The organism is Exiguobacterium sp. SH1S1, assembly GCF_004337245.1.
Classification (GTDB): Bacteria; Bacillota; Bacilli; order Exiguobacteriales; family Exiguobacteriaceae; genus Exiguobacterium; species Exiguobacterium aurantiacum_A.
The window spans coordinates 1-57,671 of sequence record NZ_SJUZ01000007.1; the positions used below are offsets into that span (position 1 = coordinate 1).

The window sequence follows — 57,671 nt, forward strand, 5'->3', positions numbered from 1 at the left end:
CTTCTGTTCGTCATATCTGTCACAGGGGTGGCCAAGAGGTTTATGTACGGGCGATTCATCTCCCACCTACGCTGGGCCTCGCCCCAGACGCTTAGAGGTGGGAGAATTCTCGCTTAATTATGTTAAATATTCGTCAAAAATCTTGACCATGACTTTCGGTGTGTTTGCTAAATACACATTGATTTGTTCAGCATTCGAAGCAACTGGATCATAATGTCCCTCATCTGTCGGAAAGTCAGAGATTCCTTTGATAATGATACATTCGACGTCATTTTTCTTGCAGATATATGCGATTGCACCCGCTTCCGTATCCGCAATGGTGATTTCATGCTCCTTAAGCTCTACATAGTCCTTCCACATCACGACTGCTCGATCAGCGGTGGCGATAATAATCATCTCCGTAATCTAGTTTGTTGCTCCCTTATATAATAAACCCCGCTGAGTGCTCAGCGGGGTTTTGTTTAGCGTCGGAACGCCCCTTCAACGTCTTCAGTCGGAACGACGTTAATAAAGACGTGTGAATCGGCATCTTTGCAGATACGTGTGATCTCACGGACTTCGTGGCGTTGGGCGACCATCATGAGCGTCGCTTTCTCGACTTTCGAATACGTACCGATCGCCGGCATGAGTGTGATGCCGCGGAACACGTGTTGGTGCAACTCTTGCGTCACTTCGTCCGGATGATTCGTGACGATGAAGAGCGTCTGCCGCTGCGTATTCGTGTAAATCTCATCGATGACTTTCGACGTCACGTACAAGAAGACGATCGTATACAGCGCCGTCGGCCATCCGAACAAAGCACCGGCCCCAAGCGCGATCATCATGTTCATGAGGAACAAGTAGACGCCGACCGAGTTGTTCGTGAACTTCGCTAGGATGAGGGCGACGATATCAAACCCTCCGGTCGAGGCACCGAACCGAATCGTGATGCCTGACCCGATGGCGAGCAATACCCCGCCGAATACGGCGTTCAACAGCGGATCGTCCGAGAGGAGAGGTGTTTGCGGAAGCACGCGAATGAACAAGGTGACCGAGGCGACGCTGATCAACGTATGGATCATCATGTTCTTTCCGAGCATAAAATAACTGACGATCAAGAGCGGTACGTTCAAGATGAAGAACCAAATGCCTTCACCGAGCTCAAACGGCGTACCGGCAAATAAGGTCGTGAAAATTTGGGCCAAGCCCGTAAACCCAGTCGAGTAAACCCCCGCTGGGATTAAGAATAATGTCATGGATAATGCAACGAACACTCCCCCGATGATCGAAACGATCCCGATGCGCGCGTGTTCTTTAACGGATTCCGTCAAGTTCTGTCTCCCCTTTCAAAATTAGCTAAGCATCAAGATAACATACATTCAAAGCCATGCCTACAACAAAAATACTGCGATGTGCCCGCCTGTATCACAAAAAAACAAGCCGGCCGAAGCCGACTTGTTGACCTGATACGTTTGGTCACGCTTTCACTGTCTCGATCGTCACTGAATCATTCGCTGGAACCGTTACCGCGTTTCCGTACACACGAATCGTAACGTCCGTTCCATTTGTCTGTTTGATCGTCACTTGTTCACGCGTCGATGTGACCGTCAAGTGATGGCCGCGCCAGAGCACGTTGAACGAGTAACCGTCCCAATCTTTCGGGATCATCGGGCTGAACGTGAGTTCGGTCTCGAGGGCGCGCATTCCTGCGAAGCCGTGGACGATCGCCATCCACGAACCGACCATCGATGTGATGTGAAGACCGTCTTCTGTATCGTTGTTGTAGTTATCAAGGTCGAGTCGGGCTGAGCGTTGGTACAGCTCGACCGCTTTGTCTTCATAACCGACTTCAGCTGCCACGATCGAGTAGACACAAGGCGACAAGCTCGACTCATGCACCGTGCGCGGCTCATAGAAGTCGAAGTTCGCACGTTTTTGCTCGAGCGTGAAGCGGTCGCTGAACGTGTACAGGCCTTGGAGCACGTCCGCCTGCTTGATAAAGTTCGAGCGGAGGATGCGGTCCCACGACCAATTTTGGTTAAGTGGCAAGTGTTTCGGATCGAGGTCTTTCACTAAGATCTGTTCTTTATCCATGAACCCGTCTTGCTGCATAAACACGTCCGGGACGAGGTCGTCTTTCGGATAGTACATCTTCGTTTGGATATCAGCCCACTTCGCGAGTTCCGCATCCGTCAAGTTGAGCGTTGCTGTCAACTCGTCGAGTCGTGCCGGTTCTGCTTCTTTCAAGTAGTTGTACACTTCTTGCGTGTACTCGAGCGTCCAAGCGGCGATCAAGTTCGTGTACCAGTTGTTGTTGACGTTGTTGTCGTATTCGTTCGGACCTGTGACGCCTAGGATCATGTACACGTCTTTGTGTGGTACAAAGTTGACGCGGCTAGCCCAGTAACGCGAGATCTCGACCAATACTTCAAGTCCGTATTGACCTAGGTACGACTTGTCGCCCGTGAAGTTCGTGTAGTTAAAGATCGCATGGGCGATCGCACCGTTACGGTGAATCTCTTCATGGGTGATCTCCCACTCGTTGTGGCACTCTTCCCCGTTCATCGTCACCATCGGATACAAGGCGCCCTTCATCCCGACGTTTTTGACCGAGTTCTCTTTCGCTTGCGGCAATTGATTATGACGATATTTGAGCAAGTTCCACGACACTTCCGGCTTCGTCGTCGCCAAGTAGAAGTGGAGGCAATACGCTTCCGTGTCCCAATACGTGGCGCCACCGTACTTCTCGCCCGTGAACCCTTTCGGTCCGATGTTGAGACGTGAGTCTTCACCCGTATACGTTTGATACATGTTGAAGATGTTGAAACGGATGCCTTGTTGCGCTTCCGCGTCGCCGTCGATGCGGACGTCCGCGTTTTCCCAACGGGCGAGCCAAGCTTCTGTCTGTTCCGCCAAGAGCGTCTCGAACCCTTTCTCGAACGCGGCTTCGACGCGCTGCATGCCGACTCCTTGCAAATTGTCAATTTCATGGTCACGGTTCGTGACGACCGAGACGTACTTGTACGCCGTTGCCGTCTCACCCGCTGCCGCTTTGACCGTGAAACGGTTAGCGACGTAGAGGTCGGTCGCATCGAGCACTTCACAGCGTGCGTCTTCGACGTCGGCGATCATCGACGCCGTGACGTGCCAATCAAGTTTCTTCGTTTTTGTCGTGACGAAACCGAACCGTTCTTCGACGCCGTGTTCGACCGGCAACCAGAATTTCTCATCGTAGTTCGAGTCTTCGTTGACGACGTCCCCGTCTAGATAAGGAGTGAATTCGATTTCCGCTTCATAGTTCACCGGCGTGACGTTGTAGCGAATCGCCAAAATCTCTTTGTCGACGATCGAGAAGAAGCGGACGACTTCGACGTTCGTCTCCTCGGATCCGTTCACGAGCGTGAACGTCCGCGTGAGGACACCGCGCTGCATATCGAGTTCGCGTGTGAAGCCTTTGACTTCCCACTTCGCCAAGTCGACAGGCGTCCCGTTGATGGCGACACGCAGGCCGGCCACGTTCGTCGCGTTCAATACTTTGGCGAAGTATTCCGGATATCCGTTCTTCCACCAACCGACACGCGTCTTGTCGGGATAGTAGACGCCCGCCACGTAAAATCCTTGGTGCGTATCGTTTGAATAATCTTCTTCAAAGTTCCCGCGCATCCCCATGTGCCCGTTACCGAGCGAGGTGATCGATTCTGCGAGACGGTTCTCGTTCGAGTGAAGCCCTTCTTCCGTTACTTTCCATTCGTCGACTGCAAACAATCGTTTCATCTGTCTGCCACTCCTTTTTCTCTACAAGGCTACTTGTCAGTAGACAACCGAATCGTGCAACCGCTTGTCTATGAAAGCGCTGTATTTTTAATCTCACCTCTCATTTTACACGACTACACCGAGAATGCAATCGTTTGCATAAAAGTTTTTCATTCTTTTTTTGTCACTTTTGGAACGAAAAAAAACCTACCCTGGCGCATTGGGCCAAAGTAGGTATGTCTATATCACACGTCTGAATCGCGACCGAAGGCGGCGTTCGCTTCATGACCTTCAAAGGCCGGGTTGTCGCCATCGTTGAATCCGGTATCGGGCTCATCGAGAATGAGGGCATACCCACCGTCCATAATGTCCCCGTACGCTTTGTTGACGTCGTCATCAGCCAAACCGAGATCGAGGAGCGCCCGTTTCACTTCCTGTTCTCCTTCGGCGACGCCCGCGAATTTCTGCATCCAAGAAGCGCTCGCTTCCTCGACTTTCGCGTCAGTGTTCCGTTTGACGAGCGACACGTTATCCTCGTCTCTCGCGACGACGTAAAGGTCTTTCTCGTCGTACCCGTCTTGGCTCAGTTGATCAATTTTTGAGACGAGTGCCGCCTCGTCTTTGTACGTATCAACAAATCGTTTGTTACTCATCATTTATCATCCTTTCTAGATGTTGGATTGTCCTCGATCGTGATCTTGCCTTGTCCCACTTGCCTAATATCGATCTCTTCTTTATGGAGCGTCTCGGTGACCGTCTTCGTATCTTCATCCACTTGCTTGCGGACGATGATCTCTTCGACTACGACCGGACGCTTGACGATGAAGGCGCGCTCTTCGATGACTTGGATACGTAGCTGGTCCCCTTCGTCAATCGTCCGGATGCCGGGTTTGTCGAAGTCGTAGTCTTCAATCACATCTTCAGAACCAGCATGGCGCTCTACATGTAAGTGTTCCCTCCGAACCGGTACTTCAATCGTCTGTTCGGTCTCGGTTACATGCTTGTCGATGACGAGTTCACCTGTCTGCACCGTTTCTTTTTCAACCGCGAGTCGCTCCTCGTGCAGTTCAAGCGTCTGTTCTTCGTGCTCCTTGGAAGAGGCGCGCGGCGATCGTTTAATGTCCGCCATCTCCTCGTTTTGATCCGCATCGACATAAAGGAACAACCGCCCTCGCTCGACTTCACCCACGAATCGTTCCCGCTGCTCGCGCGTCAACCGCATACTGCCGAGCCAGCGCTCGATTGGGCGTTCGCTTGACGTGACGAGAGACGCCACCGTATCCGGCTCATCCGCGACGAGTACGTATAGTTTTGAATGGCGTCGGATGGCGTCAGCCGTTTCAGTTCGTTTGACGAAGACGAACATGTCTTCTTCTTTATATCCTTCTTGCTTCAAATCGACCGTCCGCTTTAGCAACACCTCGGGCTGGTCAAATACTTCAGAGATGATGGCATGTTTCATAACATTCGTTCCTCCTGTAAGATGAATTGGCGAAAAAAAGGATGGTCCCTCAGAGAGAGCCATCCTTGTCGAGGTGCTTGGTCATCTAATTAGATCCGGTCGCGCTCATCACGACGCTTATGGTCAGCGTCATGTTTCTGATGGCTGTTTTCGCCTTCGATATGGGCTTCTTCTTTACGAAGCGTCTCGCGTACCGTCTCTGTATCTTTCACTTTGTCTGTGCCGACGATAATTTCTTCGGCCACGACGTCTTTCTTCGTTACATCGACGCGCTCTTCTGTGACTGGCACACGAATCTCGTCGCGATCTGTCGTCGCATCGAACGAATGGCCCGTCGCTTCACGGTCCCCGTCGACTTGACGTCGTTCGACGTGTACTTCGTCACGCTCGACTTCGACGTCGACCCGCTCTTCATGCTCGACGACTTCTTTTTCGACTCGGACTTCACCTGTCTGAACGCGTTCTTTATTGATTTGGAGGCGCTCTTCGTGAAGCTCAAGCTTTTGCTCGTCCGTCAAGTCGGTACGGTTACGAATGTCCTCGTCCATGTCATGGTGACGCGTTGAATCATGATTCGTTCCCGTGGCGTCAAGCCCAGTGCCAGCTGCTCCGACACCCGTTCCTGCCGCTGTTAGCGGGTCACGTGCCGTCATGTTTCCAGCCTCGTTCCCTTCAGAACCATAGCCCGCTGACGTGCGACCGCCTTCGAACGTGTCGTTGCGACCGTTGTCCAAGACGCCGTCGTCTGTATCTAATAACAAGACGAAGCCGCCTTTTTCGATATCTTGATGGTGGCGTGCCGTCTCCTCTTCTGAGAAGCCGAGTTTATCAAACGTGTGGCGCACTTCATCGCCGCCGTCTGCGACTCCGAAGAAGCGATCGAGCCACGATGCTTTCGTTTCTTTTACTTCTGCATCCGTTTCGCCGCGAACCATCGAAAGGTTCGATTTATCTTTTACAACAACGTACAGGTCGTCCTCGCGGTGTCCCGCCGCGCGAAGTTCATCAATTTTTGAAACAAGCTCTGCTTCTTGATAGTAAGTCCCTACGTAACGTTTGTTATCCATGATTGTATCTCCCTTTCAAATTCTATATTTTTTGGTTATTGGCCGGGCTACTCTGTCGTGAATTGCTATTTTGCCGGTAGTATAAGTGTTCCCTCGCGCATTGTTTTCAACCGCTTCTCGCACAACTGTAATCTGTTTGTAACGCCAGGACTTTTGTCGGATTGAACGTTCTTCCTTTATATGAATCAGAATCCGCACAAAAAAACCTTCCGCACGAAAACGGAAGGTTTCAACTCATTCAGCCGCATGGCTATTCTTTTTTTGACCACACGACTGGCGGACGACTAAATAGTGCGGGACGATGACACGTTTCCCGTACGGTGGTGCACTATCGCCGATTTGTTCGATCAGGCAGTTCGTCGCCTCGAAACCGAGACCGAAGATGTTGATCTCGACTGACGTGAGCGGCGGATTCGAATGTTCGGCGATATAGACGTTATTGAAACTGACGACAGCGACGTCTTCAGGGATTTTTAGACCCATCTCACTGAGCGTGCTGATGACACCGAGCGCCATCATATCATCACTGACGACGACAGCCGTCGGTGGCTCATCGACGTGAAGCAACTCCCGGACCGCTTTAGCGCCGCCTTTCGTCATGAACTCGGCACGAGCGATGTAGTCTTCCCGTACCGGGATCCCGGCTTCCATAAGCGCCGTCGCGTACCCGTTGCGACGGTCTTGCGTGACGGCCAATTTATCCGATCCGCCAATGAAAGCGATGCGGCGGTGACCGAGGTTGTACAAGTGCTTCGTCACTTCACGGCCAGCCAAGTAGTTGTCCGTATCGACGTACGTGATCGACGAGGCGTCCCCGAACGGCTTCCCGACGACGACGAACGGGAACTTCGTCTGGCGCAAATATTGGACGACTTTATCGTCTTCGCGTGAATACAGGACGATGACACCGTCTACCCGGCGACCTTGGACCATCTCGATGACACCCGACAGCACTTCTTCTTCGGTCACACCGGTCGTCATGTACAACGAATAACCGTTTTGATGGGCTTTCGTACTGATTCCGCGCAACACTTCCGGGAAGAACGGATTTTGGAGTATTTTCGTCGCCGCGCTCGGCATGACAAGACCAATCGATTGTGTCGAGCGGTTGGCGAGACTTCTTGCATGGATGTTCGGATGGTACCCGAGTTCTTCCATCGAACTACGAACACGTTCTTTCGTTTTCTGGCTAATTCGCGGACTGTTGGCGATGACGCGGGACACTGTCGACGGTGCGACGTTGGCGTGTTTGGCGACATCTTTGATCGTGATTTGCATGGTGCTCCCCCTTGCTTCCGTTAATTCATTGTTCCCTGCGACAGGGTATTCAGCTCACGCTCTTGCGGCGCTTCCACATGACCAGACCCGTCAAGAACAGCGGAATCGCGACGACGAGCAGACCAATCGTCCACATGTTCACTTCCGATTCTTCGACGACATAGGCGTTGGCGCTTTCGCCAGCGAGCTTGATAGTGAACGTGCCACGTTTTTCCGTGACAAGTTGTGAGAACAAGAGACCGCGGAGCCGTTGATCTTCACCGACTTCGCTTACCTCGAATTCAATCTCTGTATCCTCATCGTTCATATTGATGGCGTACAAGGCGACCTCATCGCCGTCGCGACGCTCGAACACGGCCATGCCGTCTTTCGAGGCAATCATTCGTTGCTCTCCAGTGGCGAAGACGGGATAGTCTTCCCGCATCCGGTTCATCGTCGCGACGTATTCATGTAACTCTTCATTCCCTGGGAAATCCGTCATCACCCGGTTGGCCGGATCGGCCCCACCGGTTTGCGCGTTTTCTGTCCCTTGGAATAAAATCGGCATCCCAGGCGACGCATAGAGCGTGAACAGCGCCAGGCGAAGTCGCCGTTCTGCCGACTCGGCTCCCCCAAGTCCAGCGACGTGCATGAACCGCTCGACATCATGGTTGTCCAGGAACGTCGCCATTTGGTTCGGATCGTTGAAAAACGTCTCGGCGTAGCTTGCCGCCACGTCGATCTCGTCAACGTTGGCGTTCTTTTGCGTCATCGTCTTCGAGACGCGATCATAGAACGTAAAGTTTGTGACGCTGTTAAATCCTAAATTGTCGTACTCAGCGACGTATTGTGGATTCGGGTCGAACACTTCGGCCAACAAGTAAAAGTCAGGATCGACCGCCCGCACCGCTTCGACAAAATCTTTCCAAAACGGTTTGTCGACGTGGCGGACCGTATCGAGTCGATAGCCATCGATGCCGGTCTCTTCAATCCAATAAGTAGCGGCGTCGATCAAGTAATCTTTCACTTCCGGGTCTTCCGTTTTAAAGTCCGGCAAGTCGAACAACCAGTGCGTCTCGACCTGCTCTTGGTCTTGCCAGAGCACGATCGGCAACTCGTCATGGAACCAGTCCGGTCGTTCCTCGACCCACGGATGTTTCGGACCGACATGGTTGACGACGAAGTCAAGAATGACTTTCATATCGCGCTTATGCGCCTCATCGACGAGTTCTTGCAAATCTTCTTTCGTCCCGAACTGGGGATCGATGTCATAAAAATCTTTGATCCAGTAGCCGTGGTAACCGTCCGGCATGTTCTGAAACACCGGCGTCAACCAAATCGACGTAAATCCGAGCGATTCGATGTAGTCGAGCTTCTCGATCACACCTTGAATGTCGCCTCCGTGAAACGCTTTTGGATCATCCTTGTCGACTTGGTCGTTGTTGTCAGGATTCCCGTCAACGAACCGGTCGACCATAATAAAGTACATGCGTTCCTGTTCCCATGTTGCTGCTTCTTTCGCTCCGACGATTGTAGGAAACAAAAGAAGCGACAGGAGAACGAGCACGACGCCTCGCCTCATATCGCTTCCCCCTTTTTGAGTATTAACCTTTCGTACCACCAGCAGTGAGACCGGAGACGAAGTAACGTTGGAATATGAAGAACAAGAGGACGATCGGGAGGGCCGAAAGGACGGCGCCTGCCGCGAACAACGTAAAGTTGTTGTCGAATTGTCGCGAGATCATATTGTAAAGTCCAACCGCTAGCGTCTGCTTCTCAGGTGTACGCAGGACGAGCGATGCCAAGATAAAGTCGTTGAACGGGCCCATGAAGTTGAACAAGGCGATCGTTGCGACAATTGGCTTCGCGAGCGGCAAAATGATTTGCCAGAAGATACGGAGGTGACCGGCACCATCCATCCGAGCAGCCTCATCGAGCTCCTTCGGAATCGTATCGAAGTAACCTTTTGCCAGATACGTGTTCATCGGAATCGCCCCACCGGCGTACAACAAGATCAGCGCTGTATGCGTATCAAGAAGGCCGAGCATGTTGAGTAACACAAAAATCGCGATGATGGCAACGAATTGCGGGACCATCTGCAAGACGAGGAACAAGATGAGCGAGTTCTTCCGTCCGACGAAACGATAACGCGAGAACACATAACCTGTAATCGTAACTAAAACTACAGCGAGCGCCATCGTGATGAAAGCGATCTTCAACGTATTCACATACCATAAACTATAATCCGAAATTGTTAGATCAAACAAGTTTTTATAGTGAATGAGCGTCGGGTTTGACGGGATGATCGTCGACGTGATCGTACGACCCGGGTTAAATGACGTTCCCATTACCCACAGCATCGGATAGAGAATAATGATCGACGCAAGCGTCAAGATGACATAAGAGAACGCCAAATTGATTCGTTTTTGTTTTTTCATATCAGATCATATCCTCGTCTTTGAAAGATTTTGTCCGACGGAACTGGATGACGGCTAGTGTCATGATGAAGAATGACAAGATGAGCGTGATCGCAGCCGCAAGTCCGTATTGCGGGTTGGCCCCGAGCGACAATTTGTAAATCCATGAAATCAAGATGTCGGTACCACCGGCAGTTTGTCCTGGGACAGCCGGCCCACCACCGTTGAAGAGATAGATGATGTTAAAGTTGTTAAAGTTGAACGTGAACTGCGTGATGAGAATCGGTGCTGTTGCGAACAAGAGCATCGGCAATGTGATCAGACGGAACTTATCAAAGATGTTCGCGCCGTCAATCGTCGCAGCTTCATACAAGTCACCCGGGATCGACTGCAAGACACCGGTCATGAGCGTCATGATGAACGGGAAACCGAGCCACCATTGAATCAAGATGAGCGCACTACGTGTCGCTGTCGGGTCGGTCATCCAGTTAATCGGATCGAGACCGAAGGCCGGCAGGATTGTCGTATTGAACACACCGAACGACTCATTGAACATCGAGCGGAAAATCAAGATCGTGATGAACGCTGGTACGGCCCATGACAAGATCAAGATTGAACGGAACAAGCGACGGAACCGAAGTCCTTCTTGGTTCAACAGAACGGCAAGGAAAATCCCGATCGCGATGACACCGACCGTTGAAGCGACCGTCCAGACGAGCGTCCAACCAAGAACGCCGACGAACGTGTCGCGCCAAATGTCGATTTCAAAGATGCGCGTAAAGTTTTCGAACCCGATCCACTCGACGAGTTTTGCCGGTGGCGCGTTGTTGTAACGATAGTTCGTGAACGCGATCAAGAACGTAAAGATCAGCGGCAACACGACTGTGAAGACGAGCAAGATAAGCGACGGGATCAACATCAAGTATGGGAATCCATGGTCGCGCAAGTTGCGAAGTTGCACTTGGAACGTTGGCACGTTTAGGTGCTGATCACGAATGCGACCGACTCGGTAAGCGTCACGAATGTTCCAAATGTAGAACGCGATACCGAAGAACAGTAAGATTATTGCGACAATACCTTCTACCATCAAGAAGATGGAGTGGTCGTTACGAGGTCCTGCTACTTCGCCAAGCGTGATCAATCCCCAAAGGCCACCACGGTCACCAGGTCCGGCGCCCGCCCCTTTGAAAAACAGATCGTAGTTTACTGCAAAATAAGACATGATGACGATAAAGAACGCGATCGCCTTCGCACGTTGGTTGTTATAGAACTGCCCCGCTCCCGGAATGATCGAGAGTAATGCGGCGTTCCGAGCATGATTGGTCGGTTTGTCCGGTCGTTGTTCCGGTGTTTTTGGGTTCGGAATTGAAGCCATCCTCAATTTCTCCTTTCAATTTGAGCAAATCAATCGAGCAAGCGTTTGCTCAATTTCAGAAAATGATGGGGAACGCCATGTGGCGTACCCCGTCATTTCACATCCTTATTGGTTGTTTGCTTGGATTTGTTGCTCGATGACTTTAACAGCATCGTCAGCTGATTTTTGTGCATCTTGCTTGCCAGTCGCTACGAGCTGAAGCGCTTGTGCCATTGGCTCCCAAACTTGTCCCATTTCAGGAATGTTAGGCATTGGGATTGCATTTGTCGCTTGATCGAATACCGCTTTCGCAACTTCGTTCGCCGTGATTGTCTCATTCGTCTCGAGTGCTGCTACCGGTGGGATCTCGTTGTATGCTTCAAACATTTTCAATGCGTTCTCTTCATTTGTAAGTTCTGCGAGGAACATTTCAGCCCACTCTTGGTTCTCAGTGTAAGCAGAGAGTGCATATGTTTTCACACCCATGAACGTCTTGATTGGCTCACCGTTCGGAAGTGTCGGCATCGCCGCCGCTCCGAGGTTGACGCCAGCATCTTCGTAACCAGCAACAGCCCAAGGTCCGTTCATAACTGTGTGTGCTTTCTTCTCAGTGAAGAGTTGGTCCATCGCTTGGCCACCAGACTCGCCGATCAATCCTTTAGGGAAGAGGCCTTCTTGGTACCATTTGCCGATGTAGTCGAATCCTTCGACTGCGCCTTCGTTGTTCAAGCCGATGTCGGTTGGGTCGAGCGCGCCGCCGTCTTCTTTGAAGACGTAACCGCCGAAGCCAGCAACTACACCGTGAGCGAAGTAGAAGTTATCCCAAAGACCGAGGAAGCCGTACTCGCCTTTATCTTTAAGATCTGTAGACAACTTGTAAAGGTCGTCCATTGACGCAGGAGCTTCTGAAACCAAATCCTTGTTGTACATGAGGACTGGTGTTTCAACTGATTTAGGATAGCCGTAAGCTTGTCCGTCGAACATGACAGCCGATTTCGAAGCATCTGTGAACGCTTCGAGCGCACCTTCGTCAGCGAGCGGTGCCAAGTGACCTTGGTCAGCGATCGTGCCGATTTGGTCATGCGGTACGAGAACGATATCTGGACCTTTACCAGCTGGGCCGTCAAGCGCCAACTTGTCTTTTTGGTCCGTCATTTGAACTTCGACGACTTCTACTGCGACGCCGTGTTCTTCTTCAAACGCTTTCGCAACTTCTTTCGTCGTTTCCGACTTTTCAATATCTTCCCAAATTACGATTTTTTCTGGCTTGTTCTCGCTAGTAGAACCGCCTTCGTTAGTAGAACCGTTATCCGTACCGCCACCACATGCAGCAAGTGCACCGAATGCTAATACTGCTGTTGAAAGTCCTGCTACCATTTTTTTCATCTTCATGATGAAAAACCTCCCCAAGGAAATTAGTATGGTCAGATTTGCGCACACGTACTGAACGACTGATTTTAATCAACTCCGCTACGAAATCAGTCATTCAGTGAAAACGTTTGCATCCTCACCTCAATTTTTATTATACAGTTGTGTAAGCGTTTTACAAGACTTTTTTTTTCGATTTTTTCTCGTAGGTATCCCATTTATCTCTTTTTCAACTTTTATGTGTTCAATTGTTCAATAATTGTCGTGAACAGTGATTGACAAAATGTAAACGCTTTATTACCCTTTGCTTGAGCAAACGTTTTCGCAACTGTCATTTCTTTTCGGAACAGACAGTGTAAAATGGTTACAATCCCCAATCGAGAAAGGAACGATTTCACTTGATCAAAGAAGCTATTTATCATCGCGCCATGTCCCCTTTCGTTTATAAATACGACCGGGAAACGATCCATATTCGGTTTCATACGAAAAGAAATGATATCCAATCTATTGACTTAATTTGGAATGATCCATACGACTGGCATTCAGAAGACCCGGCGATGTGGAACTTTGACCCGGACAAGCCGAGCTACTGGCGCACGTTCGAGACACCAATGGAACGAATCGGCCACGACGACCAATACGACTACTGGTTCATCGCGATCAAGCCGCCGTTCCGTCGCCTCCGTTACGGGTTCCGGCTCCATGACGGCAACGAGACGGCCGTCTATACGGAAAAAGGCTGGTTCGAAGATAAACCGCTCGACGATACGGGTTATTACTTCTGTGTCCCGTTCATCAACCCGATCGACATTTTCCACGCCCCGTCATGGGTCAAGGACACGGTCTGGTATCAAATCTTCCCTGACCGGTTCGCGAACGGAGACGCGTCACTCGATCCTGAAGGGACGCTCGCCTGGAACAGCACCGAGCCAACGATCACAAACTTCTTCGGTGGCGACTTCCAAGGCATCATCGATCATATGGACCACATCGTCGAACTCGGGATCACCGGCATTTACTTCTGCCCGATCTTCAAAGCGACGACGAACCATAAATACGACACGCTCGATTATATGGAAATCGACCCGCAGTTCGGGACGAAAGAGCAGTTCAAACAATTGGTCGACTTGCTTCATGAGAACGGAATCAAAGTCATGCTCGATGCGGTATTCAATCACGTCGGCTACAACCATCCTTGGTTCTTAGACGTCGTCGAGAACGGGCCTCATTCAGAGTATCGCGACTGGTTCTACCTCCGCGACTTCCCGATCGAGACGGCACCGAAGCCGAACTACGATACGTTCGCTTTCGAGAAGAACATGCCGAAGATCAACACCGAACACCCGGCGTTGAAAGCTTATCTATTAGATGTGGCCCGTTATTGGGTCGAAGAGTTCGGTATCGATGGTTGGCGCTTAGACGTCGCGAACGAGGTCGACCACTCGTTCTGGCGTGACTTCCGTCGCACTGTAAAAGAAGCGAACCCCGAAGCGTACATCCTCGGTGAGATTTGGCACGATGCCCAACCGTGGCTTCAAGGCGACCAGTTCGATGCGGTCATGAACTATCCGTTCACGAACGCGAGCTTAAACTACTTCGCGCTCGATCGGACGACGGCGTCACAGTTCCGGGACGAGTTGACGCGTGTCGAGATGATGAACACGATGAACGTGAACGAAGTGACGTTCAACTTGATCGACTCTCATGACACCCCACGAGCCCTCACTCGGGCAAAAGGGCATAAAGGGAAGTTCAAACTCCTCATGACTTCGATGCTCACGTATACGGGTAGCCCATGTATTTACTATGGTGATGAGATCGGGCTCGAAGGCGAGCAAGATCCGGGCTGCCGCCGCTGCATGCCGTGGGACGAGGCCGAGGAAGACCGTAACTTGTTCCGCTTCGTCCAGAAATTGATTCAGCTCCGCAAAGATCACCCGGTGCTCGCGAACGGCGGATCGTATCGGTTCAACCTCGTCGACGATGAAGACAACGCCCTCATCGTCGAACGGAGTTCGAAAGACGAGACGTATTTGATTTACTTCAATAACTCAGATACGGTGTCTACGCTCAACCCGCTCTGGCATACAGGTGGTGCCCACGATTTACTGAACGACCGGGACGTAGACTCACTTGAAATCGAACTTGCACCGTATGGCACTTCCATTCTGAAACTAAAATGACGGCGTTTGACCACCCATTTGCTTGGGTGGTTATTTTTGTTGGAAATAATTTAGTAAACCCCCTTTCTTTTTCATTTCAAAAGGAGTAACATGACCATTGTAATTTTTAAAAGATAAATATTTCATATAAAGAATTTTTGAACAAAAGGGGAACATTCATGCCAACCAAAGACACCGAACAGCTCAGCCTATTTAAAATCTCGTGGCCGATCTTCATCGAGCTCGCGCTCCACATGGGGACCGGGATCATCGCCACGCTCATGCTCGCCCAGTATTCCGATGCCGCCGCTTCAGCGGTCGGCGTCGCCAACCAATTGTTGAACGTTTTCTTGATCGTCTTTAGCGTCACCTCGGTCGGTGCGACGATTTTGATCGGTCAGGCGATCGGTGCCGGTCGGATGAAGAAGAGCCGGGACTTTGCCCGCTCTGCCGTCAGCTTGAACATGTGGCTCGGCGTCGTCATGGTCGTCGTCGTCTTCTTGTTCGGCGAGACGTTCCTTCGCTTGTTCGGTCTGTCGGATGAGCTGTTCGACTACGGCTTGTTGTTCTTGCAGATCGTCGGCTTATCGCTCTTCACCGAAGCGCTCATCATGGCGCTCAGCGCGGTGTTACGCAGCCACGGCATGACGAAACACGCCATGCTCGCGACGCTTTTGATCGATGTCATCACGGCAGCAGGAGCCATGCTCGCCGTGACAGGCTGGTTCGGTCTCCCGGTGACGGGTGTCGCCGGTGTCGCCTGGGCCATCGTCATCGCTCGTTTGTCGGCCATGGTATTGTTGTTTTGGATCGTCAAACGACGCCTCATGATGCGGTTCCCGATCAAAGAGTTGATTCGTCCAAAACGCGATGATATTAAAGCACTCTTACAAATCGGTGTTCCTTCGGCAGGAGAGAACTTATCGTACCAGTTTTCACAAATTGTCATCACCGGCTTCATCGCGACGATGGGTGACGCCTCCCTCGCCGCTCGCGTCTACGTGATGAACTTATCGATGCTCGCATTTTTGTTCACGGTCGCCATCGCCCAAGGGACACAGCTGTTGATTGCCCGCGACGTCGGCGGGAAGCGGTTCAAGGAGGCGTATACCCGAGCGGTACGGACGTTGAAGATTGCCATGTTCTCTTCGCTCGTCGCCTCGCTCGGCCTCGCCGTGTTCGGGAAATCCTTGCTCGGCTTGTTCACGTCGAACCCGGACATCATCGCCGTCGGTATCCCGATCCTATGGGCGACGCTCATTCTTGAGCCGGGTCGCGCCATGAACATCGTTCTGATGGGGTCACTCAAGTCGGTCGGAGACGTCCGCTTCCCGGTCATGATTGGGATCGCCTCGATGTGGGGCGTCGCCGTCGTCTTCAGCTACTTGTTCGGGATTCAAATGGGACTTGGTGTGCTCGGGATTTGGCTTGCGTTCTCGCTCGACGAGTGGTTCCGCGGCTTCTTCGCTTTCCGACGGTGGAAGTACGGCAAATGGCAACAAAAAGGCTTCCAGTTCGAAGCCAAACCATCCTCTTGAACAAATAAGGGAAGCGGTCAACACGACCGCTTCCCTTATTTGTTACTTAAAAATGCTTGCATCGCCCGTTGATGCACCTCGGTCTTGCCGCATTCCCGTTGCCAGTGGATCTCTTGCGCGAGCCCATCTTCAAACGATGACTCGCGAAGGAGCGCCTTCATCCCTTGTACGGCCGTCGGTGATTTTGCCGCGAGCGTCTCGGCGTAGGCCGTGAGACGGGCAAGATACGCCTCATCCTCGATCAGTTCAGTGACGAGACCGAACGCCTCAGCCCGTTCGGCGTCGATCGTGCTGCCGCTCCACATCCAATCGAGCGCGACGTCTTGGCGCATCAAACGACGCAAATGATATGGCCCACCGGCGTCGGCGACGAGGCCGATCTTGATGAACGCCGAGCTGAACTTCGTCGAACGGGCGACGAGGCGAACGTCGGCCGCAAGCGCCAGACTGAGTCCTGCCCCAGCGACGACACCGTGGATGCCGGCAATGATTGGCTTCCGGCAATCCGAGAGTGCCCGGACGAGCGGATGGTAGACGTCTTCTAAATACGTGCCATAATCGGCGTCACTCTCGATCGTCAAGTCTTGACCGGACGAGAAAGCGCGCCCTTCCCCGATCAGTACGATGACCCGGACCGATTCGTCAGCTTCAAGTTGTTCGAGCGCCTGTCTCGCTTCGCGCAACAACGTCTCGTTCAGCGCGTTCAACTTTTCCGGACGGTTCCATTTGAGCCAGCCTACCCCGTTGTGCCGTTCCACTTGAATTGTTTCCATGAAATAATCCCCCTTTTAAAAAAAATGAATCATTGTTCATTTCTCTGTCGGTTATTCTGTTTCCTTCCTGACACCAAAACTTTTCAAGTTCGATTGCCCGACGCTACCACTATTTGCTATTCTTAGGGGAGTCGTTCAACGAAAGGGTGGGACTGGTGCAACTGACGAATGCCGCAAGAAAATTAAAACAACGGAACATCCCGTTCACTTATCTTTCTTATGTAGTGGATGAGTCCGATGTCTCCGCAAAACATGTCGCCGCATCACTCGATAAGCCGCTCGACCAACTGTATAAGACGATTTGCCTCGAGAACGAGCAACGGAAGTACGCCTTCTTCCTCATCTCAGGAGATTTAGATATCGATTTAAAGGCGGCCGCTAAAGCGTGGGGCGCGAAGAAAGCGTCGCCCGTCCCAATGAAAGAGCTTGAAGCGCTGACCGGCTATATCCGCGGCGGCGTCTCGCCGATCGGAGCGAAAAAGCGTTTCCCCGTCTTCTTGCATGACAGCGCGAAACAAAAAGACAAGATCATCATCTCGGCTGGAAAACGTGGCTATCAAATCGAATTAACACCGGACGACTTGATCCGCTTCACGGACGGCCGCTGGTTCACTCAATGACAAAGATGGAGGAAATACTATGTGGAAAGAACGAATCCGATCGTGGGTTCCTAACTCATTTACATTCGGTAACTTATTTTGTGGCGTCCTCGCCATCGTCTACGCCGCGCGTGGCGATTTCTCGAATGCGACACTCCTGATCATCATCGCGATGATGCTCGACAGCCTCGACGGCCGTCTCGCCCGTATGCTCGGGGTAGACGGTGACTTCGGAAAAGAGCTTGATTCGCTCGCTGACGTCGTCACGTTCGGCGTCGCCCCGGCGCTGCTCGCTTACTATACGTTCTTTATCGATTACGGAAACTACGGGCTCTTCTTCGCCGCCCTATTCCCGCTCTTCGGCGCCTATCGCCTAGCCCGGTTCAACTTGTCGGCGACGAACGTCACGGCCAGCTATTTCTCAGGTGTCCCGATCACGGCAGCCGGTGGATTGCTCGCCGTCGTGACGACGTTTGGCGACCGCGTCAACGAACTGCTCACCCCGATCTTCTTTACCGGTCTCGCCTTGCTCATGGTGAGCCGGGTTCGTATTCCGAGTTTTAAAGACGTGCCGTTGCCGCGTCACTCGTTCATCATCACGTTCAGTCTCGTCTATTTGACGTATATGACGTTCGCCCGGTGGAAAGAATGGCCGACATTTTGGTTCATCGCCATCCCGTTCTACATCTTGTTCATCGCTTTCTCATTTGTGAAAAAACGGAAGCGCATGGCGAATTGATGAGTCCCTCTAGCAGGGGCTCTTTTTTTGTGCATGCATTCATTAGACGGATGTCAAAAACCTCTTTAGAATAGAAGGTGAGGTGATTTGATGAAAGTGTATCCATGGATTTGGAAATTATTTTTAGTCTGGTACGTCGTCGGCGTTGTTCTCGTCGGCTTTGATTTACTGCCGAGTTGGCTCGAATGGGCGAACCCGGTCTTCTTATGGCTCGCCGGCCTCATCGGAGGGTGGGTCATTGCCGACGGGGTCCGTCACGCACGTTTCATCGTGCCGTTCATCTTTTTCGGCTCGATCGCTGTCGAGACGCTCGGTGTCAAAACCGGGTTCCCTTTCAGCGAGTACATTTATGCCGAAGCGTTCGGTCCGACCGTGTTCGGCGTACCCGTCACGATTGGCGCGGCCTGGCTCGCCGTCATCGGCGCAAGTTTCGCTGTCGCCCGCCTGTTCGCGTTCAAGCGACGGACGCTCTGGCTCGTCCCATTTTTGGCGGTCTGGTTAGACATGGCGATCGATCCGGTCGCAGCCAACGTGAAAGGCTACTGGGAATGGGCCAATGATGGTCTCTATTATGACATCCCGACGCAAAACTTCGTCGGATGGTTCGGACTGTCGCTCATCTTCTCATGGTTACTCGACCGCTTCGAAGTCGAAGCAGAGCCGACTTTACTTATGCACGGACGCTACTTGTTCGTCATGCTTCACGCCTTGTTCGGCGTCACCGCGGTCAACGCCGGTCTTTATGGGATCGGTGTGCTAAGTATTGTAACGGCAAGCGTCATCTATTTGGAACGGAGGTTGCGTCATGATCGAAGCGAACAAAAAGAAATGGTTCAGTAACATCTTTTCAACGTTCGTCAAAGAACGCCAGATCCGACCGTTCTTTCACACGATCAACGTTCGGGCTGATGACGTTCCGACGCCGGGCCTCTTTTTAAGCACACACAGCTCTTGGTGGGACGGACTTATCTTGCTCATGTTGAACGAGTATTATTTACGGCACGACGTTCACGTCCTGATGGATGAGGACGGATTGCGACGCTTTCCGTTCTTCCGTCACTTAGGCGCCTTTTCCATCAAAAAAGGGAAGTTATCCGACATTCGCGCTTCTCTCAACTATGCCAATCAGCTTTTGTCCGTCGGGAAATCGGTGTGGGTGTTCCCGCAAGGCCGCGAATACCCGCAAGAGCACCGGCCGCTTGAGATCGGGGCCGGTGCGACGATGCTACTCGCAAAACCCGAGGTCCGGCTTTGTGCCATCTACTACGCGTTCGCGTCGCATGCGTCCCCGGTCGTCTACGTCCGGTTCCGGACCCATACCGTCGTCTCGACGACACGCCGGGAGCAAAAGCAAGAGCTCGCCACAGCGCTCGAACAGCTCTATGACGACACGCGCGCCGATGTGATCGCCCAGTCGGACCGGTACATGTCGTTGTTTCCGCCACGACGCGGGCTCGCCGACTGGACGGAGCACTTGCTCAACATCGGGAGGAGACAACGATGATCCTATTCGTGCTCACTGGACTCATGTTTCTCTTCACGTTAGTCAACTTGGCATTTCTTCGTCCGCTCACGGCCCCGATCCCGGTGCCGCCGACCGCGATTTGCATTCCGCTCCGCAACGAAGAGCGGAACGTCCCAAAATTGATCAACAGTTTAAAGCCGGCCCTCACCGCCGGCTGCCACGTCTACTTATATGAGGATCGCTCTGAGGACGGGACGTATGACGCGCTCGTGCGGGAAATCGCCTCGGACGACCGGTTCACGATCTTGCGCGGTGTGCCGCTCACCGACGGTTGGTCCGGAAAAGTACACGCCTGTCATCAATTGGCGACGCAGACCCGTGAGCCTTACTTATTGTTTCTCGATGCCGATGTGACCATCGATCCGAGCTTCGTCGGCCGCATGCACGGAACGCTCGTCCGGGAAGGCGCCGTCTTTTTATCCGGCTTCCCCCGTTTCCCGACGCCGACGTGGCTCGGTAAACTGCTCATTCCGATGCAACACGTCTTGATCGCCCAGCACTTGCCGCTGTTTTGGCGAAAAGTGAGACATCCCGCCTTCGCCGCTGCGAACGGGATGAACGTCTTGGTCGAACGGACTAGTTATGAGGAAGTCGGCGGTCACGCCTCGATCCACGACTCCCTGATTGATGATATCGATTTATGCCGCGAATTTAAGCGCCGTAAAAAAGTGACGTCGCTCGTCAATGTCTCGCCTTATATCACGTGCGATATGTATGCGACGAACGAGGAAGTCTGGAACGGGTTTTCAAAAAACGTATTCAAGGGAATGAATGAAGCAGTGGGCATCGCCCTTTATTTTTCTCTTTACTACGGCGTCCAGTTATCGGCGTTCATCTTCCTGCTCATCCGACCAGACTGGATATCGCTCGGAGCGAGCCTGTTCGTCTTGTTCGCACGGCTAGCCATCGACTTAAAGTCGGGCGGACGCCATTTTTGGCTCCATCCGTTCAGTCTGGTTGCCTACCTCGTCCTACTCACGAACGCGGTCGTCCGAAAATGGAGACGAAAGCCGATCACTTGGAAAGGCCGGATGTATCATTAGAAAATTGTTAGGAGGCGCATTGCAATGAAACAAATCGCTATTATCGGGGCCGGTCTCGGAGGCCTGAGCGCCGCCGTCACACTAGCGGCTCGCGGGTACGATGTGACCGTCATCGAAAAAAATGAACACGTCGGTGGTAAGCTCATGCCAATCATCACGGACGGTCACCGCTTCGACTTCGGGCCAAACACGATCACGATGCCGGACGTGTTCCGTTCCGTCATCCGGAACAGCGGGGCCAACCCAGAGGATTATTTTGAACTCGTCAAACTCGACTCGCATACGGTCAATCACTTCTCCGACGGGTCGACGTTCACGTTCCACTCCGAACGGGAACAGATGGAAGCTGAAGTCCGGTGCTTGACCGGTGACAAAGCCGACAAAAATCAATTGGCGGCGTATTTGGACGAGGCTGAAAAGCTATTTGAGATTGCCAACAATCGTTTCTTCACTCGAATGGACACAAAAATCGACACAGGTCTTTGGGCTGATATGATGAAGGTCCATCCGCTTAAGAGTTTGCACGCGCTCCATAAAAAATATTTTAAAGATCCGCGCATCATCCAAGCACTCGACCGTTACGCGACGTATATCGGCAGCAGCCCTTACGTCACACCCGGCACGTTCGCCTTGATCTCACATCTCGAGTTGAACGATGGCGTCTATTTTGCCAAAGGTGGGAACTGGACGATTGCCAAAGGTTTCGCCAAACGCGCGAGCGAGCTCGGTGTCGAGTTCCGACTCGGCCATGAAGTCACAAAGATTGAAGTCATGAACGGTAAGGCGCATGCTGTCGTCATCGACCATGAAGAAGTCATGTCTTGTGATGCCGTCCTTTTGAACGGGGAGCTGTTGACCCAATATCCTCGGCTCGTCGATGCGGTCCATCGTCCCTCGTTCCCTGTACCGACCCGGGATACGGTCGAGCCATCCGTCTCTGCTTTCGTCATGATGGTCGGACTGAACAAACGTCTAAATCTCGCCCATCATAACGTCTACTTCTCGGACGATTACGAGGCTGAGTTCCGTGCCTTGTTCGACGAAGAGCGCTACGCCGACGAACCGACGATCTACATCTCGAACTCGGCCTACACCGACCCGTCCATGGGTGAGGCCGGTGACAATCTGTTCATCCTCGTCAACGCTCCGGCCCACTTGACCGACATCGATGCCGAGACGTATGAACATTTGATCCGCCGACGGCTGCGCACATTCGGCGTCGATTGGGACGACGCTGACGTCTTGTTCCACCGCCGCGTGACCCCGCTTGACTTGACGCGTGATTTTTATGCGTATTACGGCTCGTTGTACGGAACGTCAGCAAACTCGAAAAAAGGTGCGTTTTTCCGTCCGGCCTCGCGCTCGGAAGACGTCTCAAACATCTGGTTTGCGGGTGGATCGACCCATCCTGGAGGCGGCAGCCCAATGGTGACGCTTTCAGGACAGTTCGCTGCTCGTTCGATGTTGGAGGACATACCTCTGACAATTTGAACATTTTGTGAACAGAGGATTCGACACTTGTCGACAAGTCACAGACGTGATAACATCATATCGAGTTCAAGCAGTATTGTAACGTTTGTTACACCTGTAGCGATCGAATGGCTTCCCCGAGCCAATCGCGTTTTGAACTTGTCACACCCGAGAAAAAAGTGATGAGCGAGTTTCCCCACTCGTTTCCCGTTGCTGGAATAGCATGCATCTGATGTTCCCCCTTAGTCCATCAAGCATCCTACTTCAGCGAAGATGCCCCATCGTTTCATTCCCCATGAAACGAGGCACATCTTTAGGGTTCATCACGTCCGATTCGTTCGTTTCCCCGATGAACGGATCACATAACGCTTACGCCACTTTTGGTCCCCCGCCAAAAGTGGTTTTTTTGTATCCTAAAAGCCTGCAGACGGTGTCTACAGGCTCGAGTATGTTCAGCAAGAGACCCGATTGCTCTCGCAATCGGGTCTCTTTCAAAGTCTCGCTAACAGCTTTCCTTTTTGAAGTGTCGATACGTAAGCGCGCTTCGTAAAGACATCATGGTCGTTACTTCGGGCCGCGTCTAATATGCCTTCATAGAGGAGCGCCGCTGCTTGGACCGGCTTTCGGCTCGTCGCCGGATACAAGTGATGCGTCTCACGGGCACTGCGGTATAGCGTCTCCGCTCGGGTAGCCATCGTCTCCCACACTTCAACGAACTGAGGCGTCACTTTCCGTTCGAACAGATCGGTCTCTGACATCGCGTGTTGCGCTAAGAGCGTGCGCGGTACATAAATCCGGTCCCGGTTCAAGTCCTCACCGACGTCGCGAAGGATGTTCGTCAACTGCATGGCGATACCGAGGTCGATCGCGCCTTGCTTCAGTTGTTGCCGCGCTTCCATATTCGCGTCCGGGACAAGGATTGGTAACAACATCAAACCGACGGTGCTGGCCGCATAATAACCGTACTGTTCCGTCTCTTCAAGTGTCGTGTAACGTGTCTTATGTAAATCCCACTTCATGCCTTCCGCTAACTCGAAGAACGGCTCGACGTCCATGTCATAGCGCTGCCAAACGTCGCGTAAAGCAATCCAAAGAGCGCCGTCTGGGTCGTTGCCGGCTAAAAAGCGGTCGAACTCCGCCAGAAATGCGGTCAAACTTTCCTCAGGATACTCTGACTCATCGACAGCATCGTCTAACGTCCGGCAAAACGTATAGACCGCGGCGACAGCCTGGCGGTCCGGTTTTGACAGCAGGGAGAAGGCTCGATAAAACGTGAGCGAGCCTTTCTTCATCACTTCTTCACATTGACGATACGCTTCTTGCCTCGTCATGGTACAATGCCCCCATTTCTTCTTCCATTCTTTTCACTAACAACTGTGAGCCGATCATCACGATCGGGACACCACCGCATGGATGTACGGAGGCACCGACGGCATAGAGGCGCTCGATTTGAGCGTATGGTCGGGCTTGCGGCTTGAATGCGGCCGACTGTGAAAGTTTCGGGGCAATCCCAAAACTTCCGCCTTCGAACAACCCGAACCGTTCCGCGTCCATCGGTGTCCGGACTTTCATCTCGATGACACGGTCTCTAAATTTAGGGACCATCCCTTCGATCCGGGACACGAGATGTTCAATCGCCCCGCTCTGTTCAAAATCTTGTCGCTCTAACTTGCGCGGTACCGGCACAAGGACATAAAGCACACTCGTCCCGACTGGTGCGAGCGTCGAATCGATGAGCGACGGATTGAACGTATACATCGCCGGATACTTGCTCAGTTTACCATCTTCAAAGATCGTACGCATCGACCCGGCAAAGTCGTTTGGCAAATCGAACTGATGGACCGGGAGTTCAATCTCGCCGTCCACCGTGAAATAGAGGAGCAGTGTGCCGCTCGACGGTTCGTACGCTTTCGGCTTGATTCCATCGATCAGACGTTCCATGAGCGGGAAATCTCCATTGACGATGACCGCATCATACGGATGAGGGACGCCATCGACGACGACGGCGTTAGCACGGCCGTCTTGGACGCGGACGCGGTCTACGGGCGAGTTCAGCTTGAACGTGACGCCCCGCTTCTTCAGCTCTTGTTCTAACTTCGTCGCAAGCGAGAAATATCCTCCTCTTACGTACCAGATTCCTTCCTCTTGCTCGCGATATGGAATCAAGCCGTACAGGGACGGCGTCTCATAAGGATTGCCGCCGATGTAGAGCGTCTGCAGACTATAGGCGACCCGGAGCCGCTCATCTTTAAAGAACCGCTTCATGTTCTCATGAGCCGATTCATACGCTTTCAGGCGCATGAGCAACATGAGCAGTCTCGGCTCGAACAAGTCGGTCTTGCCTTTATAGCCTCGGTTTAAAAACGTGTCAAAACCGATTTTGTATTCCTCGCGCTTTTGCCCCATGTAGCGACGGAACGAGTCGCCTTCGCCGAAAAATCGTTCAATCTCTTCGGCTTGACGATCGATGTCGTGATATTTATGAAACGTCGTCCCATCTTCGTAACGGAGGCGATAGAGCGGATCGACTTCGAGCAGTTCGAGTTCCTGTTCGGGAAACCCTGCTTCTTGCAGTTGGCTCTTCAGCTTGCTCGGCAGCAAGACGATTGTCGGTCCTTCATCGATGCGAGCACCGTTCTCGAACTCGACATAGTTGAGCCGCCCACCGACCCGGTCCTCTTTCTCATAAATCGTCACTTGGGTCGACGGATGCTTATGAGTCCACAACAAGGCGGCGTAAAGCGATCCGATACCGGCACCAACAAAACTGATGTTCATCGTCCGACACCCGCCCGGTCCCGAAGCAAGTTGGCCGTGATTCGTGCCGATTCAAAAATCGTCGGCAGTCCGCTGCCTGGATGCGTCCCACCGCCGACGAGCCAGACATGGTCGAGCTCTTCGAACTGATTGTGCGGACGGAAGTACATCATTTGCGACAAGTTATGTCCCAGGTTGAACGTTGCCCCTTCGTAGACCCCAAACGCTTCCCAATCGTTCGGGGTGAGCGCCTGCATCACTTCGATATGATCGCGGACGTTCCGGTAAGGCGAACGTGTCTCGAGTGCGTCTAAGACGAGTTCGGTCATCTTTTCCTCGAGCGTGTCCCAAGGAAGGTTTGACAGATTGTTTGGCACCGGGACGAGCACGTAGAGCGACGACTTGCCGGCTGGCGCGAGCGTCGGGTCGATCCGTGACGCGTTTTGGACGTAGAACGAGAAATCCTCGCTCAGCTTCAAGTCTTGCGTCATCTCTTTGACGTTGCGCTCATAATCATCCGCAAAGTGAATCGAATGGTGGCCGACCTCATCGTAGACGCGATCGAGTCCGAGGTAGAGCATGAACGTCGAGCAAGAATAGCGCTTCTTCTTCAGCTGTTTCGGACTCCAGCGCGTGAGCGTATCGCTCGGTACGAGCGTCGTCATCGCATGGGCAAAATCCGCTCCGACGATGACTTCGTCAAACGCGTAATGGACGTTGTTCGCCACGAGTCCGTTGACACGTTTCCCGTCGAGCAATAGACGGTCGACCGCTTCACCTAACCGGATCGTCCCGCCTTCCTCCTCGATGACACGGGCCATCGCCGAACAGAGTTGGTTCACCCCGCCGATCGGGTGATGGACGCCGTAAGCGTGTTCCATATACGACAAGATCGAGAACCCGCCCGGACAGTCCCAAGCCGACATCCCGAGGTACTTCGCTTGGAACGTGAACGAGTATTTGAGTTCTTCACTCGTAAAGTATTCAGACAGCACGTCGTATAGCGATTTTCCGATCGAGAGGAACGGCAGCGCCTTCAAGACGCGTGTCGACACGTAATCCGTCAGCTTATCATGGGCGGTCTGGAGCACCGGCATGAGCTTCGATAGTTTGACCGCCTGGTCGGCCATGAACCGGTCATACCCTTCACCGTTTCCGGGGAACATCTCTTCAATCGATTGACGCATCTGGTCGCGGTCGGTCGTCATCGATAGCACGCTTTGTCCGCGATCAAAGTAAAGATCGTACATCGGTTCTAATCGCTTCATATCGACATAATCAGCCAAATCCCGTCCCGTCTCCTCAAACATCTCTTCAAGAATATACGGCATATTCAAAAAAGTCGGGCCACGATCGAACGCGAACTCCCCGACTTGCAGACGTGACGTCCGTCCACCGACAAACGGTTGTTTCTCAAATACGGTTACATCCACACCACGGCTCGACAAGATCATTGCGGCAGCAAGCCCACCTGGCCCAGCACCGATCACTGCGACTCTTTTTTCCGACACGTTGAACAACTCCCTATGTGAAAAGTCTCTTATGCTTCTATTCTATTATAGAAATGACTGGACACAAGTTCAAATCTGAATCGGTTCGCTGTGCGCTGGACGTTTCAATCTCCTCGTTCGGCGATGACGATATACCAAGATCCTTCCGGTATAAACGGAATGAAACGTACTTTCTCAAAGCCGACCTGTTCCAATTGCCGGCGCAACTGACGAGTCGTCGGGAGCGGATGGAGGTTATCGTGGAGCGTCATGAACGCGTTGAACGCCGAAGCGAAGCGGGCGCCGAGCGGTGACTCCGCGAGCGGTGTGACGAGAACGGCGACACCTGCCGTATCGAGATTACTGAGCATCCGTTCTAACAGTCCGATCCGCTGCTCGGGCGAGAAGTAGTAAAGCATATTGTTCATCATGACGGCATCGAACCGCTCGTCGTGATCCCATTCCATGAAATCGGCCACTTCGTAACGAATCTCACCCGTCTCATCTTGCTCACGTGCCTCTTCGACGACTTCTTGCTCGAGGTCGATGCCGGTCAACTTCCAATCCGGCTCAAGACCATGGAGTTTTCGCAAATAGCCCCCGTGGCCGCATCCGATATCAAGCATCGTCTTGACGTCCGCTTGGCGGAGCAGCTGTTGGACGACCGGGAAAGCGACTGTTTCGACGAGCGTCGACGTTTGAGCGACGACTTTCCCGTGTGTCGCACCGTCGAACGTCTTCTGTTTGCCGGACTCTAAAAAGTCTGGGTAGGCGATGAGTGCCGGGATATGAAGTTCCATCATCTCTTGAAGCATGAACCCGATGCTGCGCTCGTCTTTGAGCGAAAGTTGATACTTCAAGCTACGTGTCGGAAAATAGCGCCACCCTTTCTTCTTCAAATGGCGCACGGCGACCCCGACTTCTAGCCAACGCTCGAGTGCGAGCTTCGTGAGTGGCTGCTTCAAGCGCAGCGTCATTTCAGCGAAGCTCGCCCCGCCTTGAAGCGCGTCGAACAATCCGTATTTGTAGCCGATATAGCCGTGCCATAACGGCAAGAACGATTCGGTTTGCTTCATCCATCTACGCGCATGTAATACACGCGACCATTCATTCATTTGTTGATCCATTGTTTCACCTCATCATCGTTATCACTGATTTTTTTATTTTCCCCTAATAATTTGCGGACAAACAAAAAATTCCCACTTCGATGTGTGAAGTGGGATGTGACTCAAATAAAGTTGCTGAAGAACGACTGACCGTACGGTAACGCGTAACCGATAAAGATCGTCACGAGTGACAGTGCTACGAAGCCGCCAAACATAGCGCCCGATGGTTTTCTTTTTTTCAAACGAATGAGCGTCATCTCACCGAAGATAAGTGCGAGCAATCCAACCGTGATTTTCACGTGGTAGAACATGCCGCCTCCGTTCAGTTGCAAGTACAAATAAAGTCCTGTGCCGAACGCGATGAGCAACATGAGCCGAAACGTCATATGCGCGATCTTGCCGCTCTTGTTTCCGTTCTTGTAGCCGATGTAGGCGACAGCGAACAAGACGAGTAATAAAATCCAACTCGTGACGTGCGTGTGTAGAAATGCTGTCAATGGCATTTAAAAATCCCCCTTTTTATTATGTACAACTACTATTGTACACGAACAAGCCACTTTTCGGTCAAGCCCGCATTTACACCACAAAAAAGAGACGTGCCTGTCACGATTGAACGGCACGTCTCCTCCTCTTGTTTTGATCAAGCCGTCGTTTGTTCTTCTTCCCGAATAGCGTGTTCGAAGCTCGGAATCACAACGGTGAACGTCGAGCCTTTATGTTGGACGGACTCGACATGGATTTGACCGGCGTGACCGCGCACGATCTCTTGGCAGATCGGGAGACCCAGTCCCGTGCCGCCGATTTCACGACTATCCGAGTTGTCGACCCGATAGAACTTATCGAACAGACGATCGAGGGCGTCGCTCGGAATGCCGATCCCTTGATCCTTCACTTTAATCGAAATCGATTGGTCGTGATGGGCGAGCTCGACCGTGATCTTCCCGCCACGCGGTGAGTACTTCACGGCGTTCGAGAGCAAGTTACTCATCAGCTGTTTGAACTTCTGACAGTCTGCGAACAGTTCGTACGGTCGGTCGTCGACCGTGACAAGCTCGAACTTGTGTTTCAATGACGACGCTTCGTAGAACGTCATCATGTCTTGGATGACCGGCTCGATATCGAGCTGTTCCCGGTCATACATTTGGCTACCTGATTCCATGCGCTGTACGTCGAGGAAGTCGTTGACGAGATGCGTCAACCGCTCCGTCTCAGCGTGGATTGTCTGCAAATATTTCGCCTGTTTCTCGTTCGGCAACTGTTTCTTGACCATGAGCTCGGTGAACCCATAAATCGAAGACAACGGTGTCCGCAACTCATGCGAGATCGTCGAGATGAACTCGCTCTTCAAGCGCTCAGCCTCGGTCTCACTCGTAATATCACGGAAGACGAGCAGCGTCCCTTTCGACAAACCGCCGACGACAATCCGCTCGGCATACATCTGTAAGTTCATCTCCCCTTTACGGATCGAGAAACTGACACTGTCGTGCGGGAAGTCGTCTGTGAACAGACGGTCTGTATATGTCATGAAGTCATCGTCTTGGTCGACCGTCGTCGCGATCGTCTCCCGCCACTCGTTCCAAGACAATTCCGCGAGCTGACTCGATGTGATCGCATCGAGCTCTGGGAACATCTCGTAAAGTGGCCGGTTGACGAACACGTCGTCGGTTGAATGTTCGACGTATATGACAGCTTCACGGATTGAATCGAGGATCCGTTCGGTCTTGCCTTTTTCACGGGTCATCTCTTCAAACAGACGCATCCGAAGTAACGACAACGACAGCTGACGTGCGAACGACATGATATCGCCCATTTGCGTCTGCGTGAAGCGGTCTTTGTAACGGACAAGATAGATGAAGGCGATGATTGAATCATCGGTCGGGTCGTGGACCGGTACGGCCGTCTCATACATGTAGTACGGATACGGTAGCGGATGGTCGCTTGCGACTTGTTTCGACGAATGGACCGTCGTCCGCAATGTCATCGCCCGCGTCAACACGGAGTTCTCGCTATCGAGCAATTTACGCGACAACGTCTCGTTCAGCCCGTGGCTCGTGATAGAGAACGAGCCTGTCGCATCGAGGAAGACGAGCGCCCCGACTTCTGAATCGGTAATGGCGACAAGTTTCTCGATGATCTCCGGGTAAGCCGTCAACGAATCGCGAGCCGCGAGCGTCTCGGTCAATTCGTTTCGGTACGCCAAGTGCTGTTCGTTCTGTTGCGTCTGCTCCAAGATCTCTTCAAGCTCTTGTTGCTGCGCTTGCAGCTCTTCTTGCTGGGCGATCAATTCTTCTTGTTGTGCCTGCAACTCATGGTTCTTCTCAATCAAGTGACGTTCATTTTCACGGAGCGTCTCCGCCATCTTATTGAACGAACGGGACATCGTCCCGATCTCGTCTTCGCGCTCCATTTGATCGCTCAAGTCGACGATCTCACCTTTCAGTAAGCGGTCAGATGCGACCGACAGGCGAGAGATCAGACGGGACTGACGACGCAAGAACGGTTGGACGAATAGTAAAATCAACGCCGCGAACGAGAAGATGCTCGCAATCCATAAGAACTGTAAGACATCATTGTTCACTTTCCAGTCGGCGTACACTCTGTTTTTCTCACTGTTCATCAACGCCTTGTAGTCCATGAGTGACGATTCGATCTGTTGGATCGGACCGAGTGTATCGATGCCGCGTTCCGGATTGTACGGCACGGTACCTTGTTCAATCAACCGTTCGGCCGTCGGCAACGCCAATATGGTTTCAGGGTCAATCGTATTCTCGGTGATTTCCCCGGACGCTCGTAGTTGACCATATTCCGCCGTGACCGGCATGATCACATCGAAGTAAAAATCGTGAAAGGTTTGTAGGTCGGCTGCGAAGATCTCACCTTGTTTTGATTCGACAGCACCCTTGAACCAGTTGATTTCTTGTTGGAACTCATTTTCTTTACTTTGGGCCCGCTCGAGCGCCTCCGCATCACCGAACAGCAAGTAGCCCCGTGAGTCATACTGCGCGCTCTGCCATTCGTCCCAAAGCGTATTCAATCGGTTGATTCGTTCATCGACTTGTTGGAGACGGGCTTCATTCTCTCTGACCCGTGTTTCCATCTGCACGTACATGATCATCGATCCGACGAGCGCGAGCGCGAGGAACGAATATAGGACGGTCATGATGTCACGTCCTAGTTTTTGTTTAAACCATTTATTCACTTCACGATGCCTCCTATGATCTTCACAAGTTCAAGCGGACTAAACGGCTTCGAAATGAAATAATCGACCCCAATCTCATTCGCGCAATCACGGTCAGATTGTTGGCTCTTCGCCGTCAACATCATCACTTTCGTATGTTGACGTCCCGGCAACTTCCTCACTTTCTCAATGACTTCAAGACCTGTCATTCCTGGCATCATATGGTCGACAATCACGAGGTCGTACTCGTTCTGTTCGATCAGCCGATAGGCTTCAAGACCGTCTGGCGCTTCATCAATATCGTATCCTTCATCTTCTAACGTATCTAATACGAGCATGCGCAATACTTCTTCATCTTCTGCTAGTAGAATTTTCACCATGACGTTTCCTCCATTATTATCTCATTCCATTATTTTACCTAATCTATTTCGTAATCACAAAAATAAAAGATGCACGGTTTATAACCGTACACCTTTACAATCATATCGTCTACATTATAGTACAACAGTTTCCTGCAATTCCAAAGAATAAATGACCGTCGTCCCGACTTGGATATTCCAAATCGCCTCGATCGCTTCGCGGTAGAGCGACAGCTGAACAGCGTAGCGGTCACGAAGCAACTGTCTTGCCTCTTCTCGCGACGCGCTCGCGAACAAAACCGAGTCCGATTTATAGTCGAGCAGGACATACGTCTCACCATCGAAGAACAGGCAATCGATGATCCCTTGAATCAACACGTGCTCGTCCGTGAACGTCGCCGTCGGATTCACTCGCTCCGCAGGCACCGTATACGTGAACGGCAGCTCGCGCCATCCTCGCCCGGCTTGTAGCGCTTCAGACAGCGCCCGACCGATCTCCGAGTTGAAGAACGACTCGATTTCAGGCAGCGCTAGCCGTGCCGTCTCCGCCTCGACCGGACCGAGCATCCCATTATTTTCCCACCGGTCGATTTGTATGTCGAGCGGTTCAGTCGGCTCAAATAATTGGAAGATGAGATGTAGCGTCGTCCCGCGCTCGGCACCTGTCTGCTTCGTCTGCTTCCATTTCGGCTCCCGATACGGGGTATCGCTCGGGCGGAACGTGTCTTCGAACGCCGCTTGCTCGAGTTGCATCGCTCGTTTCAATTCCGTCACCGTCTGTTTCGCTGCCGTCTCGGTCGCGGCTTGGGCCGGATAGCTGTACGAAAAGGCTCGATTGACGACTTGAATCGTCGCTTCTTCGTCTTTGACTGGAAAATCAATCGCCTCGAACTGTTGCACATGATGAAGCTGGGCCATCATCGCTTGGAGTGTGGCCACTTCCGCCAAATCGTCTTGTCCGATGATGCGATACGTCCAGTTCGTCGCTTCCCGTATCGGCGAAAAGACCGGTAAGCCCATCTCCTCGATGAACGGTACCGCGCCTTCTAGTTTGAGGAGCGCCGGCGCGACCCAGTCCAGATACGTCTTCGCCTCGCGTCGTGCGTCAGCGGACAACGTCTCACCCGTCGCTTCGACCTGCAGCCATTGGTTGATCTGTTTAGCCGGTTCTGCGACCGTACCGACTAAGATCAATTTTTCTTTTGCCCGGGTCAGCGCGACGTACAAGACGCGCATCTCTTCGGCTTTCATCGTCGCATCGAGATCGCGACGAATCATCTCTTTCACGAACGTCTCGGTTCTCGTCCGTGTGACGACATCGATCGCGTCGAGGGAGATGCCGTATCGTTTATGGAAGATGATACGCTGCATTTGATCACGTTTATTAAACTGTTTGCCGAGTTGGGCGACGATCGTCACCGGAAACTCGAGCCCCTTCGATTTATGGACCGTCATGATGCGGACGACGTTCTCTTCTTCTCCGAGTGAACGTGCTTCCGATAAATCTTCACCGTTATCTTGAAGCCGGTCCATGACCCGCAAGAAGCGATACAACCCACGGTAGCCGCTCCGTTCATAGGAGAGGGCCCGGTCATAGAGCGCCTTCAAGTTCTCTTGACGCCCTTTCCCGCCCGGCAGTCCGCCGGCAAAATCGTAAAACCCGGTGTCGTTGAACACTTGCTGAATCAACTCCGACAAGCTGTGGTTGCGGGCGAACGTACGCCATTCCGACAACTGATCGAGCACGTCCCCACATTTCAATCCAAGCTCGTCGTCATCGTCTGCTTTCGCCTTGAGTGCATCGAAAAACGACGCTTCCGACTCTAAGCGAATCTTAGCCAGCTCTTGATCGGTGAAACCAAACATCGGTGACCGGAGCGCCCCGGCGAGCGGGATGTCTTGGAGCGGGTTGTCGATCAACTTCAAGAGCGACAACATCATTCGAATTTCCGTCGCTTGGAAGTAGCCACCGTCCGAATCGGTATAAGCCGGGATATTATACTGTGTCAAAATGTCCATCAACTGCTCGACCCGCTCTTTTTTCGAACGGACCAAGATGACGATGTCACGGTACTCACAGGAACGAAGCAATCCGGTCGCCTCGTCCGTCACTTTGAACGGCTCATCACCAGAGACGAGCTCTAATATACGTGTGGCGATGGCACGGCCTTCAAGCTCCTGTTTCGATAAGTCCCGGCTTTCTCCGTTGACGATCAAGAGTTCAGGACTTGCCTCGAGTTCTTCATACGCCCGACCCGGTACGAGACGTGCCGCCTCGTCATACTCGATCTCACTCACTTCTTCGTCCATCAACTGAATGAATAGGTCATTGATTCCGTGCAGCACTTCGGAGCGACTTCTAAAGTTTTGAGACAAGTCGATCCGTTGCCCCGAACCGGCTTGTTTGAACCGCGTCGCTTTCTCGATGAACAACCTCGGCTCGGCGTGCCGGAACCGGTAGATCGATTGCTTGATGTCCCCGACCATGAACAAGTTGCCGAGCTGTTCACTCTCATTGCTGACGAGTCCGATGATCGTCTCTTGGATCTCGTTCGTATCCTGATACTCATCGACCAATACTTCGGCGAATCGCTGTTTGTAGAGCGATGCGACCGAGGACGGGGCATCCCCGTCCCGTAGTATGGCGAGCGCGTAATGCTCGAGATCGCTGAAGTCGACGAAAGCGCGGTCCCGCTTGGCTTGCTCGTAAGCGGCCCCGAACGTCCGGACGGTACGTACGAGCGTCTCGACGAGCGGACGCTGCGACAGCAAGACGTCTAAATGATCAGCTCCGCTGACACTCGCTTGACCGACCGCATCGACAAGCCGTTTTTTCGCTTGGTCATAGGCCGGCTTCAACACCGTGTGATAGATGTGATGCTCGTCTTTTTTCTGGACCGATTTCATCGTCCCGAATTTGACCGCTCGGGACGCCGTCTCGAGTTCGCTCCATTTGAGCGTGTCTTCGTCGATGTTTTGGAACGGGAAAATCGCTTTGGATACATTTTCCGATTGCGCCTCGTAACCGGCAAGCCGGAGTTCGATCGCTACACGCCGGAGTTGCCGAAGTGCCTTTTCAATATCGACCCAGAGCAACTGCCCGAATTCGACGAGCAGCCGTTCCTCGTCAGGGTCGCCTTCAAACTGATAAAGGGAGACCAGCTCATCTAAATACGATTCCGGATCCGGAAGGGTTCGCGCGTATTGATACAAACCTAGGATCAGCTCTTCGATTTCACTGTCACCACGGTCCGACGTATAGGCATCGACGAGTGCGAAAAACGAGCTATCTTCTTGACCGTACTGTTCTTCGAGCACGTCTTCGAGCACATCGTCTTGCAAGAGCACCAAGTCCCGCTCCTCGGCGATCTTGAAGGCCGGATCGAGGTCGAGCAAGTAGTAATTCTCACGAATGACTTCTAAGCAGAATGAATGAATCGTCGTGATGAGCGCCCGGTTCAGCATTTGCCGTTGTTTTCGTATATAGTCGTTTTCCGGATGTTCCCGCAGCGCCTGATCGAGCGCTTTAGCAATCCGTCGTTTCATCTCGGCCGCGGCGGCGTTCGTGAACGTCACGACGAGCATACGGTCCGCCGTCAACTCGTCCGCTTCATCGAGTAAACGGCTTGCGAGCCGTTCGACGAGCACGGCCGTCTTCCCTGAACCGGCTGCCGCCGAGACGAGTACATGAGACCCCCGTGCGTCGATGGCTGCTTGTTGATCACTCGTCCACTTCATCGGCGTCACCTCCTAATTTAAACAAAACTTCTTCTTTATCTAACTTTTTCAGCTGACGGGGCTCGTTGGCGAGCGCCTCGTCAAAATGACAGACACTTTGATACGGACACGTCTGGCACGGACGCCGCTCTTTATATTCATAAGGCTCGACACCGATTTTCCCATCATACATCGCCTCCACACTCGTCTCGGCAAGGTCGAGCGCGTGGTCCATCAACTGCTCGAGCTGAGGAGGTGAGACGACTTTTTTCGTCGTGTTCGCATCGAGCGTCCCGTCTTTCTTATATTTGACCGGAATGACGATCGATTTTTTCTGTTCCCCTTTCGCCGTCTTGTCCATCACCTCTAGGATGGCTGGATCGTCGACGAGCAACCCTTGCATCTGATACGATTCGAGCACTTTCCGCTCGGTTTCGGCATCTGTCTCGGCCGGTGTGACGAGCGGTCGGTGGACGTGGAAATACAGCGCGGCTGCAGGTTCCACGGAACCTTTCGCCCAAGCATCTGCTTGCTCGATCAACACTTTCAAATAGATGAGCATCTGCATCGCCAAACCATAATAAATCTCAGCGAAGTCGATCTCCCGTTTGCTCGACTTATAATCGACGATGCGGACGTACAGCTGATCATGAACCTGTGCCGTATCGACCCGGTCGATCCGGCCGACAAGTTCACACGTCGCCCCGTTGCTGAGCGTGAACGACACCGGCGGGAAGTTGCCACTCCCGAACGCTAGTTCGAACGCGACGGGATCGAACCCGTCACGTTTCGACTGCTCGATCAATACTTCGGCCGTCTTACTGACGACGTCCGTCAGCTTTTTCTTCAAGTAACCGTAGCGGTTCGAACTCATCAAAATCGCATTTTGAATCTCCGGTGTGACGAGTTCGACAGCCGACTCCGCGAGTGTCGCACATTGGTCGGGCGACACGTCACGCCATTCTTTCCCGTCCATCTTGACGGTTTGAGACATATGCTCGATCGTCCGGTGGTACAAGTTACCGATGTCCGGTGCCTCGAGCCGATAGAGCCGTCGTTCTTTCAGACGCAAGCCGTAGTTCGCAAAATGACGAAACGGGCAGGCTTGGAACGTCTCGAGGCGGGACACACTCGCCCGAATCGAGTTCGTGTAAAGTGACTTCGCGACCGACTCCGGCAAGGATTCGGGAACGTTTTGATAAAACAGCGCGCTCGTCAACAGTCGGATTCGTTCGCGTCCTTCCGGGTGCTTCAACAGTTCGTTGTACACAGTGAACCACGTCTCTTGAATCGGGTAGTGACGGCTGAGCCGTTGCAACTCGAGCGCCGTCACGGCCGCTGTCTGGTTCACGTTCGTGATGAAGGCGAGCTGATCTGTCGGGCGATGCTCTCCCGCTTCTGCGAAGTGGGTCTTGATGGCCTTGCCGTTACCGAGTCTCGCCTTGACGTCAGCGATGAAACTCGCCGGTTGAATCGCTTTCCCGCTCCGGTCGACGAGTGCGTAACTGACGTACAACCGGTCGCTTGGCGCCGTCAACGCTTTATACAAGTAGTACGTCTCATCGTCAAACAAGTGCTCGGTCGCTTTCCCCGCCCGGACACCGTTCTCATGCATGAAGTCCATATCGTGGTCCGTCAACAGTTTCGATTGCGTCGCGACGAGCGGGATTTGATCTTCGTTGGCACCGAGCAAGAAAACGATTTTTTTATCAATCAAACGCCCCCGCACGTAATCGGTCACCGTCAATTGATCGAGTGACGGCGGGACGAGTGCATAGCGTAGGCTATCGAGGCCGGTGTCCATCATTTGCAGGAACAGTTCCGTCGAGAGCATCTCTTCCGGCGCAGCCGCCTCGAGTTGCTCGAGAAGATGGAGGACGGCGTCCCATACTTGTGTATGCTCTCTTGCTTCAATCAGGCGTGATGCCTCAAGCGCTTCTTCGCGCCAATGGGCAAGGCATGACGAGACGTCGATTCGGTCCAGAAAAGCGTAAATGGCGTGCGTGTAGGCCTGCATCGTCTTGGCCGCTTTTAAATCGGTGAGGAGCGGATCGAACGTTTCGACGACGGTTTGACGATAGGCGTTGAGTGCCGTCTCCGTATCGAGTTCTTCCCCCGTCAACTTGGCCTCATCTTCGGCCCGGCGTTTCAATTGCCACTCGTCATGCCAGTGATAATGTTTGATGCCTCGCTCAATCACGAACGCCTCGAGCCGATCGACAGACGTACGCCGATGATCTCGGTCGAGCACGATCAACTCGGTCTTCAACGCGCGGAATATAGCTTCTTCCCGGTAGCCGCGGAGCGCGACTTCGATCGTCGCCTTCAACAACTCGACGACCGGATGATCGAGCATCGGCTGCCGTTCATCCAGGAAGAACGGCAAGTTCATTTTTTGAAGCGCTTGTGACGCCAAATCTCCATATTCTTCAAGTGACCTTGAGATGAACACGATGTCTCGGAAGCGGTAGCCGTCTTCGCGGACAAGTCGTGTGACCTCGCGTACAGCGGCCGCTACTTCCACGGTCCGGTCGACGGCTGCATTCAAGGCGACTTGATTTTCCGGCCGCGTATATGGCGCTGCCGTCACTTGCCCGAACGTCGCCTCGAGATAAGCGAGACTCGGATGTTTAAAGCGATGCACCCCATGATACGGTTCATCCGTCGACGAAAGTTGACGTTCTGAGAGCAGCTCTTTAAAGCGCATCAGCGTCCGCTGTGTCGGTCCGAACAACGGGTGCGGACGATAGAGCGAGTCTGGGTCGACCGTCAACAAGACGTCCAGCGGCGCCTTCTCGGCTAAAGCGACGAGTACCGCGAGCTCTTGTTCCGAAAACTCGTTGAACCCGTCCACATAAAAGTGAGTCCCTGTTAAATCGACTTCCGGTAACAACTGCAACATCACTTTGAAGTAGTCTTCGGCGTGAAGCGTTTTGCCGGCCGTCATCGTCAAGAAGCCTTCATAGAGGATGGACAGGTCTTGCAACTTCAAGGCCCGATGTTGGTCTTGCTCGCTCAGGCGAAGCAACTGCTCCGGCTCGACGAGGCCGCGTTTCAACATCGTGATCAACTCGTTCAGCTCTTCGTAAAACCCGTACTGGTTCATCGTGCGTCGGAACAGCGTCAGCCGTTCCTCGTTCATCTCGACGACACGCCGTAACAAAAGATGGGTCCCTGTCTGGTCTAAAAACTGCTCGGTCGCGACACCGTGATCGCGCATGATCAAGAATGCGAGACGACGCATCGACAGCACTTGAATCCGCGTCGATCCGTTTAAACCGTCTGTCATCGCCATCTTCCGTTCCATTTCAAACGACATTTGGTCTGGGACAAGCATATAGATGGTCGGGCCGCTCGGATCGCGCTTCAGCTCTTGAATGACTTGATTGATCATCCGCTCGCTCTTACCGCTACCCGATCGTCCGACATGAAAAGTGACCGTCATTTAGGCGAACACCCCTTCCCTTTTTCTTTTATTATGACGTATCGCCTGCTGTTTGTAGAGGGAAACCTGCCGGCTACCTTGTAAGAAAAAAACACAGCCTTCTCGTATCCTATTCGTTCGAAAATCGATTAGACTGAACGTATGAGGGGGAATACTATGAGTGCATATGAACAATTCGGAGGCGAACGCGGCGTCCAACAGCTCGTCGACGCTTTTTACGAACTCGTTTACGCTGATCCCGTACTGTTGCCACTGTTTCCAGACGACAAAGACCGGGTAAAACAACATCAGTTCGAATTTCTGACGCAACTGCTCGGAGGCCCAAAACTGTATACGGAACGCCGTGGCGGCGGCAACTTGGCGATGATCCACCGCGATCATCCGATTTCAGAAACACACGCCGGTCATTGGCTCGGGTGTATGGAACAAGCGCTCAAGACGGTCGACGCACCGGAAGCGATCAAGCGACAATTGTTTCAACGTCTGATCATGTCGTCGTCAAACGTCATCCGCGTCTGCTCGCACCATTTTGAGTAGTCATCATTTAAAAAAGCGGGTATGATAGGAAAGTAAGCAAAGGAGGTCGGTTTTCATGACAGAAGAAGAGAAAAAAGAGACCGTTTCAGCTAAAGAGGAAACGGAAGAAGTAGAACCTACGGCAGTCCTCGCCGAAGTCCTTGAAGAGGATGAGGAAGAAGATTTACCCGAAGAAAAGAACATGGACCACATCAAAGGTGTGTTCAACTATACACAGAAGAACGGACGGGAGTATCGCGTCGTCTTTTATCACGACCGTAAAAACCTCGTGTTCCGTGAACTTGGAAACGGGAAAGTCGAATTTGTCGGGCGTTTCACAGATGATGCCTACGACGAAGAGAACGAAGCAGAGATGCAAAAACTCGGTGAGCAACAGCTCAAGCGGATCCTTGCCGATCGACTCAAATAAAAAAAATCGCCCGCGGGCGATTTTTTTTATTGTTTCTTGTTTCGTTTTTTCTTGCGAAGCGCGTAAATCACTCCGGCGATTCCTCCGGCGACGGCGATCCCAGCCATCGCAGGCACGAGGATTTTCTTCGTCGGAATCATCTTTTTGACACGTTCGTACGTTGTCGGAACCGACAATTCAAGTTGAACGGCCGTCTCACCGTGACCGTTCGCCCGTGCTTTGCGGGCCGCGTCCGTCACGACGACGCGTCCTGTCGTATAGCGGCGGTTTCCATATTCATCCGTGTAAGGCCGGCGAACCCGCTTGACGTCTGTCACTCGCTTTCCACGAGCGGCATCCGGTCGGACGACACGTTCGCTCGTATATGTACGAGCCCCGGTCGCGCTATAGGCCGGACGGATCTTACGACGATTTAACCAAGTGTATGAATCGTTCATCTATATTCCCTCCAATATGCTGAAGTATCTCTTCATATTATACCCATACAACATCTGACGAAAACATCAGTCTTGACGAGACAAACAAACAGGCGCCCGGTCCTACCTTGGACCGGGCGCCGATTCGCTTGCTGATCAATCCGTGAACGGTTTATCCCGATGGCGACGTTTCGCCAAGATCAAGTAATAAGCCGGAACAAGGACGAGTGTCAGTACGGTCGAGAACAGAATTCCCGACACGATACAGATGGCGAGCGGTTTGAAGAGCGGGTCTTCACCGAACGCGACCGGTAGTAACGCGACGACCGCCGTCAACGCCGTCAGGAGAATCGGACGGATCCGAGCACGTCCTGCCTCGTATACAGCTGTCGTGACGGACATTCCACTGCGAATTCCTTGCTCGATGAATTCGAACAAGACGACCGCGTTTCGAACGACGATCCCGGCAAGTGAGACCATCCCCATCGATGCCATGAAGCTAAACGGCGTCTGCGTGATGAACAGCCCGACGACCGCACCGGCAATCGCCAAGTAAATCGTGAACAAGACGAGAAGCGGTAAAGAAAGTGAATTGAACTGGAATGCGATGATTAAGAAAATCAAGAACAAGACGACGATGAACAACGTCGCGAGTTCAACGAAGAACTCATTTTGCGTATCGCTCGCTCCCGACTGTTCGAACGAGATGCCATCGCTCGTCAAGTCTGATTTTGCGTCATCGAGAATCCGTTCAACGTCTTGTTTGAACGCATCTTCGTCCATCCCTTCAGTCGCATAGATTTGAAGCGTGACGATCCGCTCCCCGTTCTCACGCGGAATCTGTTGGATCTGTTCAGTCGTCGTTTCGGTGACGAACGTACTGAGCGGGGCGACCGGCGGACCGGCTTCCGTGTCGACCGGGACGAGAATCTCGTCAAGGGCGAGCGCCTCGCGGTTTGCGGCCGCATCGACGACGATTTTCACATCGCGTTGTTCGACACCATCGTCGAACGTACCGATCGGGATGCCGTCCGTGACTAACCGGATCTGATCGCTAATTGCTTTCGCGGTCACTCCAGAGGCAGCCATCGCTTCTCGGTTCAATTCGTACGTAAGTGTCTGGAACGGTTCTTTAATGTTGTCGAGCACGAGCGCGCCATCGATTTCTTCGAGGTCTGCCTTGACCGTATCGCGTGCCGCGACAAGTTCTTCGATCGTTTCACCGCGCATTGTGAACTCTACCGGGGCAGACGTTGGTGGTCCCTGCTGCTGCGTATCTAAGAAGATTTCAGCGTCCGGATAGTTTTCACGTATTTGCGACGTGTACTCATCAATCAACTGAATCGCATCGATTTGTTCGTTGTCGACTCGGACGACGACTTGTCCTGCATTGTCACCCGACTGATTGAGTCCACCGGTGAACAAGCTCGGAAGCCCACCGCCAGCGAAAATGGCGGTCTCGGTAACACCGTCAATCTGTTGGAATTCGGCTTCGATCTGTTGGAGGCGACGTTCTGTTTCTTCTAAGTCGGTTTGAACCGGGAACGTGACGCTCGTCACGACTTCTGGTCGGTTCGCAGCCGGGAAGAACTCGAACGGTGTCAACAGAATCAGCCCGTATAGTGCTGTCGTGATGACAAATCCGACCAATCCAAACGTCCACGGCCGTTTAGCGACGACCGGTAGCAACCGATCCGCATAAAAATTACTGAGACGGTTGAGCGGTCCGCCGAGCCAGCCTGGCTCCCGCTTCGACACTTTCACTTTCTTCCGGTTCAACCAATACTGTGCGATCGGCACGAGTGTCAAACTGATGACCATCGATGCGAGCACCGACAACGCGAGTACTGTCGGTAACGCTCGGATAAAGTTCCCGTTCGCGCCTGACAAGAGTGTCAGCGGTAAGAACGCGAAGACGACGGCGAGCGTCGACGTGACGATCGATCCCCAGACTTCTTTCGTTCCGCGAACGGCACCGACCATGGCTGTATCGCCTTTCCGGTAGCGACGCAAAATGTTGTCGTTGACGACGATCGCGTCATCGACGAGAATACCGAGCGCGATGATCGCCCCGATGATCGAGATTTGGTTCAAATCGACTCCCGTGAAGCGGAGCGGGATGAGTGCGATCAAGAAGGACAACGGAATCGCCAAGCTGACGATGAGTGACCCTGTGAACGTCAACCCGATCGTCGTGACGACGATAACTGCGATCATGGCGATGATGAATTCTTTCGTAAGTGACGAGAAGATCGCATCGACCGCTTTCGCTTGATCGTAATAAGTGACGAGTTCGACCCCGTCTAAGTCTCCCACTTCAGAAGCGACGACTTCATCGACGCGTTGTTGCAGCGTCGGGATGTCTTGACCTGGCTCGATTGTCACCGTGAGCGAGATTGCCGGTTCGCCGTCGAGTGAGACGAGGTCGGTGACTGCTTTTGTCGTCTCTTCGACCGTACCGACATCGGCAAGGCGGACGGGATCACCGTCGACAGAACCGACGATGACTTGATCCATGTCGTTGACGTTCGTCAAGTTATCGATCGCCAATTGATAAATACCGTCGTCCGTCGATTGGCGACCGAGCGGTGTCGTCTTATATTCTTCGTTGATTGCCGTCAAGACGTCTGGGAATGCGAGTTGGCGTTCCCCAAGCGCTTCGGAATCGAGTGAGACGACGAATTCTGTTTCCGGGAGCCCTTTGATCGTGAACCCGGTCACACCATCTGTTCGGAGCAATCGGTCTTCTAGCCGTTCGACCTGTTCTCGAACCGCTTCAAGCGACTCGCGATCGCTCGACGTCAGTAAGTACGATGCGACCGGAAGCTGACCGATCGAATCGTTGACCGTCGGTGCTAAGGCGTTGTCAGGTAACCGAGGCGCCGCGTCTGAGATCGCCTGCCTCACGTTCGCTTGCAGCTCGCCTTGATCAAATCCGTCTTCATACTCGACGGTAATATTCGAGAACTCCGACGCCGACAGCGACGATACGTTCTCCACCCCTTCAAGCCCTCTTAACTCGGTTTCAAGGATGTTCGTGACGTTCCGTTCGACCGTCTCAGCGGTCGCCCCTGGATATGGGGTCTGAATGAGAATGATATTGACGCTAGTCTCTGGGATTTCACGTTTCGGGAGCTGAAAAAACGTGAGTACCCCGACGACGATTGCAACGAGTAAAAATACAATTATCAATTTTCCTCGCTCAATCATTTTCTGAAAAAACATATTGACCCCTCGCTTTCGGATAATGTGCAAATACACATATGAACTATTCTCCTTTATCATAGAGGGGTTTGAATCGGTTTTCAATCCTTAAACGTGATGCAATGTGCTACTATGGAAACGTTTTTGGAACGCATAAGATAATTCAATCGATCGCTGCTTCTGCCGTTGGACCGTATGATCGGAGACAGGGACTTGAATCGATTCCCCGGTCAGAAATTGAATCCGGGTCCCGTTGCCAAACTTTTTGATGCCCGTGACATGTTGAAAATTGATCCACGCACAATCAGGACTCTCTTTGGCGATTGTCGGGAAAAAGACGGCATCGGCGTGCCAATCCATGACGACAGGGGTTTTTCGATGAGGACCAAGCACGTGACGGGCCGCTTCAATTCGCCCTTGGATACTCGATCCATAATAGAGACAAGCCGATTCGAGCAAGTGAATCGGAGAACCTTTCAGACGGTGCACGCCATCAGGCTGATAGACGAGTGTCTCGGCCTCACCGTACTCATTAAATACCGGAACCAACGCTCTTGTATCATTCGTCAACTGTGTCATCTGTTCTTCCTCCAAAACGTATAATATGACTTACACGTTATTCATAACAAGTTCCTTAAACGTGTGCAAACGGCTCGTCGACATTTCCCACTAAAAAAACCAGCCGTTCGCAGGCTGGTTTTTAAAATCTGTCATCCGTTTTTAATTTTTGTGTGTCTTTCAGGTGGGGGAAGTGGAATTGGACAGCAACTCCGTCGTTCGTATTACCCAAGGTAACGGACCCTCCATGGAGGGTCACGATGCGTTGGACGATAAACAAGCCAAGACCGAACTTGCCTTGCTTCCCACGGGAGAATTGATGGAACAGGTCAAGGTTTTCATCGACTGACGGTCCATCGTTTTTGATGACGATGTCGATTCCTGCATCCGTTCGTTCGAGCTCGACCTGAATCGTCGACTCGGCGTAACGAATCGCATTGTCGAGCACGTTTTCGAGCGCGACCCGAACCTGTTCCCCGTCACCGAGCATCTCGCCCGCGTATCCGGTCAACGTCCACTCGAGGTTACCTCGGAGCTTGAAGCGGTCGATGAGCAGTTCGACCAACTTATCGAGGTTGATCGGATCGAGCTTCATCTCCTGCCCTTTGAAATACTCCAACTTGGTGACGTATAACAAGTCGACCACTTTTTTCTCGAGACGCGATGCTTCTTCATCAATGACTTCGGCCGACCCTTTCAAGTCTCCGGTCGGATAGATGCCGTCCCCGATCGACTGGGCATAGCCGCGAATGACCATGATCGGCGTCTTCAAATCGTGAGAGATGTTTTGTAAGAGCGCCTGTTGCGCCAAATCTTGCTCTTGCAGTTCTTGGCGCATCGCGTCGATCGACCGCGCCAATTGTCCGAGCTCGTCTTCCCTGGCGAGTGGTAACACCGTCTCCCATTGGCGGTTCGATATTTTCTCAACGGCCCGTTCCATCTCGACGATCGGCTTCGTCAACTCTCTCGACATCCAAAGGGCCGGGATGAGTGATAGGAGGCTGATGACACCAATTAAAATCGAGATACGCCAGAACAATGTCGAGACGAGCTCACGGCGATAAGCGTCCCAGGCGTAAGACGCCTGGTAGATGAGGGCACCGTCATATTCGTTTTGACGAATCGTATAGTAGACGTCTTCCCCATCGATCGTCGTCTGATATTTGGCGACCTCGCTCGTCTGTTCGAGCGCCTCTTGATACATCCGATTCGTCAGCTCGAGCGGGGCCGAGCCGTAAATGATGCGTCCGTTCGGCAAAAAGATAAGCTGATTGACCGAACGTGATTCTTGTTGACGCCGATCGTACTCGATCGGGTTGCTCGGAATATTTTCGAGCTCGTTCGTATTTCCGAGGTAATAATCGACATCTTGAAGCGTCTCATACACTTGTTCATCGATGAACTGCGTGATCGAGGAGCGGATCGTCAACAAAATCATCAACGCCAAGGTGACGATGATGAGCAAAATCAATACCCATATTTTCCACATGAGCCGTTTCGGCTTAAGATCGTGAAGTCTCATGGCTTAACGAGTCGATAACCGATCCCATACAGCGTCTCAAGTTCGAGTCGGTGCAACTTCTTCCGTAAGCGTCGGACCAAGTCATCGACGACACGGTCTGAGCCGAAATAGTCGCGACCCCAAACGCCTTCTAATATTTGCTCACGCGACAGCGCCGATCCCGGATGTTCGAGGAAGAGCAACAATAAATCGAACTCTTTGGACGTCAAATCGATATCATCCGCAGCATGCTTGATCAGTCGTTTGTCCGGATAAATCGTGTATTCCCCATACTCGATATGTTCGTTCGATTTCGACCCGTACACCCGATCGATCAATTTTTTGACCCGGATGACGAGCTCGCGCGGTAAGAACGGTTTGGCGATGTAGTCATCCGAACCCATCTCCAGTCCGATGATTTTATCGATGTCCTCATCACGGGCCGAAATGAAGATCGTCGGTGTATTGGCGTTCGTCGCCTTGATTTGCTTCAACAACTGAAAGCCATCGAGGTCCGGCAGCATAATATCGAGCACCCATAAGTCAGGTTCGTCTTGAATCGCGGCTTGGGCTGATACACCATCCGTGAACGAACGGACTTGGTAGCCTTCTTGCTCTAAATACGTGACGAGCATTTTGTTTAAATTGACCTCATCATCGACTAAATAGATCGTGTACATTTTAGTCACCTCTGCAGCATTTTTTAACATCATATCAAACAATTGTCGACGAATGATGGGAAATCACTCGTTTTGAACCGGCTGGATGTACCGTCAATCGCGTAAGTTAACGAAAAAAAGAAGGGTTTCCCCTCCTTACCGTGTCGACCGTGTCCGCAATTGTTGAGCGAGGAAGGCCGTCCCCCCACTAAGTAACGCCAACACGCCGCTGATCATGACGAGTTCCATCGTAACCCCACCTTCCCGCTGATACCGATTCTCATTATCATCTATACTATATCATAGTTTTTAGCATGAGAACATCACAAAAAAATCCCGCCTCACAGGCGGGATTCGGTCGTTATGCGTTGACGTCGTAACCTTGTTCTTCGATAGCTTCGATCATCACTTTGACGGAAATCTTATCGTTATGGATGACATCGACTCGATGATCTTGTAACGAGACGATGGCCGACTCGACGCCTTCTAACTCGGTCAAAGCCCCTTCAACCGCTGCCTTGCAATGGTTACATGTCATACCTTCTACTTTCAAGACTGTTTCATTCATTTGGAATGTCCTCCTTGTTTTTTTAATCGCAGTGCGTTCAATACGACCGAAACCGAACTGAACGCCATCGCTGCCCCAGCAATCCATGGAGCGAGCAAACCGGCCGCGGCAATCGGTATACCGAAGCTATTATAGGCGAGCGCCCAAAATAGGTTTTGACGGATGTTTCGCATCGTGAGCGCACTCATCTCGATCGCCCGATCCACGCCTTCGATATCTCGACCCATGATCGTCACGTCCGCCGCTTCTAAAGCGACGTCCGTCCCGCTGCCGAAGGCGATACCGACGTCCGCGACGGCGAGCGCAGGCGCATCGTTCATCCCGTCACCGACCATGGCGACGCGGCCACGTTGTTTCAGTGCCTCGATGTGGTCTGCCTTCTCGACGGGCAACACCTCGGCAATGACGTTCGTTTCAGCGATGCCTAGTTCACGCGCCACGTCGAGCGCGACTTCTTTTCGGTCTCCCGTCAAGACATACACTTGTCTCGTCGTCGCAAGTCGTTGCACGACAGCCCGGCTACCTTCTTTCAACCGGTCTTGAAGACCGAACGCCGCCACGACTTCAGATTCACTCGCCACGTAAACCGGCGTCATCGCTTGCATGTCCCAATCAGGCAACGTGAATCCGGCCTCGCGCATCATCCGGACCGAACCGATAAGAAGCTCTTTCCCATCAACGACCGCTTTCAATCCTCGGCCCGATAACTCTTCGACCCGTTCCACGTGCCCGACGCCGGCGCCGCGTCCGATCGCTTCCGCAAGTGGATGCGTCGACTGACGTTCGGCCATGACCGCCCGTTGTAAAAACGACTCGTCCCCGAACGTCGCCACGACTTCAGGCGTCCCGTTCGTGAGCGTCCCCGTCTTATCGAACACGACGATATCGACACCGTTCAATGATTCGAGTTGACCGCCCCCTTTAAAGAGGACGCCTTGTTCAGCCGCACGGCCGGTCCCGACCATGATCGATGTCGGGGTCGCAAGTCCGAGCGCACACGGACAAGCGATGACGAGGACGGCGATTGAAGACCGAATCGCCATATCGAGATCATTAAACCCAAACAACCAAACGGCGAACGTGACGGCACTGATGGCGACGACGATCGGTACGAACACGCCAGAGATTCGGTCGGCCTGCCGTTGAATCGGTGCTTTATCCGTTTGTGCCTGTTCGACGACACGGACGATTTGCGCAAGCATCGTCTCGTTGCCGACACGCTCTGCCGCCATCAAGAAGCGGTGTGTTCGATTGATCGTCCCACCGACGACATCAAAACCGACGCCTTTTTCAGACGGGATCGATTCGCCGGTCAGCATCGATTCATCAATGACCGTCTCACCTTCAACGATCTTACCGTCGACCGGCACTTTCTCACCTGGACGGACGACGATCACGTCGCCGACGTTGACAAGGTCGATCGCCACCGACCGTTCTTCCCCGTCGACGAGTAAGATTGCTTCTTTCGCCTGCAGCGACAGAAGCGATTTGAGCGCATCTGTCGTTTTTTCTTTCGCCCGTGCCTCCAACCATTTCCCGAGCAATACGAGCGTGATCAACACAGCGCTCGTCTCGAAGTAAAGGGACGGATTCATCGGATGGACGAGCATTTCGAACACGGAATAGAAGTAGGCGGCGGATGTCCCCGTCGCGACGAGGACGTCCATATTGGCCGCCCCGCTCTTCAGGCTCTTATACGCCCCTTGATAAAACTGGGCCCCAATCCAAAACTGGACCGGTGTCGCGAGCGCGAATTGCCACCACGGGTTCATGAGCCAATCGGCATGGAACATTAACCCAGGGATATGGGTAATCATGACGAGTAAGAGCGGCGCCGAAAGAAGCGCCGAAATGAGCACTTTCCGTTCTAGTGGGCGGAGGTCATGTTTCGGTGTGAGCTCGACTTTTCGTTCCGCCCCGTAGCCGATCTTCTCGATCCGGGCGATCAGCTCCTCTTCGGTGATGCCGTCCTCGACGCGAATTGTCGCCGTCTCGAGCGGCAAATTGACGGTCGCATCGACCCCGTCCATCTTATTCAATACTTTCTCGATTCGGGCTGAGCATGCGGCGCATGTCATTCCTTGAATCGACAGTTCGACAGTCTTCATACGAGCACCTCCTTACTTTTTAATGCGGCTGACAATTGTCATCAATTCGTCAATGTATGGATCCATATCTTCCGTTTCACTCGCATGGACCAAGCATTTACGCATATGACGCTCAAGCAGCTGCATCTCGACTTGCTTTAACGCGGCTTGAATAGCCGACGTCTGCGTCAAGATATCGACGCAATATCGGTCGCTCTCGACCATCTTTTGAATCCCACGGACTTGGCCTTCGATCCGGCGCAGCCGCTTACTGAGCGCAACTCGCTCGGCGTCTTCGCGCGGGACGAGCGGCTGTTCGTGCAAGAATTCATCCATTGTTATCACCTCACGTCTAATATACCCCTACCCCGTAATGGTGTCAAACGTATGAAATAAAAAAAGAGCGACAATTGTGTGTCGCCCTTGCTTGATTCAGTTGCGTTGAAACGCTTCGCTTTTCAAAACCGTCCGCAAAATCTTACCGGTCGTATTTCGCGGTAACTCATCGATGATCTCGATGTGGCTCGGCTGTTTATACTTGGCAAGTTTCGTCGCTGCGAACGCGCGGATCTCGTCGACCGACAGCTCATCGCGGGTGACGATAAACGCCTTCACCGCTTCACCTTGCTCGGCATCCGGCACGCCAATGACGGCAGCCTCGACGATACCCGGGTGTTGGTATAACACTTCTTCGACTTCCCGCGGGTAGACGTTATAACCACCGACGATGACCATATCCTTTTTCCGGTCGACGATGTAAAAATATCCGTCCTCGTCACGTTTCGCCAAGTCGCCCGTGTAGAGCCAGCCGTCCCGAAGCGTCATCGACGTCTCCTCAGGCAGTTTGTAATAGCCTTTCATGACGTTCGGACCGCGGACGATCAGTTCCCCGACTTCGCCGACACCGACTTCTTCACCGAGCTCGTCGACGATTTTGTTCTCGACGTGGATGATCGACGGACCGATCGATCCCGCTTTCCGTTCTCCGTGGAGCGGGTTGAAACAAGTGACCGGCGACGCCTCTGACAGGCCATATCCTTCGAGGATCTTACACTCGAACTTTTGTTCAAACGATTCGAGCAGTTGGACCGGTAAGCTCGCCCCGCCCGAGACGAAGACGCGGACGTGCTTGAGCGCCGACGCGTAAGCCGGTACTTTCAGCGCCGTTTGTAACAAGAAGTTGTACATCGTCGGCACACCGGCAAAAATGCTGACCTGATGCTTCGGAATGAGATCGAATACGTCTTGCGGCGAGAACTTCGGCAAGATGATGATCGTCGCCCCGCGCAAGAGCGGCGCATTGACGATGACTGTCAAACAGAAGACGTGGAACATCGGCAGCGCCGCGAGCGCCTTATCGTCCGGTGTGATCTCGAGATATTCTCCGATTGAGTGTGCGTTCGAGAACAAGTTGAGGTGGGTCAACAGCGCTCCCTTAGGTTTACCTGTCGTCCCGCTCGTATATAAGATGACGGCGACGTCTTGTTCATCGACCTCGACTAGCGCCGTCACGCCCGAGGCGAACGCTTTTGAAAACGGCATAAATTCGATATCCCCTGTGCGCTCGATTGCGGGCACCTCCGCATACGGTACCGAGATGACAAGCTTCAACTGCGGCAAGTTCGTGAGCGCCGTTTCGGCTTGCGCGACGAGCGGCGACAAGGCGACGATCGCTTTCACGTCTCCATCGAGTAAAATGTAAGCCATCTCGTCCGGCGTATATGTAGGGTTGATCGGAATGACGATTCCCCCTCGCGCGAGGACCGCAAAATAAGAAATCAAGAACGCCGGGCTATTCCCGAGGACGAGCGCGACGTGGTCCCCTCTGTCGATCCCCTTCTGTTCAAGCGTCGATGCCATCGCTTGGACTTGTCCGAAAAACTGTTCGTAGCTGACCGTGTCCTCCCCGAACACGTAGGCCGCCTTATTTGGATGCGCGGCCACAACCCCTTGTAACGCTGTGACTAAGTTTGCCATGGTAATCCCCCTTTAGAAATGAATGACGATTCACTCTTGAGCCGTAAAAAAGAGCACGGCAACCGCGCTCTTTTTCAGTTATCTCTATTGTACATGAAACATCTCAGGAAGAAAACGCTTTCAAATCCATCATCTGTAAATGATATAGTCCGGACCGGCTTTGGACGTGAACGAGCGCTTGCAACGCTTCGTCGTCCATGAGCAGATCATCGATCAACTTATGAAACATCTGTTTCTTCTCGTCAGTCGTCGCTGTGATGATAAAGATCATTTCTGCACAGACCGATTCCCCGGCGATCGTCCGCACGTCGAACGGACGGTTCAAGTGGAGCAGCGTGATGCCATCGCGCTTTGAGACCTGGTTCGGCACGTCGATGACAGCGACCGGGATGGCGACGTCCGTCACTCCGGACGGGATCGTGCGCTCCTGTTCGATGATGACTTGCGCAAACGTATCATCGACTATCCCTTTTCCTTCTAGCTCAAGACCAATCGCGAGCATGGCTCGCTCGAACGTCGGTTGATCGGTCACCCACATCCAGTTCGTGTCCATCCATTCTGTGATGAAACGGCACATCTTCATTCCTCCTATTGGCTCATCTCCATTAACGAAAGCGCTTGCACTGATTATGATACGCCTTCCCGCAACGACTCGCAACGCTACACACAAGGTTTCACGAAAACGCCAAAAAGGATGGTCTCTGAAACAGACCATCCTCCTGCAAAATCGCCTCAGCTAATGAGATCGACCAGTTCTTCTAAGTCGACGTTACCGAAGTAATGCTTGACGTCGAGGTGTGACAATTGTTCCCGAATCGCGGCTCGTTCGAATCGCGTCCCGACGAGTGCTTGCTCGACGTCGTGGATATCACCGACGCCAAAGAAGTCGCCGTAGATTTTCGCTTCTGTGATCGTCCCTTTATTGACGTTCAAACGAACGTCAATTGTGCCGATCGGGAAACGACGCTTCGATTCGACGTCGAACTTCGGTGACTTCCCGAAGTTCCAGTCCCAGTTCGCGTAGCGTTCTTTCGAGATGTCTTGAACGATTTCCCAGTCCTCGTCACGGAGCACGTAACGTTCCGGGTCTTGACCATCATAGATCGAGTGGAGGAGCGCCTCGACGAACCGTTCCATCTCCATCTCTTCCTCTAAAAATTCCGTGATGTTGGCGACCCGGCTCCGGACCGACTTGATGCCTTTTGAGCGCATCTTCTCTTCCGAGACGTTGAGCGAGTTGACGACTTCCTCGATGTTCGAGTTGAACATGAGCGTCCCGTGGCTGAACATGCGACCGCGCGTCGTGAATTGGGCGTTCCCGCTGATTTTCCGTTCGCCGACTTGAATATCGTTACGACCGGTCAATTCTGCTTCGACACCGAGTTGTTTGAGCGCATCGACGATCGGCTGTGTGAACTTTTTGTAGTTGTTGAACGAATTGCCGTCATCTTTCGTGATGAAGCTGAAGTTCAAGTTGCCTTCGTCGTGATAGACGGCACCGCCGCCAGACAAGCGACGGACGACGTCGATCCCGTTCTCTTCGATATACTTTAAGTTGACTTCTTCTGACGTGTTCTGGTTTTTGCCGATGATGATCGACGGGCCGTTAATGTAGAACAAGAAGTAGTCCTCATGCTCGACGTTCAAATGCTTGAGGATATACTCCTCGACCGCCAAGTTGAGTTTTGGGTCCCGGATGTCCGGGTTAAAGATAAATTTCACAGTCGGTTTCCTCCTAATCGGATGTTCGTTAGTTGTATTATACGAGACGAATCACCCGCTCTACAACTTGTTTACTTCCACTCACCGCTCATAATGCGCTTCAGCGCGTTCGCGACGCCGTACTCATCATGACGTTCCGTGACGTGGTGGCTGATCGCGATCAAGTCGTCGTGACTGTTGCCCATCGCGATCGCTTTGCCGGCGACTTCAAACATCGGCACGTCGTTCAAGTTGTCACCGATGACGACGACTTCTGACAAATCGACACCGAAGTGCTCGGCTAATTTTTTGACGCCGTGACCTTTGTCGGCCCCGTTCGCCATCACTTCGATGTTGTCGTTCCCTGATGACGTGACGTATACCCCGTCGACACGCTCATCGATTTCAGTCCATAGTGATGACATCTTCTCAAAATGACTTGAGAACGCGATGAATTTATAGACGCGACCAGCCTCGTTTTTGATGAAGTCCTCGATATCCTCGACGAGACGGACGTCTTCGTTGACGTAATAACGCTTCCGGAAGAACTCATACATCTCGAGCGACCGGTCGTCACCGTTTTGCTTCAAGTTTTCCATCGTCGCATCGATCAAATCGAGGCGACTTGCGACAAGTCCCGCTTCCGAATACATCTCGTAGAAAATGTCTGAATACTTATGGTCTTGATGAAGCACCGACACGACTTCGAGCGCTTCTTCAACCGTCAAATCGATTTCATGGAGCACTTCTCCCGTTTCTGTCAAGACGCGGCCCCCGTTTGACGAGACGATCGGGCACGTGAGACCGGCTTCATCGAGAATCTCTTTCGCGTTGAAGTAATTGCGTCCCGTCGCAATCGCAAAGCGAATCCCTTGTTCTTCGGCGGCGCGGACGATTTCAGCCGTCTCCGGTGCGATTTTTGTGTGGTTGTGCAGAATCGTGCCATCCATATCGGATACGAACAGTTTATACGTTGTCATCAACATCCACTCCCTCTTTTTCTCTTTCGCTTCTAACTATAACAAAAAGAGAGGCCGACGGAAAAATCCGACACCTCTCTTCACAAATCCTTAACCAAGTTCTGCTAACTGTTTGATCTGCTCGTGGACGCTCTTAATACAGTCCGGCATGCCGATCCCGTCGTAGGCGATCCCCGCGAGCAGCACGCCCGGATAAACTCGGCTCATCTCGGCCCGAAGCGCTCGCACCCGGTCGGCGTGGAAGACCGCGTACGGCGGCAATCCGTCCCGTAGCCGGCTGACGACCGCCTGGAGCGGTGCGGCTTTGATGTTCATCAAACCGCCCAAGTCACGGAGCGCTGTCGCCACGATGTCCTCATCCGGTGCATCGACGATCTCGTCAGCACCCGGACGACCGAGGAAGACACGGAGAACGTGATAGCCGTCCGGCACGGCGTGTGGCCATTTTTGATCGATGAACGTACACGCCGTGATCATCACGTCCGCTTCTTGGCTCGTGACGAAGCCCGTACCGACGAACGGGAGCTCGATGTCTGTCTCTTTAAAGACGAGTGAGCACGTCGCGGTCGCATGCGGCTTCATATCGGCCAAGAAATCACTGTCGACTTTCGGTAAGAACTGACGAATGAGACGCGGCGGGACCGTCAGTACGAGACGCTCTGAATCCATATCGCCACGATTCGTGAGCAGACGATAGCCTGTCTCCATCTCCTCGACTTGTTCGACCGAACAGTTCAAGATGACCTCTGTCCGCTCGAGCCGTTCCGCGAGACGGTCCGTCAGCGACTTCAAACCTCGCCGGAGCGAAGCGAACTGTCCGACTTTCTTCGCGCCGACTTCAGCGACACGCTGTTCGGGACGAAGATGGCGCATCCCTTCATATAGACTGCCGTACTTCTTCTCACCTTCGATAAACTGCGGGAACGTCGACAGCGCACTCATCTTGTCGATATCGCCGGCATAAATACCCGACAATAGCGGCTCGATCAATCGGTCGACAATCGGATCTCCGACCCGTTCTCGAAGATAGAGGCCAAGTGAGACGTCCGTCTCTGGGGGAATGATGTCTGGGGGCGACAACAGTATGGCCCGCAATGCCGCGTGCTCGTCTTCTGACAAGAGCGACGTCTGCTTGAACGCGTCGACGTCGAGCGGGATGCCCATCACCGTCTGTTTCGGGATCGGATGTAACCCGTCATGATGCAAGACGTACGCTTGGCCGACCCCGTTCCGGACGAGCTCGTCCCCGAGACCGACGTCATGGATCAACTCGGTCATCGCCGTCTTCCTGAACACGTAAGAGTCGGGGCCGCGCTCGACTGCAAATTCACCGGTCTCAAACGTATCGATTTTTCCGCCCAACCGGTCATTGGCCTCTAACAGCGTGATCGACACGTCTTCCGGCAAATAACGCTCGGCATAAAAAGCGGCGGTGAGACCTGTGATCCCACCACCGACAATCGTCAAATTACGCATGATGCACGATCACGCTTTCCATCCGATCTGCGACGGCTTCGATGAAGCTCCGCTCTGCGTTTGGCATGTTTGGACGTGCGTAGTGAACGCCAAGGCGGTCACAAACGACTTTACATTCCACGTCGTTGTCGAAGAGCACTTCAAGGTGGTCAGCGACGAAACCGACCGGCGTATAGACGAACGCCTCGTAGCCATGTTTTTCGTGAAGTTCAGCCGTCAAATCTTGGACGTCCGGCCCGATCCAAGGATCCGGCGTGTTGCCTTCAGACTGCCAACCGACCTCATAGTTGATGACACCAGCAGCTTGCGCGATCTTATCTGCCGTCTCTTTCAACTGATCCGGGTACGGGTCGCCACCAGCCAAAATCTTCTCTGGCAAGCTATGCGCCGACACGATCAAGCATGCCTTTTCGGCTGGGACCGGCAAGTTCGCGAACGTCTCTTTGATCGCTTCAGCCCACCAATTGATAAATTTCGGCTCATCGTACCACGACTCGACCGAACGGATCTCGATGTCGTATTTCGCCGCTTCTTCATGGGCGCGTCCGTTGTAAGACTTGACGCTATATGACGAATAATGAGGGGCAAGAACGACTGAGACCGCTTCTTTAATGCCGTCGTTCGCCATTTGCGCGACCGCATCCTCGACGAACGGTTCGATGTGCTTGAGACCGATATATAATTTGAAGTCGATTTCACCAGCGTGACGCTCGTTCAAAATGTCTCGAAGCGTCTCCGCTTGGTCGATCGTGACCTTCGCGAGCGGAGATACGCCCCCGATCGCCTCATAGCGTTCCGTCAAGTCTTGGAGCGCTTCCGGTGCCGGCTTGCGTCCGTAACGGATGTGCGTATAATATCGTTCAATGTCTTCCGGTTTATATGGTGTTCCATAAGCCATTACGAGTAATCCGACTGTTTTCATGATGATTTGCCTCCCATTTTTTCACGTGAATAGTCATGGATAAATGCCGTCAATTTGACGAGTACGGCCGGGTCGACTTCTGGGAACACCCCATGTCCCAAGTTGAAGACGTAGCCCGGTTGTTTCATCCCTTCATCGAGGATTTCTTTCACTTTCTCCTCGATGACCGGCCATGGTGCCAGCAAGAACGACGGGTCCAAGTTTCCTTGCACCGCTTTCGTAATGCCGCGATCGCGCGCTTCTTGAACCGACAAGCGCCAGTCGAGCCCGACGACGTCGATTGGCTGATCTTGCCATTCTTCTACAAGATGGCTCGCTCCGACACCGTGCATGATGAGCGGGATGTCGAGTGTGCGCAATTCAGTGAAGATGCGCTCAGTCGTCGGTTTAATGTAACGGACATAATCTTTGCGGCTGAGCGTCCCGACCCATGAATCGAACAATTGGAACGCTTGGATACCGGCCTCGGCTTGCGCTTTGGCGTACGTGATGACCATGTCTCCAAGTTTGTCCATGAGCGCGTTCCAAACGTCCGGCTCAGCATACATGAGTGCTTTCGTCCGATGATAGCTTTTCGATGGACCGCCTTCAATCATATAGCTCGCAAGCGTGAACGGTGCTCCCGAGAATCCGATGAGCGGCACTTCAAGACGCTCTCGAAGCAAACGGATCGTCTCGAGCACGTACGAGATGTCGTCAACATTCAGCGGTTTTAAGCGCTCGACGTCCTCCATCGTCCGATACGGATTATCGATGACCGGGCCAATCCCGCTCTTAATTTCTACATTGACGCCCATCGACGGGAGTGGCGTCATAATATCTTTGTACAGAATGGCCGCGTCGACTCCGAGTTGCTTGACCGGGAGTTCCGTCACGTAGGCGCATAGTTCTGAATCGTGTGTGATTTCGAACAACGTCCTCGTTTTCTTGATCTCACGATATTCTGGTTGGTAGCGTCCGGCTTGGCGCATATACCAGACCGGCACATAGTCTGTCGCCTCTCCTCGAAACGCCTTCAAAATAGTATCGTTCATACGTCGCGTCATTCCCCTCTATAATTCTCCTACACTCTTCTTCTATAGGTATGTGAACTCAAAAACATTATACAGAAATTAATTAGAATAATGCTAATGTGAAGCATTTTCATTGTGTTTTCATTGTGTCATTTCTTTGTCGGATACGTGCGGAACGCCGAATTGAGCTGACCCCGGATCAAATCATCACGCTGTTTCGTCGATAGACGTTTTTCGCGCTCTTTAATGTCTTGAATCCGCCATCCGTCCTCAAGTTTTGACGCCACGTCGATCAACCGCTCGACGTCATGGAAAGAATATTTACGTGAGCCTCCCTTTGTCCGCTCCGGGAAGACGAGTCCTTTCGCCTCATAATAGCGCACTTGTCGTTCAGAAAGCCCGGTCAGTTCGGTAATAACGCCCATTCCAATCACTTTCTTCGACTTGTAGTCCATCGTCCGCCATCTCCCTTCTCAAAAAAACTATGTCAGATAATCTGACAAATTGCAATCCAACCCGTTCATTTCGTCTTAAACTGAAACCAACTTTTGAAATCACACTTGCTAAAAGGAGGAATCGCAACATGGAAGAAATTATGTATTATATGGACACGCTGTTCGTACTCATCGCTGCACTGCTCGTCTTGACGATGCAACTTGGTTTCGGCTTACTCGAGACTGGGACGCTCCGGGCTAAAAACGCCGGGCATGTCGCTGTCAAACAAATCATCAGCCTCTCTGTGGCGGCACTCGCCTTTTGGGCCGTCGGGTTCGGCCTCTCATTCGGGAATGGTACCCGCTGGTTCGGGACTGAAGGATTCTTTTTAAACGGATCGTTCACGAGCCTCGATTGGGCCAACGTCTCGCTCGACATTAAATTCTTGTTCCAATTGTCATTCGTCGCCGTTGCGCTCGCAATCGCTTGGGGCGGATTTGCGGAACGGGCTAAACTGTCGGCTTACGTCTTATTCGGTATCTTCTTCGTCGCCATTCTCTATCCGATCGTCGCTCGCTCGGTTTGGGCGGGTGGACTCCTTGGCTCAATGGGGATGCAGGACTTCGCAGGCTCAGCCGTCGTCCATCTTCAAGGTGGGATGGCCGCCCTC

Annotated in this window: 47 protein-coding genes and 1 pseudogene (1 of these 48 running past the window's edge); 11 read left to right on the forward strand and 37 right to left on the reverse strand. The window is 52.7% G+C overall.

Annotated features, from left to right (window positions below):
• Positions 1 to 117: 117 nt before the first annotated feature.
• The 11 genes and pseudogenes from EVJ23_RS12160 to EVJ23_RS12210 form a co-directional block, all read right to left on the reverse strand.
• Positions 118 to 387: pseudogene (locus tag EVJ23_RS12160) on the reverse strand (5'-methylthioadenosine/S-adenosylhomocysteine nucleosidase family protein); the annotation flags it as partial.
• A 74-nt stretch (positions 388 to 461) separates the two neighbouring features.
• A complete protein-coding gene (locus tag EVJ23_RS12165) occupies positions 462 to 1,310 on the reverse strand; it encodes a YitT family protein (protein WP_070327823.1) in 849 nt (282 codons plus the stop codon).
• Positions 1,311 to 1,455: 145 nt separating this feature from the next.
• Positions 1,456 to 3,753: a glycoside hydrolase family 65 protein gene (locus EVJ23_RS12170; protein WP_070327824.1), complete on the reverse strand. Its 2,298-nt coding sequence runs from the start codon at positions 3,751 to 3,753 to the stop codon at positions 1,456 to 1,458.
• A gap of 224 nt (positions 3,754 to 3,977) precedes the next feature.
• A complete protein-coding gene (locus EVJ23_RS12175) occupies positions 3,978 to 4,385 on the reverse strand; it encodes a general stress protein (RefSeq protein ID WP_233589621.1) in 408 nt (135 codons plus the stop codon).
• The gene (locus tag EVJ23_RS12180; protein ID WP_161567033.1) at positions 4,385 to 5,194 is read right to left on the reverse strand and encodes a YsnF/AvaK domain-containing protein; all 810 of its coding nucleotides are present in this window, start codon (positions 5,192 to 5,194) and stop codon (positions 4,385 to 4,387) included. The genes EVJ23_RS12175 and EVJ23_RS12180 overlap by 1 nt, the downstream gene beginning before the upstream one ends.
• Positions 5,195 to 5,283: 89 nt before the next feature.
• Positions 5,284 to 6,261 (reverse strand): YsnF/AvaK domain-containing protein, encoded by a 978-nt coding sequence (locus EVJ23_RS12185; protein WP_131466114.1) that lies wholly within the window; start codon positions 6,259 to 6,261, stop codon positions 5,284 to 5,286.
• 234 nt (positions 6,262 to 6,495) lie between these two features.
• Entirely contained in the window at positions 6,496 to 7,539 is a 1,044-nt protein-coding gene (locus EVJ23_RS12190; RefSeq protein WP_070327828.1) for a LacI family DNA-binding transcriptional regulator, read from the reverse strand.
• A 49-nt stretch (positions 7,540 to 7,588) separates the two neighbouring features.
• A complete protein-coding gene (locus EVJ23_RS12195; RefSeq protein ID WP_131466116.1) occupies positions 7,589 to 9,100 on the reverse strand; it encodes an alpha-amylase family glycosyl hydrolase in 1,512 nt (503 codons plus the stop codon).
• A gap of 22 nt (positions 9,101 to 9,122) precedes the next feature.
• Positions 9,123 to 9,956 (reverse strand): sugar ABC transporter permease, encoded by an 834-nt coding sequence (locus tag EVJ23_RS12200; RefSeq protein ID WP_131466118.1) that lies wholly within the window; start codon positions 9,954 to 9,956, stop codon positions 9,123 to 9,125.
• Position 9,957: 1 nt separating this feature from the next.
• Positions 9,958 to 11,310: a carbohydrate ABC transporter permease gene (locus EVJ23_RS12205; RefSeq protein WP_131466120.1), complete on the reverse strand. Its 1,353-nt coding sequence runs from the start codon at positions 11,308 to 11,310 to the stop codon at positions 9,958 to 9,960.
• A gap of 105 nt (positions 11,311 to 11,415) precedes the next feature.
• Complete coding sequence (locus EVJ23_RS12210) at positions 11,416 to 12,681, reverse strand: extracellular solute-binding protein (RefSeq protein ID WP_084813065.1); 1,266 nt, start codon at positions 12,679 to 12,681, stop codon at positions 11,416 to 11,418.
• A gap of 374 nt (positions 12,682 to 13,055) precedes the next feature.
• On the opposite strand from EVJ23_RS12210, the gene EVJ23_RS12215 reads away from it, so the two are divergent.
• Both EVJ23_RS12215 and EVJ23_RS12220 read left to right on the forward strand, forming a co-directional pair.
• Positions 13,056 to 14,840, forward strand: a complete 1,785-nt coding sequence (locus EVJ23_RS12215) for a glycoside hydrolase family 13 protein (RefSeq protein WP_131466122.1) — start codon at positions 13,056 to 13,058, stop codon at positions 14,838 to 14,840.
• A gap of 158 nt (positions 14,841 to 14,998) precedes the next feature.
• Complete coding sequence (locus EVJ23_RS12220) at positions 14,999 to 16,357, forward strand: MATE family efflux transporter (protein WP_131466124.1); 1,359 nt, start codon at positions 14,999 to 15,001, stop codon at positions 16,355 to 16,357.
• A gap of 35 nt (positions 16,358 to 16,392) precedes the next feature.
• Here the strand turns inward: EVJ23_RS12220 and EVJ23_RS12225 are convergent, their stop codons facing one another.
• Positions 16,393 to 17,130 (reverse strand): enoyl-CoA hydratase/isomerase family protein, encoded by a 738-nt coding sequence (locus EVJ23_RS12225; protein ID WP_131466126.1) that lies wholly within the window; start codon positions 17,128 to 17,130, stop codon positions 16,393 to 16,395.
• A gap of 155 nt (positions 17,131 to 17,285) precedes the next feature.
• Between EVJ23_RS12225 and ybaK the strand changes: the two genes are divergently transcribed.
• The 6 genes from ybaK to EVJ23_RS12255 all read left to right on the forward strand — a co-directional run bounded on the left by ybaK (position 17,286) and on the right by EVJ23_RS12255 (position 22,527).
• Entirely contained in the window at positions 17,286 to 17,750 is a 465-nt protein-coding gene (gene ybaK, locus EVJ23_RS12230; RefSeq protein WP_131466127.1) for a Cys-tRNA(Pro) deacylase, read from the forward strand.
• Between the two features lie 19 nt (positions 17,751 to 17,769).
• A complete protein-coding gene (gene pssA / locus EVJ23_RS12235; protein WP_016508135.1) occupies positions 17,770 to 18,468 on the forward strand; it encodes a CDP-diacylglycerol--serine O-phosphatidyltransferase in 699 nt (232 codons plus the stop codon).
• A gap of 90 nt (positions 18,469 to 18,558) precedes the next feature.
• Positions 18,559 to 19,308, forward strand: a complete 750-nt coding sequence (locus EVJ23_RS12240) for a carotenoid biosynthesis protein (RefSeq protein WP_131466129.1) — start codon at positions 18,559 to 18,561, stop codon at positions 19,306 to 19,308.
• Entirely contained in the window at positions 19,274 to 19,972 is a 699-nt protein-coding gene (locus tag EVJ23_RS12245; RefSeq protein WP_131466131.1) for a lysophospholipid acyltransferase family protein, read from the forward strand. The genes EVJ23_RS12240 and EVJ23_RS12245 overlap by 35 nt, the downstream gene beginning before the upstream one ends.
• Positions 19,969 to 21,036, forward strand: a complete 1,068-nt coding sequence (locus tag EVJ23_RS12250; RefSeq protein WP_131466133.1) for a glycosyltransferase family 2 protein — start codon at positions 19,969 to 19,971, stop codon at positions 21,034 to 21,036. Before EVJ23_RS12245 ends, EVJ23_RS12250 begins: the two co-directional genes overlap by 4 nt.
• A gap of 24 nt (positions 21,037 to 21,060) precedes the next feature.
• A complete protein-coding gene (locus EVJ23_RS12255; RefSeq protein ID WP_131466135.1) occupies positions 21,061 to 22,527 on the forward strand; it encodes a phytoene desaturase family protein in 1,467 nt (488 codons plus the stop codon).
• A 470-nt stretch (positions 22,528 to 22,997) separates the two neighbouring features.
• Here the strand turns inward: EVJ23_RS12255 and EVJ23_RS12260 are convergent, their stop codons facing one another.
• The 9 genes from EVJ23_RS12260 to addB all read right to left on the reverse strand — a co-directional run bounded on the left by EVJ23_RS12260 (position 22,998) and on the right by addB (position 38,558).
• Positions 22,998 to 23,837 (reverse strand): phytoene/squalene synthase family protein, encoded by an 840-nt coding sequence (locus tag EVJ23_RS12260; RefSeq protein WP_131466137.1) that lies wholly within the window; start codon positions 23,835 to 23,837, stop codon positions 22,998 to 23,000.
• The gene (locus EVJ23_RS12265; RefSeq protein ID WP_131466139.1) at positions 23,806 to 25,284 is read right to left on the reverse strand and encodes a phytoene desaturase family protein; all 1,479 of its coding nucleotides are present in this window, start codon (positions 25,282 to 25,284) and stop codon (positions 23,806 to 23,808) included. The genes EVJ23_RS12260 and EVJ23_RS12265 overlap by 32 nt, the downstream gene beginning before the upstream one ends.
• Positions 25,281 to 26,774, reverse strand: a complete 1,494-nt coding sequence (locus EVJ23_RS12270) for a phytoene desaturase family protein (protein ID WP_131458099.1) — start codon at positions 26,772 to 26,774, stop codon at positions 25,281 to 25,283. The genes EVJ23_RS12265 and EVJ23_RS12270 overlap by 4 nt, the downstream gene beginning before the upstream one ends.
• 104 nt (positions 26,775 to 26,878) lie before the next feature.
• Positions 26,879 to 27,880 carry a class I SAM-dependent methyltransferase gene (locus EVJ23_RS12275; protein WP_131466141.1) on the reverse strand — a complete coding sequence of 334 codons (1,002 nt, stop codon included), beginning with the start codon at positions 27,878 to 27,880 and terminating at the stop codon, positions 26,879 to 26,881.
• 101 nt (positions 27,881 to 27,981) lie between these two features.
• Complete coding sequence (locus tag EVJ23_RS12280) at positions 27,982 to 28,362, reverse strand: YisL family protein (RefSeq protein WP_131466143.1); 381 nt, start codon at positions 28,360 to 28,362, stop codon at positions 27,982 to 27,984.
• A gap of 137 nt (positions 28,363 to 28,499) precedes the next feature.
• Positions 28,500 to 31,058 (reverse strand): sensor histidine kinase, encoded by a 2,559-nt coding sequence (locus EVJ23_RS12285; RefSeq protein ID WP_131466146.1) that lies wholly within the window; start codon positions 31,056 to 31,058, stop codon positions 28,500 to 28,502.
• Positions 31,055 to 31,417: a response regulator gene (locus EVJ23_RS12290; protein ID WP_070327845.1), complete on the reverse strand. Its 363-nt coding sequence runs from the start codon at positions 31,415 to 31,417 to the stop codon at positions 31,055 to 31,057. Before EVJ23_RS12290 ends, EVJ23_RS12285 begins: the two co-directional genes overlap by 4 nt.
• 114 nt (positions 31,418 to 31,531) lie before the next feature.
• On the reverse strand, positions 31,532 to 35,134 hold the full coding sequence (gene addA, locus EVJ23_RS12295; RefSeq protein ID WP_131466148.1) for a helicase-exonuclease AddAB subunit AddA: 3,603 nt from the start codon (positions 35,132 to 35,134) through the stop codon (positions 31,532 to 31,534).
• Positions 35,118 to 38,558, reverse strand: coding sequence for a helicase-exonuclease AddAB subunit AddB (gene addB, locus EVJ23_RS12300; protein WP_131466151.1), 3,441 nt, complete (start codon positions 38,556 to 38,558; stop codon positions 35,118 to 35,120). The genes addA and addB overlap by 17 nt, the downstream gene beginning before the upstream one ends.
• Positions 38,559 to 38,714: 156 nt before the next feature.
• Here addB and EVJ23_RS12305 point away from each other — a divergent pair, with 156 nt between their 5' ends.
• Together EVJ23_RS12305 and EVJ23_RS12310 are read left to right on the forward strand one after the other, a co-directional pair.
• Complete coding sequence (locus EVJ23_RS12305; RefSeq protein WP_070327848.1) at positions 38,715 to 39,095, forward strand: truncated hemoglobin; 381 nt, start codon at positions 38,715 to 38,717, stop codon at positions 39,093 to 39,095.
• Positions 39,096 to 39,150: 55 nt separating this feature from the next.
• Positions 39,151 to 39,504, forward strand: coding sequence for a hypothetical protein (locus EVJ23_RS12310; RefSeq protein ID WP_131441590.1), 354 nt, complete (start codon positions 39,151 to 39,153; stop codon positions 39,502 to 39,504).
• A 26-nt stretch (positions 39,505 to 39,530) separates the two neighbouring features.
• Here EVJ23_RS12310 and EVJ23_RS12315 read toward each other — a convergent pair whose 3' ends face one another.
• The 16 genes from EVJ23_RS12315 to EVJ23_RS12390 all read right to left on the reverse strand — a co-directional run bounded on the left by EVJ23_RS12315 (position 39,531) and on the right by EVJ23_RS12390 (position 57,021).
• Positions 39,531 to 39,941 carry a hypothetical protein gene (locus tag EVJ23_RS12315; RefSeq protein ID WP_131466153.1) on the reverse strand — a complete coding sequence of 137 codons (411 nt, stop codon included), beginning with the start codon at positions 39,939 to 39,941 and terminating at the stop codon, positions 39,531 to 39,533.
• A gap of 135 nt (positions 39,942 to 40,076) precedes the next feature.
• Complete coding sequence (locus tag EVJ23_RS12320; RefSeq protein ID WP_131466155.1) at positions 40,077 to 43,145, reverse strand: efflux RND transporter permease subunit; 3,069 nt, start codon at positions 43,143 to 43,145, stop codon at positions 40,077 to 40,079.
• Between the two features lie 87 nt (positions 43,146 to 43,232).
• The gene (locus EVJ23_RS12325) at positions 43,233 to 43,703 is read right to left on the reverse strand and encodes a competence protein ComK (RefSeq protein ID WP_070327851.1); all 471 of its coding nucleotides are present in this window, start codon (positions 43,701 to 43,703) and stop codon (positions 43,233 to 43,235) included.
• Positions 43,704 to 43,824: 121 nt separating this feature from the next.
• Positions 43,825 to 45,204 carry a sensor histidine kinase gene (locus tag EVJ23_RS12330; protein ID WP_131466157.1) on the reverse strand — a complete coding sequence of 460 codons (1,380 nt, stop codon included), beginning with the start codon at positions 45,202 to 45,204 and terminating at the stop codon, positions 43,825 to 43,827.
• Positions 45,201 to 45,863 carry a response regulator transcription factor gene (locus EVJ23_RS12335; protein ID WP_070327853.1) on the reverse strand — a complete coding sequence of 221 codons (663 nt, stop codon included), beginning with the start codon at positions 45,861 to 45,863 and terminating at the stop codon, positions 45,201 to 45,203. The genes EVJ23_RS12330 and EVJ23_RS12335 overlap by 4 nt, the downstream gene beginning before the upstream one ends.
• A gap of 340 nt (positions 45,864 to 46,203) precedes the next feature.
• Complete coding sequence (locus EVJ23_RS12340; RefSeq protein ID WP_131441594.1) at positions 46,204 to 46,410, reverse strand: cation transporter; 207 nt, start codon at positions 46,408 to 46,410, stop codon at positions 46,204 to 46,206.
• On the reverse strand, positions 46,407 to 48,518 hold the full coding sequence (locus EVJ23_RS12345) for a heavy metal translocating P-type ATPase (RefSeq protein WP_131466159.1): 2,112 nt from the start codon (positions 48,516 to 48,518) through the stop codon (positions 46,407 to 46,409). Before EVJ23_RS12345 ends, EVJ23_RS12340 begins: the two co-directional genes overlap by 4 nt.
• Before the next feature lie 12 nt (positions 48,519 to 48,530).
• Positions 48,531 to 48,833, reverse strand: coding sequence for a metal-sensitive transcriptional regulator (locus EVJ23_RS12350; protein WP_070327854.1), 303 nt, complete (start codon positions 48,831 to 48,833; stop codon positions 48,531 to 48,533).
• Positions 48,834 to 48,929: 96 nt separating this feature from the next.
• Positions 48,930 to 50,474 (reverse strand): long-chain-fatty-acid--CoA ligase, encoded by a 1,545-nt coding sequence (locus tag EVJ23_RS12355; RefSeq protein WP_131466161.1) that lies wholly within the window; start codon positions 50,472 to 50,474, stop codon positions 48,930 to 48,932.
• 103 nt (positions 50,475 to 50,577) lie between these two features.
• A complete protein-coding gene (locus EVJ23_RS12360) occupies positions 50,578 to 51,051 on the reverse strand; it encodes a PTS sugar transporter subunit IIA (protein WP_236633773.1) in 474 nt (157 codons plus the stop codon).
• 155 nt (positions 51,052 to 51,206) lie between these two features.
• The gene (gene lplA, locus EVJ23_RS12365; protein WP_131441598.1) at positions 51,207 to 52,196 is read right to left on the reverse strand and encodes a lipoate--protein ligase; all 990 of its coding nucleotides are present in this window, start codon (positions 52,194 to 52,196) and stop codon (positions 51,207 to 51,209) included.
• A 71-nt stretch (positions 52,197 to 52,267) separates the two neighbouring features.
• Complete coding sequence (locus EVJ23_RS12370) at positions 52,268 to 53,161, reverse strand: Cof-type HAD-IIB family hydrolase (RefSeq protein WP_071399224.1); 894 nt, start codon at positions 53,159 to 53,161, stop codon at positions 52,268 to 52,270.
• An 84-nt stretch (positions 53,162 to 53,245) separates the two neighbouring features.
• Positions 53,246 to 54,631 (reverse strand): protoporphyrinogen oxidase, encoded by a 1,386-nt coding sequence (gene hemG / locus EVJ23_RS12375; RefSeq protein ID WP_131466165.1) that lies wholly within the window; start codon positions 54,629 to 54,631, stop codon positions 53,246 to 53,248.
• Positions 54,624 to 55,553: a ferrochelatase gene (gene hemH, locus EVJ23_RS12380; protein ID WP_131466167.1), complete on the reverse strand. Its 930-nt coding sequence runs from the start codon at positions 55,551 to 55,553 to the stop codon at positions 54,624 to 54,626. Before hemH ends, hemG begins: the two co-directional genes overlap by 8 nt.
• Positions 55,550 to 56,599, reverse strand: coding sequence for a uroporphyrinogen decarboxylase (gene hemE / locus EVJ23_RS12385; RefSeq protein ID WP_070327861.1), 1,050 nt, complete (start codon positions 56,597 to 56,599; stop codon positions 55,550 to 55,552). The genes hemH and hemE overlap by 4 nt, the downstream gene beginning before the upstream one ends.
• Before the next feature lie 116 nt (positions 56,600 to 56,715).
• Positions 56,716 to 57,021, reverse strand: coding sequence for a MerR family transcriptional regulator (locus tag EVJ23_RS12390; protein ID WP_131466169.1), 306 nt, complete (start codon positions 57,019 to 57,021; stop codon positions 56,716 to 56,718).
• A 128-nt stretch (positions 57,022 to 57,149) separates the two neighbouring features.
• On the opposite strand from EVJ23_RS12390, the gene EVJ23_RS12395 reads away from it, so the two are divergent.
• A protein-coding gene (locus tag EVJ23_RS12395; RefSeq protein ID WP_131466171.1) for an ammonium transporter crosses the window boundary here: on the forward strand, positions 57,150 to 57,671 show its 5' end (the start). Its footprint extends 777 nt past the window's final position; 522 of the gene's 1,299 nt are visible here — the first part of the coding sequence; it begins with the start codon at positions 57,150 to 57,152; its stop codon lies beyond the right edge, outside the window.

Excerpts from the sequence above, each read along its gene's own strand:
- EVJ23_RS12180 (WP_161567033.1), bottom strand. The coding sequence starts at position 5,194 with ATGAAACATGCCATCATCTCTGAAGTATTTGACCAGCCCGAGGTGTTG.
- EVJ23_RS12310 (WP_131441590.1), top strand. The coding sequence starts at position 39,151 with ATGACAGAAGAAGAGAAAAAAGAGACCGTTTCAGCTAAAGAGGAAACG.
- EVJ23_RS12335 (WP_070327853.1), bottom strand. The coding sequence starts at position 45,863 with ATGTACACGATCTATTTAGTCGATGATGAGGTCAATTTAAACAAAATG.
- hemE (WP_070327861.1), bottom strand. The coding sequence starts at position 56,599 with ATGACGCGACGTATGAACGATACTATTTTGAAGGCGTTTCGAGGAGAG.
- EVJ23_RS12245 (WP_131466131.1), top strand. The coding sequence starts at position 19,274 with ATGATCGAAGCGAACAAAAAGAAATGGTTCAGTAACATCTTTTCAACG.
- EVJ23_RS12275 (WP_131466141.1), bottom strand. The coding sequence starts at position 27,880 with ATGGATCAACAAATGAATGAATGGTCGCGTGTATTACATGCGCGTAGA.
- EVJ23_RS12305 (WP_070327848.1), top strand. The coding sequence starts at position 38,715 with ATGAGTGCATATGAACAATTCGGAGGCGAACGCGGCGTCCAACAGCTC.
- EVJ23_RS12175 (WP_233589621.1), bottom strand. The coding sequence starts at position 4,385 with ATGAGTAACAAACGATTTGTTGATACGTACAAAGACGAGGCGGCACTC.
- EVJ23_RS12225 (WP_131466126.1), bottom strand. The coding sequence starts at position 17,130 with ATGGAAACAATTCAAGTGGAACGGCACAACGGGGTAGGCTGGCTCAAA.
- EVJ23_RS12205 (WP_131466120.1), bottom strand. The coding sequence starts at position 11,310 with ATGGCTTCAATTCCGAACCCAAAAACACCGGAACAACGACCGGACAAA.
- EVJ23_RS12220 (WP_131466124.1), top strand. The coding sequence starts at position 14,999 with ATGCCAACCAAAGACACCGAACAGCTCAGCCTATTTAAAATCTCGTGG.
- EVJ23_RS12345 (WP_131466159.1), bottom strand. The coding sequence starts at position 48,518 with ATGAAGACTGTCGAACTGTCGATTCAAGGAATGACATGCGCCGCATGC.
- EVJ23_RS12190 (WP_070327828.1), bottom strand. The coding sequence starts at position 7,539 with ATGCAAATCACGATCAAAGATGTCGCCAAACACGCCAACGTCGCACCG.
- EVJ23_RS12340 (WP_131441594.1), bottom strand. The coding sequence starts at position 46,410 with ATGAATGAAACAGTCTTGAAAGTAGAAGGTATGACATGTAACCATTGC.
- EVJ23_RS12185 (WP_131466114.1), bottom strand. The coding sequence starts at position 6,261 with ATGGATAACAAACGTTACGTAGGGACTTACTATCAAGAAGCAGAGCTT.
- EVJ23_RS12200 (WP_131466118.1), bottom strand. The coding sequence starts at position 9,956 with ATGAAAAAACAAAAACGAATCAATTTGGCGTTCTCTTATGTCATCTTG.
- EVJ23_RS12360 (WP_236633773.1), bottom strand. The coding sequence starts at position 51,051 with ATGTGCCGTTTCATCACAGAATGGATGGACACGAACTGGATGTGGGTG.
- EVJ23_RS12255 (WP_131466135.1), top strand. The coding sequence starts at position 21,061 with ATGAAACAAATCGCTATTATCGGGGCCGGTCTCGGAGGCCTGAGCGCC.
- EVJ23_RS12210 (WP_084813065.1), bottom strand. The coding sequence starts at position 12,681 with ATGAAGATGAAAAAAATGGTAGCAGGACTTTCAACAGCAGTATTAGCA.
- EVJ23_RS12280 (WP_131466143.1), bottom strand. The coding sequence starts at position 28,362 with ATGCCATTGACAGCATTTCTACACACGCACGTCACGAGTTGGATTTTA.
- EVJ23_RS12325 (WP_070327851.1), bottom strand. The coding sequence starts at position 43,703 with ATGACACAGTTGACGAATGATACAAGAGCGTTGGTTCCGGTATTTAAT.
- pssA (WP_016508135.1), top strand. The coding sequence starts at position 17,770 with ATGTGGAAAGAACGAATCCGATCGTGGGTTCCTAACTCATTTACATTC.
- EVJ23_RS12240 (WP_131466129.1), top strand. The coding sequence starts at position 18,559 with ATGAAAGTGTATCCATGGATTTGGAAATTATTTTTAGTCTGGTACGTC.
- EVJ23_RS12390 (WP_131466169.1), bottom strand. The coding sequence starts at position 57,021 with ATGGACTACAAGTCGAAGAAAGTGATTGGAATGGGCGTTATTACCGAA.
- EVJ23_RS12320 (WP_131466155.1), bottom strand. The coding sequence starts at position 43,145 with ATGTTTTTTCAGAAAATGATTGAGCGAGGAAAATTGATAATTGTATTT.
- EVJ23_RS12265 (WP_131466139.1), bottom strand. The coding sequence starts at position 25,284 with ATGAACATCAGTTTTGTTGGTGCCGGTATCGGATCGCTTTACGCCGCC.
- EVJ23_RS12315 (WP_131466153.1), bottom strand. The coding sequence starts at position 39,941 with ATGAACGATTCATACACTTGGTTAAATCGTCGTAAGATCCGTCCGGCC.
- EVJ23_RS12350 (WP_070327854.1), bottom strand. The coding sequence starts at position 48,833 with ATGGATGAATTCTTGCACGAACAGCCGCTCGTCCCGCGCGAAGACGCC.
- EVJ23_RS12250 (WP_131466133.1), top strand. The coding sequence starts at position 19,969 with ATGATCCTATTCGTGCTCACTGGACTCATGTTTCTCTTCACGTTAGTC.
- addB (WP_131466151.1), bottom strand. The coding sequence starts at position 38,558 with ATGACGGTCACTTTTCATGTCGGACGATCGGGTAGCGGTAAGAGCGAG.
- EVJ23_RS12370 (WP_071399224.1), bottom strand. The coding sequence starts at position 53,161 with ATGTTGATGACAACGTATAAACTGTTCGTATCCGATATGGATGGCACG.
- EVJ23_RS12330 (WP_131466157.1), bottom strand. The coding sequence starts at position 45,204 with ATGAGACTTCACGATCTTAAGCCGAAACGGCTCATGTGGAAAATATGG.
- EVJ23_RS12195 (WP_131466116.1), bottom strand. The coding sequence starts at position 9,100 with ATGAGGCGAGGCGTCGTGCTCGTTCTCCTGTCGCTTCTTTTGTTTCCT.
- EVJ23_RS12355 (WP_131466161.1), bottom strand. The coding sequence starts at position 50,474 with ATGGCAAACTTAGTCACAGCGTTACAAGGGGTTGTGGCCGCGCATCCA.
- EVJ23_RS12260 (WP_131466137.1), bottom strand. The coding sequence starts at position 23,837 with ATGACGAGGCAAGAAGCGTATCGTCAATGTGAAGAAGTGATGAAGAAA.
- EVJ23_RS12290 (WP_070327845.1), bottom strand. The coding sequence starts at position 31,417 with ATGGTGAAAATTCTACTAGCAGAAGATGAAGAAGTATTGCGCATGCTC.
- hemG (WP_131466165.1), bottom strand. The coding sequence starts at position 54,631 with ATGCGTAATTTGACGATTGTCGGTGGTGGGATCACAGGTCTCACCGCC.
- hemH (WP_131466167.1), bottom strand. The coding sequence starts at position 55,553 with ATGAAAACAGTCGGATTACTCGTAATGGCTTATGGAACACCATATAAA.
- EVJ23_RS12170 (WP_070327824.1), bottom strand. The coding sequence starts at position 3,753 with ATGAAACGATTGTTTGCAGTCGACGAATGGAAAGTAACGGAAGAAGGG.
- addA (WP_131466148.1), bottom strand. The coding sequence starts at position 35,134 with ATGAAGTGGACGAGTGATCAACAAGCAGCCATCGACGCACGGGGGTCT.